Raw genomic sequence first — 57,099 nt, forward strand, 5'->3', positions numbered from 1 at the left:
TGCACGTGGCGGGTTGGTGGCTCATCGAAGGTCGAAGCAACGACTTCACCGCGCACAGTGCGCTGCATTTCAGTTACTTCTTCAGGGCGCTCATCGATCAACAGAACGATCAGGTGGCACTCAGGGTTGTTACGCGTGATGTTGCTGGCAATGTTCTGCAGCATGATGGTCTTGCCCGCTTTTGGCGGCGCAACAATCAGACCACGCTGACCTTTACCAATCGGCGCACACAGGTCGATAACGCGACCGGTGATGTCTTCAGTGGAGCCGTTACCGGCTTCCATAACCAGACGCTTGGTAGGAAACAGCGGCGTCAGGTTTTCAAAAAGAATCTTGTTCTTCGCGTTCTCAGGACGGTCGTAATTGATCGTGTCGACCTTGAGCAGTGCGAAGTAGCGTTCGCCTTCTTTTGGCGGGCGAATTTTACCGACGATGGTGTCGCCAGTACGCAGGTTGAAACGGCGGATCTGGCTTGGCGAAACATAAATATCGTCTGGGCCAGCGAGATATGAGGCATCCGCAGAGCGGAGGAAGCCGAAACCGTCCTGGAGAATTTCCAACACGCCATCACCGGAAATTTCTTCGCCGCCTTTAGAGTGTCGTTTCAGTAGCGAGAAAATCACGTCCTGCTTGCGCGAACGGGCCATGTTATCGATGCCCATCTGTTCGGCCATTTCGAGCAGTTCAGTAATCGGCTTTTGCTTGAGTTCGGTCAGATTCATAGGAATGACGTAATCATTGTGAGGAGGGAAAATAAGCTATTAGCTTGGGAGGCCGCGCCGCACTTGAAGGCGACTGGATCGCGAAATGATTCATAAAGGAATGCGTCGGCGACGGCTATGCAGGGGGCTGTATAGGAAATACAGCGAGGTCGAATGTAACATCGTGCAAATACGCACGTCTAGCCTTTAAATACAAAAAAAGCCCCGATATTTCGGGGCTTTTTCACAAAACGACTTAGATATTGCTATCTAGGAACGCAGTCAGTTGCGACTTCGACAGTGCGCCAACCTTGGTCGCCTCAACATTGCCATTCTTGAACAGCATCAGTGTTGGGATACCGCGCACGCCGTACTTTGGTGGCGTTTCCTGGTTTTCGTCGATGTTCAGTTTGCAAACTTTAAGCTTGCCTTGATAAGTCTGAGCAATCTCGTCGAGAACCGGTGCAATCATTTTGCACGGGCCACACCATTCAGCCCAGTAGTCGACCAGAATAGCGCCTTCGGCTTGAATGACTTCTTGGTCAAAGCTTGCGTCGCTGACGCTAGTGATGAATTCGCTCATGGAAATCTCCGAGTTCGGAAGCAACAAAATTGGCAGACATCATAACGCGGCTTTGCAATCACAGCCAGAAAAGCACAATTGCGTTTTTCAATAACTCAATACATTTTTCATATCGAACTAATCTCCAAGCGTGACGAAAGCGATGCCTGTGCGTAAAGCAGCGGCGCGTATGTGCTGCTGCATAGCCTTCTGCGCGGGTGCTTTTGCACGACGTCCGAGCGCCCTGAGAATCTTAGTATGTTCCTTCCACGTTTCCAGCGCACGCTCGGGACGAATGAACGGCAACTTCTGACTTTCGAGGAAAATATCAGCGCTCGAAGTGACAATCCCCAGCATCGCCTGATTACCACTGGCCTGCAAAATACGCCGATGAAAATCAAAATCCAGCTGTGACGCGCGCTCAAAATCACTGGCCCGCAGCTCTAACCGCATCTGTTCGACGTTATCTTGCAGGGCATCCAGCTCTTGCGCACTCAAGGTCACCGCCGCGAGCCCGCAAGCAAAGCCCTCTAATGCGAAACGTAACTGAAAGGTATCGGCCGCAGAGACCTGAGCGGCAAACGGCCAAGCGAACCCATTACTAGCGGTCAGCTGCGTTGCCGGCGCCTGCACAAACACCCCTTTACCAGGCTGCACACTGACCAAGCCCAACGCGCTCAGCGATGAAAGCGCCTCACGCAATGAGGTACGACTGACCCCAAGCCGCTCGGCCAGATCACGCTGCGAGGGCAGCGCATCGCCAGCGCGGTAATCCTCTTGCTCGATCAGATCGCGGATTGCTTGCAGGGCATATTCAGGTACCGCGCGAGGCGTAGAAGCATGCATAACTGTTCGGGCCGGTCAGTCCAGTAAGACTGTCTTTGTAAGGCCATTTAGCACCCACTGGCAAGTTACGCCCCGCCATTGCGCGCCCTTGAAATTAGCGCACTGAGATGGCGCAAAAAAATTCCCGACCAACTAGTCAGATTCTTAACTGTTCAGACCAGTAAGACCTTGTTTTGCAAAAGCAATAATCGTAAGTGCATGAATCTACTGACTATTGGCACAGCTGATGCAATCAAGCACTTATCGAAATTGTTCGAATTTAATTACCCAGTCGGGAGACAGCCATGACCCACGCTAACCGCAGCCTACTCAGCATCCTGTTCGCTAGCCTGATGCTAAGCATGACCACAGCCAGTGCTGATGGCCTCAGTGACATTAGCGAACGCGGGGTGTTGAAAGTTGCAGTCCCGCAAGACTTTCCACCATTTGGCTCGGTGGGTCCTGATCTAAAACCTCGCGGCCTGGATATCGACACAGCCCAACTGCTGGCTGACAAACTCTCGGTAAAACTGGAGCTCACGCCAGTCAACAGTACCAACCGCATTCCGTTCCTAACCACCGGCAAAGTTGATCTGGTCATCTCCAGCCTGGGTAAAAACCCTGAGCGTGAATCGGTAATTGATTTCTCGGAGGCTTACGCGCCGTTTTATTTAGGGGTGTTTGGTCCTGAGGACGCCGCTGTGGCATCGCTGGCCGACCTCTCCGGCAAAACCATTAGCGTCACCCGTGGCGCTATCGAAGACATCGAGCTAAGCAAGGTTGCGCCTAAAGATGCAACGATCAAGCGCTTCGAAGACAACAACTCGACCATCGCCGCCTACCTTTCTGGCCAGGTTGATTTAATCGCCAGTGGTAACGTTGTGATGTCGGCCATTGCTGAGCGCAATCCAAAACGTGTACCTGCAATGAAGCTCAACCTCAAGGACTCGCCCACTTATGTTGGCTTGAACAAAAACGAGCCAGCCCTGCTCGACAAGGTTAACCAGATCATCAGCACCGCCAAGACTGACGGCAGCCTCAACGACATCAGCGAGAAATGGTTGAAGCAGCCACTGCCTGCCGACCTATAAGCCTTCACACCTTGTTGGAGGCCTGACTCGATGGCGTACCAGTTCAACTTTGTTCCCGTACTTGAAAATGCTGATCTGCTGCTGCAAGGCGCAATGTTCACCCTGGCCCTAACGCTGGTTGGCACTGTGCTCGGTGTCGGCTTAGGGATTATTGGCGCGGTATTACGTGCCTGGAAGATCAAACCATTCAATCGGGTCTTTGCGATCTACGTTGAGCTGATACGCAACACGCCCTTTATTGTTCAGCTGTTTTTCATTTTCTTCGGCCTGCCCGCCCTTGGCGTACGCATGAATGAGTGGGAAGCAGCCGTACTGGCGATGGTGATCAACCTCGGCGCCTATTCCACGGAAATTATCCGCGCAGGGATTCAAGCCGTTCCGGCTGGCCAGCTCCAAGCCGCTTCAGCATTGGCCATGAGCCGTTTTGAGATATTTCGCTATGTCGTCCTACGCCCGGCGTTGAGTAAAGTTTGGCCCGCGCTATCAAGCCAGATAATCATCGTCATGCTGGGCTCGTCGGTGTGCTCGCAGATATCCACGGAAGAGTTGTCGTTCGCCGCCAACTTCATTCAATCACGCAACTTCCGCGCCTTTGAAACCTATCTAGTCACAACACTGCTGTACCTGGCCATGGCGATCATTATTCGCCAGTTGCTGGCGTGGGTTGGCCGACGCTTTATTGCAGGAGCGCGCTGATGGACTTCACCCTTTGGGACATTATCCGCAACCTGCTCACTGGCTTGCAGTGGACGCTGCTGTTGTCATTGGTGGCGTTTGTCTGCGGCGGTATTGCCGGGTTGCTAGTATTACTGGCGCGAATCGCCCCGCTGCAGCCTTTGCGGGTTCTGGCTTACGGCTACATTGAGCTATTCCAGGGCACACCTTTGCTGATGCAGTTATTCATGGTGTTTTTCGGCGTAGCCCTGCTTGGCATCGACGTTTCACCCTGGCTGGCCGCCGCTATCGCGCTCACGCTGTTCACCAGCGCGTTTCTCGCCGAGATCTGGCGCGGTTGTGTCGAGTCCATTCCGCGCGGGCAGTGGGAAGCCTCAGAAAGCCTGGCCCTGTCGCGGCTCGAAGTATTGCGCCACGTAGTGCTGCCGCAAGCCCTGCGTATCGCCATCGCCCCCACCGTTGGCTTCTCGGTGCAGGTCGTGAAAGGCACCGCTGTGACCTCAATCATTGGTTTCACCGAACTGACCAAAACCGGCGGCATGCTGGCAAATGCCACGTTTGAACCGTTCATGGTTTATGGCTTTGTTGCGCTGGGCTACTTCCTACTCTGCTACCCCCTCTCGTTTGCTGCACACCGCCTGGAAAGGAGGCTCAATGTCACTGCTTAACGTCAGCGCCCTGCACAAATACTACGGCGACAATCACGTGCTCAAGGGGATAGACCTTGAGGTAGCCGAAGGTGAAGTCGTGGCCATCATCGGCCGCAGTGGCTCGGGCAAAAGCACCTTGTTGCGCACCCTCAATGGCTTGGAATCGATCAATGACGGGGTAATTGAAGTCGATGGCGAATACCTCGACGCAGCGCGTGCCGATTTACGCAGCTTGCGGCAAAAGGTCGGCATGGTATTTCAGCAATTCAATCTGTTTCCACACCTGAGCGTTGGCGAGAATGTAATGCTCGCTCCTCAGGTGGTGAAAAAGATACCCCGCGAACAAGCTGCAACCTTGGCCCAGCAAATGCTCGATCGCGTCGGCCTTGGCGAGAAGTTTGCCGCGTACCCCGAGCAACTTTCCGGTGGTCAACAGCAGCGCGTTGCCATTGCACGGGCCTTGGCCATGTCGCCCAAGGTGCTGCTGTGCGATGAAATAACCTCGGCGCTCGACCCGGAGCTGGTAAATGAGGTGTTGGCGGTGGTCAAGCAATTGGCCAGCGAAGGCATGACCCTGATTATGGTCACCCATGAAATGCGCTTCGCCCGTGAAGTCGGCGACAAGCTGGTGTTTATGCATCAAGGCAAAGTGCATGAAGTGGGCGACCCGAAACAACTGTTTGCCGAACCGCAAACAGCAGAGTTGCGCAATTTCATTAGCTCGGTTCATTTATGAGCGAACCCTGAGCGCTACGCCAAGAGCCCTTTATACCGCGAGCCCTTTGCGCCGTTCGGTGAAGTGTTTGCGAGCATTGATCGCGACGGCGAGGCGCATAACTGCGATGAGCAAGACGTTCAGCGATCGTTACTGGTGTCGCTATAAAATCACTTGGAAAGATTTATTAAGGCCTTGCAAAAAACCCAGCGGACGCCCGCCTGTGGGTGCGGCAAGGTCTTTATGACCAGCAAAAATATCTGCTACCAGATTGCTAGGCGTTGGCGTGGTCGGTTGATCGTGGCACGATGACCGAGTTCAGCATCGAGATCTCACATGCCATGCCAGAAAACTCTAACGAGTCATACCCATTGATTGCCGCTATCGACCTTGGCTCAAACAGCTTTCACATGGTGTTAGCCAAAGCCGATCATGGCGAAATCCGTATCCTTGAACGCCTCGGCGACAAGGTGCAACTCGCCGCAGGTATCAACGAAGATCGGGTTCTCAACGAAGACGCCATGCAGCGCGGCATCGACTGCTTGCGCCGCTTTGCCCAACTCACTGCAAACTTGCCCCAAGGTGCTGTACGCATCGTCGCCACCAATGCCTTGCGTGAAGCCCGTAATCGCGCGGAGTTCATTCAACGCGCCGAAGAAGTATTGGGCCACCCGGTTGAAGTGATTTCCGGACGCGAAGAAGCTCGACTGATCTATTTGGGTGTATCACACAGCATTGCCGATACCCCCGGAAAGCGCCTCGTTACTGACATTGGTGGCGGCAGCACCGAATTCATTATCGGCAAACGGTTTGAACCCCTGCTGCGCGAAAGCCTGCAGATGGGTTGTGTGAGCTATACCCAGCGCTTTTTCAAAGACGGCAAGATTACTCAAGCACGTTACGCCCAGGCATACACTGCTGCACGTCTCGAGATAATGGGTATTGAGCATGCACTGCGCCGCTTGGGCTGGGAGGAAGCCGTTGGCGCCTCTGGCACCATCAAGGCAATCGGCCTGACCATTCAAGCAGCAGGCTTGGGTAAAGGTGAAGTCAACAGCGAAGGGCTGGCCTGGCTGAAGCGCAAAGTGCTCAAGCTGGGTGACGTTGATAAGCTTGATCTCGACGGGATCAAAGCAGATCGTCGCGGCATTTTCCCGGCTGGCTTGGCAATCATGGAGGCCATTTTCGATGCCTGCGAGCTGAACAGCATGTCCCATTCAGAAGGTGCGCTGCGTGAAGGCGTGCTCTATGACCTGCTCGGCCGCCATCATCATGAAGACGTCCGTGAGCGCACCCTGAGCGCGCTGATGGAGCGTTATCACGTTGACCTTGAGCAAGCCGCCCGCGTTGAATCGAAGGCACTCGAGGCGCTCGCACAGGTTGAGAAAACGTGGTCGCTAAAAGAGGATTGGCACAAGGAGCTGCTGGTCTGGGCCGCACGCGTCCACGAACTGGGCTTGGACATCGCCCACTACCAATATCACAAGCATGGCGCCTATCTGGTTGAGCACTCTGATTTGGCCGGTTTCTCACGCATCGACCAGCAGATGCTGGCCTTATTGATACGCGGCCACCGGCGTAATATTCCCAAGGACAAGCTCGCCGAATTCGGTAAAGAAAGCATCACCCTGATTCGCCTATGCGTATTGCTGCGCTTTGCGATTCTGTTCCATCACATCCGCAGCACTCAGGAAATGCCCAAAGTAGAGCTAAAAGCCTCTGCACAGAGCCTTGAGTACCGCTTCCCGGATGGCTGGCTGGAAGCCAACCCGTTGACCCAGGCTGACTTCACTCAGGAAGCCGAGTGGTTAAAACGCGTCGGTATCGAGCTTAGCGTGCGCTAACCAGCGGTACTGTCAGCTTATCAAGCAACCCGGCCTGCGCACTGCGCGGGTTTTGGTTGCCGGTCGGACTGCTTTGCAGGTAGCGACCGTCAGGCTGCAATACCCAGCTGTGGGTGTTATCGCTGAGGTACATTTCCAGCTCTTTCTTGACCCGCAAGATCAGCTTCCTGCCTTCGACCGGAAACGCGGTTTCTACGCGCTTATCGAGGTTGCGCTCCATCCAGTCAGCACTCGACAGATAGATCTTCTCCTCGCCTTCATTGAGGAAGTAGAAGACCCGCGTGTGCTCAAGGAAGCGGCCAATAATCGAGCGCACCTGAATGTTGTGCGAAACACCCGGAATACCCGGACGCAGGCAGCACATACCGCGCACCACCAGATCAATCCTGACCCCGCTCTGACTGGCTTTATACAACGCCCGAATAATCTTCGGATCAGTCAGTGAGTTGAACTTGGCCATGATGTGCGCAGGCTTTCCTTCAGAGGCCAACAAGGTCTCTTTGGCGATCATGTCGAGCAAGGTCTTTTTCAGGGTAAACGGCGCATGCAGCAACTTCTTCATGCGCAGGGTTTTACCCATACCGATCAACTGGCTAAACATCTTCGAGACGTCTTCACACAGCGCAACGTCTGCCGTCAGCAGGCTGTAATCGGTGTAAAGACGCGCGTTGCCCGCGTGATAGTTACCTGTGCCCATATGCGCATAACGCACAATATCGCCACTTTCACGCCGCAGGATCAGCATCATTTTGGCGTGGGTTTTAAAGCCGACAACACCGTAAATAACCACCGCACCGGCGGCCTGCAAACGGCTCGCCAACTGCAGGTTTGACTCTTCATCGAAGCGGGCGCGCAGCTCAATAACCGCCGTCACCTCTTTACCGTTACGCGCCGCTTCAACCAGCGCATCGACGATTTCCGAGTTAGCACCCGAGCGATACAGGGTTTGCTTGATCGCCAGTACGTGCGGGTCTTTGGCCGCTTGACGCAGCAAATCCACGACCGGCGTGAATGACTCGAACGGGTGCAGCAACAGAATGTCTTGCTTGCTGACAACGTTGAAGATGTTGTCACTGTTTTGCAGCAGCTTGGGAATAACCGGGGTAAAAGGCGTGTATTGCAGCTCTGGATGGCTTTCCAAGCCGGTGACGCTGAACAGCCGCGTCAAGTTTACCGGGCCGCCGACACGGTAAAGCTCGCTGTCGGCCAGACCGAACTGCTTGAGCAAATAATCGCTGAGGTTTTTCGGGCAGGTATCCACCACCTCAAGCCGCACCGCATCACCATAACGACGCGAGAACAGCTCGCCGCGCAGCGCACGCGCCAGGTCTTCCACATCCTCGGTATCTACCGACAAGTCGGCGTTACGTGTCAGGCGGAACTGATAGCAACCTTTGACCTTCATGCCGACGAACAAGTCATCGGCGTGAGCGTGGATCATCGACGACAGGAACACATAATTATCGCCCGCGCCGCCAACCTCTTCCGGCACGCGGATAATTCGCGGCAACAAACGTGGCGCCGGGATAATCGCCAAGCCCGAGTCGCGACCGAAGGCATCAACGCCCTCAAGCTCAACGATAAAGTTCAGGCTCTTGTTAACCAACAATGGGAATGGGTGCGTTGGATCAAGACCAATCGGGGTGATGATCGGCGCAATTTCATCACGAAAATAGCGCCGCACCCATGCCTTAATCTTGGTGTTCCAATGACGCCGGCGGATAAACCGTACCTTGTGCTTTTCCAGTGCCGGCAACAGCGTTTCATTCAAAATCGTGTACTGACGCGTGACTTGCTCATGCACCAGTTCAGAGATACGCGCCAACGCCTGATGCGGCTGCAGGCCATCAGCAGCCGCTTGCTCACGGGCGAAGGTAATCTGTTTTTTCAGGCCCGCAACACGAATCTCGAAGAACTCATCCAGATTGCTGGAGAAGATCAGCAAGAACTTCAGGCGTTCCAGCAACGGATATGACTCATCCAGCGCCTGCTCAAGCACGCGGATATTGAATTGCAGCTGCGACAGCTCGCGGTGGATATACAAGCTGCTGTCATCCAGGCTCGGCACCACCATTGGCGGCGCCGGATGAGCCTCTGCGGCAACCGGTGCAGCAGGCTCAACAACCGGTGCCGGTGCCTCAACGACAACCGGCTCTTCAGTTTGCAATTCAGTCAATCCTTCGGTGTTCATTTGCGGGGTTCCTAGGGGCTATTGCCCTTGTTTTAACAGTTCGGCCGCACGCACGGCAAAGTAAGTCAGAATACCGTCAGCGCCTGCACGCTTGAAGCCTGTCAGTGACTCAAGAATGACTGCCTCGCTGAGCCAGCCGTTCTGGATGGCGGCCATGTGCATGGCGTACTCGCCACTGACCTGATAGACAAAGGTCGGCACCTTAAATTCCTGCTTAACGCGCCAGACGATGTCGAGATACGGCATACCCGGTTTAACCATGACCATGTCCGCGCCTTCAGCCAGGTCGGCGGCCACTTCGTGAAGCGCCTCGTCACCGTTAGCCGGATCCATCTGGTAGGTGTTCTTGCTGCCTTTACCTAAGTTAGCAGCTGAGCCCACGGCGTCACGGAATGGGCCGTAATAGGCGCTGGCGTATTTGGCGGAGTAAGCCATGATCCGCACATTGGTATGGTCAGCCAATTCCAGCGCTTCACGGATCGCCTGAATACGCCCGTCCATCATATCCGAAGGCGCAACAACCTGAGCACCGGCATCGGCGTGCGACAACGCTTGCTTGACCAGTGCATCAACGGTGATGTCGTTCTGCACATAACCGTCTGCATCGAGAATGCCGTCTTGACCGTGGGTGGTGAACGGGTCCAATGCCACATCACTGATCACGCCCAGCTCTGGGAAACGCGCACGCAATGCACGAATCGCGCGCTGGGCAATGCCGTCAGGGTTCCACGCTTCACTGCCATCCAGCGATTTTTTCTCAAGCGGCGTGACCGGGAATAAAGCCAAGGCTGGAATGCCCAACTCAACCCACTTTTCAGCCTCTTGCAGCAACAGGTCGATACTCAACCGCTCGACGCCTGGCATCGACGGGATTTGTTCACGACGATTGTCACCATCAAGGACAAAGACCGGCAGAATCAGGTCATCAACACTCAAGCGATTTTCGCGCACCAGGCGCCTGGAAAAATCATCACGACGGTTACGACGCAGGCGTGTGGCGGGGAACAGACGGTGGGCAGGGGTAAAACTCACGACAGGCTCCATAGCCCGTAGCAACGGGCGAGTGTGACAGTTATAAACGAACATTATGACCAATTAATGACAGCCTTCTGCGAACTGCGACTGCGCGTCGCAGTCAAAGCAATCAGGGTCAAAAATGGCGATACCCAGCCTATTCAAGCGAGTGGGCGAGGACGCGAGCAACGATTAATCGAATGATTGTACCCTCCAGCCGTGCGCCGTCGAGCGCAGCCGAGTATTTCCCGAGCAGCGGAAGGGGTAATCTAAGCACCTTCATGCATGGCTGAGACACCTTAATGCTTGAACATTTCATTCATCAGTTCGGTTATGTGGCGCTGGTTGTTGGCACATTTATCGAGGGCGAGGCCTCGGTACTGTTTGGCGCGTACCTCGCCTTGCAAGGTTACTTGAAGATTGAGTGGGTGGCGTTTTTTGCCTTCTGCGGCACCCTGGCGACAGATCAATGGTGGTATTTCCTCGGTCGTCGACACGGACGCACGTTACTAGCAAAGAAACCGAAATGGCAAAAGGCTGGCGACAAAGCGCTGCATCACTTACGGCGCAATACCGACCTGTGGGTTCTGAGTTTTCGTTTTATCTATGGTATGCGCATGGTCATGCCGCTGGCCATCGGCATGACCGGCTACTCATGGCGCCGCTATCTGCTGCTGGACAGCATTGCCGTTGCGGTCTGGTCGATAGGCATTAGCTACGCCGCCTACCACTTGGGCAGCGCGTTGCAGTCGGTGCTCGGCGACTTGCGCCGCTATGAGTTTTACCTGCTGGGCAGCATCGCGGTGATCGGCTTGAGCCTTTGGTTATACTCACGGTGCAAAGCGCGCAACCGCTCTCAATCACCCGAAGCTTAAGCCCGCGATCATTCAGCCAACTAGCTGGCTATCTTCAAGCAATAGCCCGCTCAAGCCGCAACGGCCTGGTCGTTACGCCGCTCAGCCAGCAGCGCGACGCAGCTCAAGGCGCTGTATACCGCCACAAGTAACCACGCCAAACCGCTCATGGGAAACACACCCTGCATGTCTGCCAACCACAGCAGTGGTACATTGAGCCCAAGGCGCACCAGTTCAATACGCACCGCCCAATCACGGCTTTCCAACCATACCCCAATGCAGTAAAGACCAAAGCCAACCCAAATGCAGCCAACCAATAATGCCAGCACACTCAATTGCTCGGCGTTGGCCATTAAGTAACTGCCGCCGAGCACATAAACGCTAAATTGCAGCGCGGCATAGACCTTACGATAAACACTCAGCGGCACATCAAATTTAACAAACTGGCTCAGGTCCGGCTTGGCTTGCGGATACGCAGCGGCAACATCTGCCGGACGCCAGCCCGTGCGCATAAACCATATGCGCAGCTTGTCCCAGATTGACGACGTGCGCTTGGCGTCTTGCCACAGCGCCGCATACACCTGCAGATTGGCCCACAGCGGATTCCAGCTGGCCAATGGCGTGGTCACACCAAACACCACCGGATGTTCGTCGAGTTCTTCTTGAAAGGAACCAAACAAACGATCCCAGAGGATAAATACACCACCGTAGTTACGGTCCATATAAATCTGGTTTTGCGCGTGATGCACGCGGTGGTTTGACGGTGTGATAAATAACCACTCGAACCAGCCCAGCTTAGGGATGTGCCGTGTGTGGACCCAGAACTGATAAAGCAGATTCAACGAAGCCACCGCCAGAAATACCAGCGGCGGCACCCCGATCAGCGCCATCGGCAGGTAAAAAATCCAACCGAAGAGAAACCCTGTGCTGGTCTGACGCAAGGCCGTGGTGAGATTGTATTCTTCACTCTGGTGATGCACCGAATGTGCTGCCCAAAGCACATTGCGCTCGTGGCCCAAACGATGATTCCAGTAGTAACAAAAATCGTATACGACAAAGGCAAACAACCACACCCAAAGACTGTCTGCGGCTAATTCAAACAGGCCAAAATGCTCCCAAGCAACGGTATAGGTGAGTAGACCAATGACTTTGGTCACCAGTCCAACCGTGGTCGACAAGACGCCAGCGCTCATGCTGTTGATCGAGTCAGAAAGCCTGTAGGTACTGACGCCTCGCCACCGATCTGCCAATAGTTCGAGGGCGATCAACACAAAGAAGAATGGCACTGCATATAGAATGTAATTCATATCTCAGCCGTATCGTTATGGTTATCCTGGCGCGAAAGCCTGTAACTAGTTCGCCACAAAAGGTGAACAAAACCGCAACAGACTCTACTATCAAGCGTAATCCAGTCGGACGCTTGATTCGCGGCCGAACAAGCCAAATACAGTGGCAGATGAAGACACAAAACCTGCGCTGATAGCGGGCGAGCGGCCGGCAAAGACAAACATGGTCACATGCAACAACCAGCCGAAATAACAGTCGAAGGTTTATCGCGTGCGTGATTTGGCGCCGCTATATCGACTGTCGCTGCATTCATGGAAAGCCAGCTCGCATTAAATCGTGTTCGCTGGCCCGAAGGGCGAGCGTCAGCGAGTCAAAGATGCGAAAAGCAACCGGGGATTGCGCTCGATTTTACGGGCTGTGAATAAGTCATCTGAACAGATTTTTAACGTAGCATCGGCTGCCTCAGCCATACTAAGCGCAGTAGTTTTTCAGCGGTTTTTAAGGGGAACTCAATGAATAAAAAAGTTGCTGTAATTCTTTCAGGTTGCGGCGTGTATGACGGCGCCGAGATCCACGAAAGCGTAATCACCTTACTGCGCCTGGATCAACGAGGCGCTCAGGTCCAGTGCTTTGCACCGGATGTGCCACAACTGCATGTGGTCGACCACCTGAGCGGCGATGAAACCAGTGAAACGCGCAATGTGTTGGTTGAATCTGCACGCATCGCCCGTGGCGAAATCAAAAATGTCCATGAGTTGAGCGCTGACAACTTCGACGCGCTCATCATACCTGGCGGTTTTGGTGCAGCTAAAAACCTATCGGACTTTGCTGTCGCTGGCGCCAGTTGCACAGTGCAACCTGACGTATTGAAGGCTGTGCAGAGCTTTGTCACAGCGAACAAACCCGTTGGCTTGATGTGTATCGCTCCAGCCATGGCTGCGCGCTTCTTCGGCGAAGGCGTCAATTGTACCATCGGCAACGATCCAGACACCGCCAGCGCGATGACTGCGATGGGTGCAATTCATCACGACTGCGAGGTCAGTGAAATATTTGTAGACGAGACCCGCAAGCTGGTCACAACACCTGCTTATATGCTTGCGCAGTCGATAAGCGAAGCCGCATCTGGCATCTACAAGCTTGTTGACCGGGTGCTGGAGATGACCCACAAGTAGGCTGTTTGTAGCTCAGCCACTTTATTGCAGGGTTATCTGGCCAATGAGCGCGGCACTCCCGCCGCGCCTCTGGTCAAAACCCGCGCACTACGCCAGCGTGGGCAAAACCCCACGTAAGCAATCAATCATGACCCACGCGGCCTTTACTCTGACTGACGAAATGAATCAGGCGATCAGCGCCTTCTTCCAACGCATCCCGTTTAACCAGTCGCTGGGCATCACCATCGACCACCTTTCAACAGAGTCAGTGCGCATGAGCCTGCCGATGAAGCCTGAGCTGATCGGCAACTTCGTCCACGGCATTCTTCACGGTGGCGTTATCGCGACCATCCTTGATGTATCAGGCGGCGCGATGGCGTTGATTGGAGCATTTGAACGCCATCAACACCTCGACAGCAACGAGCGCATGGCCCGCCTGTCAAAACTGGGCACCATCGACTTGCGCATCGACTATCTGCGACCGGGACGCGGCCAGAGTTTTACCGCGAACGCAGTCATGCTGCGCTCTGGCAACAAAGTCGCGGTTGTTCGCAGCGAATTACACAGCGATGACGGCACCCTGATTGCTGTCGGCACCGGCACCTATCTATGCGGCTGAAGCTTTACGTTATGCGGCTGAAGCTCTACGCCAATCCAATGCCGCTCAGACTCGGGTTAAACGTGTGAGGATGCGGTCGAGCGAGTTGGCAAAGTGCTGGCGGTCCTTGTCTGAATAAGCCCCCTGCCCGCCGCCCACCTGGCCTTGCTCACGCAGGTCTGTGAACAAATTACGCACGGCCAGACGCTCGCCCATATTGCGCTCATCAAACTCTTTACCGCGCGGATCGAGCGCCGCCACGCCCTTTTTGACCAAACGGTCTGCGAGCGGCACGTCGCTGCAAATCACCAGTTCACCGGGCACTGCGTGCTCAACCAAATAATCATCGGCGGCATCCGGCCCGCTCGGCACCACGATCAGGCGCACGCAAGCAAAGTTAGGGCGCGGCTGGGCTTGCCCCGCAACCAGCACCACTTCAAAGCCGCGCTTCAGAGCGAACTTCACCACTTGATCACGCGCAGCTCTCGGGCAGGCATCTGCATCTATCCATACACGGGTCATGCAGGTTTTCCTAATGGGTTGGAGCACGCATTAAAAAACCCGGCGAGCACAATGGCAAGCCGGGTTTGTTTTTAGCCTCTGGCGTTACTCAGCGCTAACCGTCGCACGCTGACGCTCATTCAACCAACTGCGACCGTAAAGCAATGCGATCGCAATTAACGCCGCCGCTTGGGCACTGAGGCTGTAGGCGTCTGGGTGGATACCCAACCAATCAAACTCGAAGAAGTTGACCGGGCGCGTACCGATCACACCCGCTTCTTGCAAGGCTGCCACACCGTGGCCAGCAAACACTACTGAGAGTACGCACAGCAGAATCGCATTGACCGTGAAGAAGGTAGCCAATGGCAGCTTGCGCGAACCCCGCAGAATCACCCAGGCAACGCCCAACAACAGCACTAACGCAACACCTGCACCGGCGATGACCATGTTGTGGCCTGCGGGCCCGGCCTGCAGCCACAGGGTTTCGTAGAACAGAATCACCTCAAACAGCTCGCGGTAGACCGAGAAGAACGCCAGCAGGGCAAAACCGAAACGGCCACCGCCGCCAACCATGCTGCTCTTGATATAACTCTGCCAAGCAGCCGCATGCCGCCGATCGTGCATCCACACACCAAGCCACAGCACCATGACGCTGGCAAACAACGCCGTTGCGCCTTCGAGCAACTCACGCTGCGCACCGCTGACATCAATCAAGTAGGCCGCCAAGGCCCAAGTGCCGAAACCTGCCAGAAGAGCCAAGCCCCAACCAACATGCACGCTGCGCACGGCTTTTTCCTGACCGGTGTTACGCAGGAATGCCAGGATCGCCGCTAGAACCAGAATGGCTTCAAGGCCTTCACGCAGCAAAATCAACAGACTGGAAATAAAGGTCAGTGACGCTGACATACCATCGCCACTGTCGAGCAACGCGGCTGACTTATTGAGCTCAACCTTTGCGTGCTCCAGACGTTGCGCCGCCTCGCCTACAGAAAGGCTGTCCTGCAACGCCTGACGATAAGCCATCAGCGACTTTTCAGTGGTCTTGCGCTGCACCGAATCAATGTTGTCTAGCGCACTCTCAACCAGCTCGAAGCCTTCAAGGTAAGCACCAACTGAAAGATCGTATGCCTGCTCCTTATCACCCTCGCGATACGCCTTGAGGCTTTTTTCCAGGGTCTGCTCGGTGTGGCTAATCAGCTGCGCGGCACCGCGCCTCTCAACCGGAGGAACGGCACGCTGGGCACGGAACAATGCAGCCGCCTCTTTGCCTTGAGCTGACTCCACTTCGGCAGGGGTTTGCTCAGCCAGACTGGCGATACCGAACGACTTGCCCTTGAGCGATGAGTCTGCGGTAAAACTGGCAATGTAGCTGGCCAAGTCCCAGCGTTGGCGATCATCGAGTTGATCAGCAAATGCCGCCATGTCAGTACCGTCGATACCTAAACCGATGGTGTTGTAGATGTCATAAAGACTCAGGTGATCCATTCGCGCTGCATTGCGCAGGTTGGCCGGTGGCGGCTCAAGACCAATACCGGCCGGGCCATCGCCAGCACCTGTAGCGCCGTGGCACACCGAGCAGTTCTGCGCGAACAGTGGCTCGCCGCGCGTGGGGTCTGGGGTGATAGATGGCGCCTGACTCACTTCATAGCTGCTTGCCAGCAATGCTGCCAACTGCCGCGCTTGCAGTGTTACCACCGAGCCTTCGTCACGTTGTTCAATGTGTTTGCGCAAACTGGCAACGCCCGTTTCCAAGCGATCACGATTTTCGTTGGCCGGCAGGGCCACGATTAAACCTTGAAGTACGCCAAGAAACTCCAGCTGCTCTTGGTATTCACCAGCATCAATAACTTTACCGCTGGCTACTGTCGCGGGGTAATCCGCCCCCAGGTACCCCAGCATATGTAATGCCTGGGCCGCTCCATCGGTTGGCTCGGCCAAGGCTGATAGGCTAAAAAACGCCATCAACGGCACCAATAGCCAAGTAAAAATACGACGTTGAAGGTGCATATGGGACTCAATGTCAAATACAAATGTGTGTCATTATATTGTTGTCCTCCTAACGATTTTTCTCAACCCCTGAATGGCGGATGACGGGCGACTATTTGTCGCAAACAGTCGAGATTACAAGTCGTGGGTACTTCTAGATCCGCGAGCATAGATCCGCGAGCAAACCTTCGAATGGCAATGCCGGCGGCGCACGTTGTGACACCTCGCTAGAGGGCGTTGAGCAATAGCCAAATCGACAATATCTTGTTTTGCGCTAAGCCGTTTAGCACCAACTGGTGTTGATAGGCATCGGCCAACAGGCACGATTAAGCGCCTAGCCTACGGGCAACAGGCTAGTTTTTTGCAGATTAAGTTGAGGGTGTCGGCTGGGAACTAGCCGCTATAAAATGGCTTGCAACTTTGGCGCAACGACTCTGAAAGCGGATCGTCTGAAAGCACTAGCAAATCCAGCTCGACATCTTCCGGTAGCATCTCGGCGACAGCCGCTGCCAGACGCCGCTGTGCAGCAATCCCGACCGGGCTGATAGCGAGTAACAAGCGAGGAGACTGGGTATCACCCGGCGTGCGCAAGGCGGCGAAATAAGCCTGGGTAATCGCCAACTCTGCACAGGTCGCAATAAGGGCATTTTCTAGGGGCGGCAAGCTTAATGCAGCGATAGTTAAACGTGGTTTTTGCTCAGTGACATCTGGCTCAACTAATGGGCGCGGCATGCTGTTACTCAGTCAAATTAATATAGACCAAAGCCTTCCAAGAGCGCTAACACCCTCAGATTTAGGAACGATCGTACCACATCAAACGGCGGCGCGACGAACCGTTGCCAACAAGCTTGCAGCCCCCACAAAAAGAACCGCAAAGCTGCGGTTCATAAACCGCTGCTGGCGTGGCGTGCGCAACATGCGCAGGACCCGTGAAGCAAGCCCTGTGTAACCCGCCATTACAATCAGATCGACAAAAATCATAGTCACCCCCATCACCGCATATTGCGCCACCAACGGCTCATGTGGGTTCAAAAACTGGGGCAGCACGGCGAGCATGAAGACGATGGCTTTAGGGTTGCTGAAGTTGACCAGGAAACCACGCAGGACCAAGGTCAACGGTCGCCCGGTTGGGCGCTCTGACGATTCGGCACTAAGGTCGCTTGGCAGCGCCCGCCATTGCCGATATGCAAGGTAGACCAGATAGAAAACGCCAAACCATTTGATCAGGCTGAACGCTAAGGCTGAGGTCGCGAGAATCGCCCCAACCCCGGCCGCAACAATGACGATTTGCAGGGCCAAACCAATCTGCAGGCCAAGCGCATTCCAGTAGCCGCGCCAGAAGCCGTACTGCAGGCCAGCCGACATGGAGGCGATAGCACCAGCGCCCGGCGAGAGACTAATGATCCAGCACGCCACAAAAAAAGCCAGCCAGGTTTCCAGCGCCATGACCCTGTCTCCGCACACATAAAGAAGGCTAGCCAGTAGCCTACCCTTTTCCTCTAAAACCGCCCAGCCTCGACGGCACTATAATTGCCCTGACGCGAGCCTAGTCCAATGGGCGCTTATGAAGCTTCTTCAAGCTGCTTCTGCAAAGACTCAAGCGTTTCCAAGGCGTCCATCCAGCGTTCTTCGAGATCCGCCTCAAGACTCTTGAGCTTGGCTTGCTCGGCCAGCAGGTCGCGTAACTCATCTTTACGCGCCGCTTCATAAATCGCCGCGTCACCGAGCTTGCCTTCAACCGCTGCAAGCTTGTCGTGCAGCTGACCTAATTGTTTCTCCAGCGAGTCGGCTTCGCGCTTGTGCGGCGCCAACTGTTGACGCAATGCGGCGGCGGCCTGACGTTGCGCACGCTTGTCAGTTCGGTCCACACCCGCGTCAGTGCGCGCTGTGGCTACCGGCGCTTGGCGAGCACGGTAATCAACCAACCAGCGGGTATAGTCTTCAAGGTCGCCATCAAATACACGCATGCCGCCATCCGCCACCAACAAGAACTCGTCGGTGGTGCTTTTCAGCAAATGACGATCGTGCGAGACCACAACCACGGCGCCGGTAAATTCTTGCAGGGCCATGGTCAACGCCAGGCGCATTTCCAGATCGAGGTGGTTGGTTGGTTCATCGAGCAGCAGCAAGTTGGGCTTGCCCCACGCGATCAATGCCAGCGCCAATCGAGCCTTTTCGCCGCCGGAGAAGTTCTTTACCGGCTCGTCACAGCGCGGGCCTCTGAAGTCAAATCCACCGAGAAAATCACGCAACGTTTGTTCACGCTCGGTTGGCGCTACACGCTGGAAATGTAAAAGCGGGCTGGCTTTGTCGTCTAACGCATCAAGCTGATGCTGGGCAAAATAGCCTACAACCAGATTCTCTCCACGCTGCAAGTGACCCGAGATTGGTTGCAGTTCATTGGCCAGGTTTTTAATCAGTGTCGATTTACCTGCGCCATTGGGCCCTAACAAACCAATACGCGCACCCGGTGCGAGATTGAGCTTCACATTCTGCAGAATTACCGTGTCGCCATAACCGAGACGCGCATCATCGAGATCCAGCAACGGACTGGAAATCTTATCGGCTTCGCGAAAGCTGAAGTCGAAAGGTGAATCAACATGGGCCGGAGCCAGCTCTTCAAGTCGCTCCAGAGCCTTGATCCGGCTCTGCGCCTGACGCGCCTTGGTGGCTTGAGCCTTAAAGCGGGCGATGTATTTTTCCATGTGCGCGCGCTGCGCCTGCTGCTTCTCGAACGCTTGTTGTTGCTGGGCCATACGCTCGGCACGGGTGCGTTCGAATGCTGAGTACCCGCCGCGATACAGCGTGAGCTTTTGTTGATCAAGATGAGCAACGTGGTCAACCACCGCATCGAGAAAATCGCGGTCGTGAGAAATCAACAGCATGGTGCCGGGATAGCTTTTCAGCCAGCCTTCAAGCCACAAGATTGCATCGAGATCGAGGTGGTTGGTTGGCTCATCGAGCAGCAACAGGTCGGAAGGACACATCAACGCCTGAGCCAGGTTCAGGCGCATACGCCAGCCACCGGAAAAATCGCCAACTTGACGATCCATCTGGGCATTATCGAAACCCAGCCCAGCGAGCAGTTTGCGTGCGCGAGCCTCTGCGGTATAACCGTCAAGGCTATCGAGCGCCGTATGCAGGCGCGCAACCGCTGCTCCGTCCTGCTCAGCTTCAGCCACGGCCAACTCAGCTTGCACCTGACGCAGATGTACGTCACCGTCGAGCACATAATCGACCGCGATGCGTTCAAGAACGTCGACCTCTTGGCGCATATGGGCGATGCGCCAGTCAGCGGGCAACAGACAGTCCCCTGAGTCGGCACTCAGCTCGCCACGCAGCAAGGCAAACAGGCTGGATTTACCGGCGCCATTGGCACCGATCAGACCGGCTTTGTGACCGGCGTGCAGGGTCATCTCAGCGTCTTCTAGCAAACGTTGAGGGCCGCGCTGTAATGTAAGGTTCAAGAGTCGAATCATAATGGCGGCGGAGTCTATCAGAGTCCTTCGCGACAATCCCGGAAAGCACTATGTCCTCTGATCTGTGGCGATTCGCCGAAAGCTTTTATCAACGCCCCGAAGTCGAGCAGGCCTGCTTAACCCTACAAGGCTTGGGCAGCGACGTGTGCTTACTGCTTTGCGCAGCATGGCTGGGCAAGCGTGGCGTTAGCTACAACCCTGAGCATGCGGAGAAAATGCGCTTGCTCGCGCGCCCATGGCAACACGGAGTTGTGACGGCTCTGCGTCAGCTGCGTCAGGATTGGCGCACAGCGGCTAACCACGACAGCGAGCTGGCGTTGCTACGTGAGCAAGTCAAGCGTCTGGAGATTGAGGCAGAACGAATACAGCTGCAACGCTTGGCCGCGTTGACGGTGGGCTGGCAGGATGGTCCCGAAGAAACGCTAACGGCTTGGCTGCAAGGCCTGGCGCCCGTACTTAACGAGACAGGCCGCGACGCGCTGGAACAACTGCACATCGCGGCCCAATATCGCTAACAGCTTAAGACTCAGTTGCAGGCTTCGCAGCTGGCGTCGTCACGCTGGCAGGTGTTGCGGCAGCTGATGCGGCAGGAGCAGGAGCTGGGGTCGCCGCTGCCGGAGTTGCAGGTTTTGCCGCTGGTTTTGCTGCTGGCTTAACGGCTGGCTTGCGGGCTACTGGTTTAGCCGCAGGTTTGGCGGCTGGCTTAGCGGCTGGCTTGGCAGCAGCTGGCTTGGCCGCTGGTTTCGCAGCAGGTGCTTTTGCCGCAGGAGCCTTGCTTGCAGGCGCCTTAGTTGCGGCCGGCTTTGCAGCAGCGGGTTTACGCGCAGCCGGCTTGGCTGCGGGCTTGGCAGCAGGTTTTGCGGCTGTAGTTTTAGCCGCTGGCTTGGCCGCAGCAGCGCGAGCTGGGGTCGGTTTTGCAGCAGCCGGTTTACGAGCTGCAGTGGCACGCGGTGCGGGCTTGGCAGCAGGTTTGGCGGCTGGAGCTTTAGCTGCAGCAGGTTTAGCCGCTGCGGGCTTCTTCGCTACCGGTCTGGCTGCAGGTTTAGCTGCTGTGGTTTTAGCCGCCGGCTTTGCAGCAGCACGTGCAGGTGCTGGTTTAGCGGCTGCCGGCGTCCGGGCTCCCGGTTTGCGTGCGGCAGGAGTACGGGCTACCGGCTTACGGGCTACCGGTTTTGCCGCTGTCTTGGCGGGTGCAGCTTTAACGACCACTGGTTTGGCGTCGCGGCTAGCAATCGCTTTGCTCGCAGCTTCTTTAACTTTGCCCACACCTTGAGCCAGTTTCAGGCTTTCCTGAGCATCACGCTTCAGCTTGACGATGTAGCCACGCGTTTCTGTCTGGCGATCTTTCAACGCATCCAACAGGTCCTCAAGCTCAGCAACGCTGGCTTTGGCTTTTTTCTGTGCTTTGTTTTTGCCCGCGTTGGCTGCGTCTTCTAACTTGCCACGCGCTTTGTGCAACTTTTCTTGGGCAGTGCCGCGTTGCTTCTCAAGCTTGGCGAGCAGTTTTTCTGCATCAACCAAGGCTTTGCTGCAAGCATCTTCCAAGAGCTCCATTAAGCTACCGGAAAGTTGCTGAAGTAGGTGCAACGGGGTCGAAACCGATTTTTTGTTTGCGCTCTTTTTCGCCGACATGGCTCGCCTCCTGGCGGTTGTTGATGAGCCCATACTAGACGCCTGACTGCACAGTCGCTAGTTATCTGCTCATTTGTTGAATTATTGGCGAAAATATTTCCACGTATGATCAACCACTTTACGCACTGAAACGGCCAATAATCGGACCTGACTTATTCTGACCAGCAATTCAACAGAATGTGCCGCAAGTCGTTCAAGCTGATACCACAGACAACAAAACAGCCCGGCACAGTCAGCCCATGCAGGCACCACAACGTATCTTTCAATGGAAAATTATCATCGCTGAATGCGAAAGATAGGACGCGGCTAAAAACACAGATTAAAAAATGTCTTCAGCGCTAAGCTGCACGGAATCGAGCAACTGGATGCAGCGTTTAACAGGTGTGTTGAGCCTGGTTGCTCACACACCTATCAAAGCGCCAACGATCAATTAGCCACAGCGCTTAAACCGCTGCAGTCGATTGCTCTTGATGTGCATTGTGCAACACTTCAATCAAGCAATCTTCGAGCTCGAAACGCTCGTGAAGCAATTGGCCCAATCGATTCAGTTCCGCAACCAGTGAAGCATTATCACGGCAGTCACCATTGTCACAACGGTCGTTAAACGACAGCGCAACCTCAGTGATGACGTCAATGCGTGGCCAGATTTGCTTGGCGAGTTCAAGGCCGCGCTCATCACCAAAAGCTTTAGCTTCATTGGTGAGTTGCTCATAGACCTCAAAGTGGCCTGCTGAAACGTAATCGACCAAAACCTCGCAGAACTTTTGCACAGCAGGTTCATTGGTGCTCGTAGCGGTGGTCGGCGCACTGGCTGCAGAATATGCCAAAACCAACTCTTCGCGTTCCTTGAGCCAACGATCAATCAGTAGGTGGACACCACCCCATCGTTCCTGAGCGTTCTGACAACTATCGAGCATGATGACCTCACTCCCCTTATCGGTTTCTCTGTTATACGCCCGATTAGAGACACTTTCCTAACAATCGGCTTATTCAATTTGCGACTGGAACCCTAAACGACGGGTGCCAACTGTTCTTGTAAAAGCCAGAGTATGCTCCCCGCCAATCGCCATCAAGGCACTCTGCCGAGAAAATTTCATACGGGCGTTTAATCTGTGTCCCGCGCAAAGCAGGGCTTACAGCTTAAGACTGGGGAGTTGATCGCTGTGCAGCCGCAAGACTGCACAACTGCATAAGCAGAGACTGACTTTGTGACAAACCCAAAAAGGCTTAGGAGAAGATTTACCCGCGGCGAAATAACTGCAGCAAAGAAAAGATGATCATCGCGATGAATGCCAACAGGCTCCATTCAGGAATGCTCATGCCAAACAGGGTCCAGTTGACCTCGGCACAGTCAGCAGAACCGTGTAATACCACGCGGATAATTTCCTGGAACGGCAGCGCGTTCATCATGTATTCAAGGCTGGGCAAGCAAGCCGGTAACTGGTCAGCCGGAACGCTTTGCAGCCAGATTTGGCGGGCCGCAGTGCCTGCACCGATCAAGGCGCTGAACAAAGCGAGGCCAGCATATATTCGCCGACCGATGCGCCCCGGGCCATGGATGGCGGCAATCAGGCAGAACAGCGCAAAAGCAATCACCGCGATACGCTGCAGAATACACAGCGGGCAAGGTTCCAAGCCAACAACATGCTCAAGATAGAGCGCACCGCCCATCAAGGCGACACAACCAAGGAAGGCGAGCAAAAATAGACTACGTGGGCTAGCCAAGTGCATGGTGGCTCCGAAGGATCATGACAAAGGCGCCTACGGTAGTAGAAAGCACCTAAGCGTTTCAAGGTAAAAGCGCGCTCTAGCGCAACTGACTGTCTCTTAACGGCAACCGCACGTCGGCTGAAGCGCGAACTAAACTACCTGCTAATCAAATCAAAACCAATAAAAAGCCCTTGCAAGCAAGGGCTTTTAACCGCGTGCGCGTTTAACCGTGAGTGTGAGTCGCTACGGGTAAAGCACTGAGTCGCTGATCAAGCAGACCCAAACCTTCCTGGAACAGTTGATTGCTGCGCTCAACATCACCCAACTGCGCCAGCAAGCGTGCCAGCTCGGCGCAGGTTTCTGGATGACGCTGGAAGCGCAGACTGGCGTCGAAGTATTCCTTGGCCTTGCCCCACAGTTGGTTGTGCTCGCAGATGCGCCCCAATGTAAGGAGCAGGTCAGCGTCAGTCGGGTGAGCCTTTAGCCAGCTCTCAGCAGTCTGTAGCTGGCGCGCACCATCGCTGCTGCGCAACAAGCCATAGAGACGCACTAAACGGCTGTCATAGTTACGCTTCAACGCTGCCCGCAATATGGCTTCTGCGTCCTCTTCACTGCCCAGTTGGCGCAACTGCTCGGCATACATTGCCACTAGCATCGGCTCTTGCTGCTGCGCAGCAGAAAGCTGCTTCCAGGCTTTATTCAGATTAGTCAGCGCGGCTTCATGGCCGCCCTCTTCACTGGCCGCCGCTGTGGCCAAGCGACCACGCCAAGCTTTGAGCTCAAGATCAGCCAAGGCCTCACCGCTGAGCATCTTTTCTTTACGTACAGTCGACAAGATACCAAGCAATGCTGACCAATCCTGATTACGCACATACAACTGCTGCAATTGCTTCAACACTTGTTGATTGCTCGGATGCCGCTCATGCATCACCTGCAGCGTTTCCAGCGCAGCGCCTAACTCACCGCGAGCTTGCTGAAACTCGGCATGACTCAGTGCCACAGCAAGTTCCGCTTGCGGCTGACGCTCAAGTGCGCGCTCAAGCAGCGCATCGCATTCTTCCTTCTGGCCCAGTTCGTGAGCCGCACGGGCAGCGCCAAGGTAATACATCAGCGGCAGTGGTTCAGCCTCAGCGGCTTTACGTAAATGGCGTAGCGCAGCTGACCAGCGTCCTTCAACCAGATCAACAAAACCTTGTTCGGAGGCCAATCGCACACGACGATTGTGGTGCAGACGTGACCATGGGTTAACCAGTCGCCCAGAGGTTACCAACAAACGCAGCAGCAGGCGCAACAGGTAGACAATCAGCCAGATCGCCGCGATCAACGCGAGGAAGATCCATAGGCTGGATTCATACCGAAAGCTCTTGTAGGCCAGCAGTACATAACCTTTGTGCTCAGCAATTGAGTAGCCAAGCAGAGCCAGCCCGCCAGCAACCAGCAGAATTAATATCAGCAGGGAAGCGCGTTTCATTGAGCCGCCTCCTCCGTCGCTGGCTTATCTGCAACCGGTGCATCTTTCAGGCGCTCACGAGCCGATTGCTTTTGCTCGATATAAGCCTGCATGGCGTTGATTGAGTTGGTTAGATCCGGTGCTTTGACTTCAATGCTTTGATCAATCAACTCGCCCACGCGCGCGCGCAAGGCACGGCTGCTTGGGTTGTCTTTATTGAAGTTGCCATCGAGTACGTCAGCCGCCTGAGTCAGCGCCTGTTTGTACACTGCAGTCTGGCCATGCAAGGCCGCCCATTGCGCCTGCTCCAGCGCCAGGCTCAAAGCCAGGCGAACCTGAGTCAGGCTTTGGCCAGCCAGGAGTGGACGAATATTCTGATCGGCATTGAAGTCCAGGCGCACGTACTGCCCAGCGGTTTGCAGAACACCGGCCCACCAGCCTTCACCATAGTTTTCCTCAGCCAATTGACCGAGCACCCCGCCGTCATCTTTAAAAGATGGGTTCAACGCATTGAGCTGCATGCCCTGATCGCGCAAGGCGCCGAGTTGCAAGAACAGGCCGGTGCGATCCGGATTGGGCGTAGTCAGTAGCGCTTCAAGACTTTTCGCCAACTGCTCACGAACTGCGTAGGCGGCCGGGTCATCCTGATCGCGGACGATTTCATCAGCAGTACGCACCAACGCCGTTGCGCTGTTGATATCTTGCAGCGCCGACAACCGCAGGCTTGCCAAGCGCAGCAAATGCTCGGCCTCAGCTAAGCGCCATTCCTGACGGCTCGCGCCGAGCACGGTTTCAAGGCGCTTGTTGAGCAACTGCTGATCGCCCTGCAACTGCAGCACCAGGCGCCGACGCTCATCCAATTCATCCGGGGGTGGCAGCGACTGCAAACGGCTGTCGAGGCTCTTGGCCTGCTGAGAAAGCGCTGCAGCCTGAGCTTGGGTTTGTTCAAGTTGAGCCACTTGTTGCTGCTCGTTTGTTTGCAACATGCGCAGTTGCCAGACACCCCAGCCGCCAATAGCAATGCCAGTGGCGCCCAGCAATAAGGCGATTAACGCGAGGCCATTACCGCTTGACGATTTCGCACGCTCTGGCGCTTTAGTCGTTGGCTTGGGTGCATCCTGCACAGGCTGCTCTTTCGGGGAAGTCGCTTCGCTCACGTATCCATCCTTTGTATCAGAGGGCGGGGGCAGACTCAGCCTGCAACGCCACCAACAAAGCCGCAGCATTAGCACCGCGACAGTTCACTACAATTTCAGCTCCTGCCGCGCGCGCTTGTTCGGCGACACGCTGACTGGGTACAAATAAGGTTAGCTTGCTTAATGCTGGCCATTGTTCGCCTGCCAGTTGCTGCAAGTGTTTAAACCCTTGACCACTGCTCACCAATACGCCGTTAAGCTGATTTGAGCACAGAGTCGCTTGCAGGGTTCCCGCAGGATATTGCGGCAGCTCACGACGATACAAGCCTAGATAATCCACCACTACACCCCGACGGCGCAAACTGTCGGCGAGCATTTCTCGACCCTCTTCGCCGCGAATGATCAAAACTCGGGGCGCATGGCCCGTGTTTAATGCTTGCTTGAGTCGAGGCAAGGCAAGCAGTGCTTCACTGTCATCACCCTGCTCTGGCCAGTGCGCAGCCAAACCATAATTAACCAAGATTTCGCCAGTCGCGGCGCCCACGCTAAACCAGGGTTGCGCGGAAGAAGGCTGAATCTGATTGCGCTCAAGTAGCTGTGTAGCCAAACGTGCAGCGGGTTTACTGACAACAATTACCGCGCAGTAACCCTCAAGCTTACGAAGGATTACCCGCTGCTCGGCGGTCTCATCCAGCGCGACGATATTCAGTAGTGGCAAACTGCAGCTGTAGACCCCGTGTGCGGCCAAGATAGCGGCCAGCGCCTCGCATTCATCCTGCGGGCGGGTCAGCAGCAAACGCCATTGACTCACGCGTGGCCTGCCTCACCATACACGGCTTCAAGAATGGCTTCGGCACCTTGCCCAAGCAAATCTTCAGCGACCGCTATACCGAGCGCTTCTGCTTCTGCCAATGGCGCACGACTCTGCGCGCTCAAGAGCAAGCCGCCGTCAGGTTGGCCGACCAAGCCACGCAACCAGAGCTGTTCACCCTCGATAATCGCATAACAGGCGATTGGCACCTGACAACCGCCATTCAGACGCTTGTTCAACGCCCGCTCAGCCGTGACGCGCACCGCCGTTTCGCGGTGATTCAATGGCTCAAGCAGCGCATGAATCTCAGCATCAGCGCTGCGGCACTCAATACCGACTGCGCCCTGCCCGCCGGCTGGCAAGCTGTCCTCAACACTGATGGAGTCGCGGATACGCTCACCGAAACCGAGGCGGATTAAACCCGCAGCGGCCAGAATAATTGCGTCGTACTCACCCGCATCGAGCTTAGCCAGACGCGTATTGACGTTGCCACGCAGGAAGTTGATGGTCAAATCAGGACGGCGCGCCAACAATTGCGCCTGACGTCGCAGGCTCGACGTACCGACAATACTGCCAGCCGGTAACGCAGCGAGGCTGTCAAAGGTGTTGGAGACGAAGGCATCCCGCGGGTCTTCTCGCTCACAGATGCAATACAAACCGAGGCCTTCAGGAAAGTCCATCGGCACGTCTTTCATCGAATGAACGGCGATATCCGCCTGGTTTTCCAGTAATGCGGTTTCCAGCTCTTTAACGAACAAACCCTTGCCGCCAATCTTAGCCAGCGGCGCATCCAGCAGCTTGTCGCCACGGCTAACCATTGGCACCAAACTGACTACCAAGCCTGGGTGAGCTTGTTCTAGACGAGCCTTTACGTGCTCGGCCTGCCACAAGGCTAAGGCACTTTTACGGGTCGCGATGCGAATTTCACGGGGCATGGGCAATTCCAGAATACGAACTGCCCCAGATAATAACAGGCTACGGCGTTACGAGCCTCCCGGCACTGATGCAGCAATACTTATGATTTGGCCGGACTAAAGACTGTTCATTAATTTGCGAACACCCGCGACATGCCGACGACTGACCACCAGCGCATCACCATCAAGCCCTTTGAGGAACAATTGGAAGTGGCCCAGCGGCGTACGCTGCAGACGCTCAATGCGTTCGCGCGCAACGAGTGCATTGCGGTGAATACGCACAAATCCGTCGCCGAACTCATCTTCAAGCGCCTTCAGCGGCTCATCCAGCAAGACTTCGCCATGTTCATGGCGCAGGGTCACGTATTTGTGATCGGCAATGAAATACACCACCTGATCCAAGGGGATCAGCTCGATGCCTTTGCGTGTGCGCGCACTGATATGGGTGCGCGGACCTCCACCCGTTTCGATCGCTGGCCGGGTCAGTGCCGCAAGTTGCACACGGTTGGGCCGCTCAGCCTTTTTCAAGGCTTCAGCAAGGTGTTCGCTGCGCACCGGCTTAACCAAATAGCCTACTGCGCTGACCTGAAATGCCTCCACGGCAAACTCATCGTGGGCAGTACAGAAAATCACCGCGGGCGGCGCTTCGCGTTCGCACAGTTTCGCTGCGACCTGTAATCCATCCAGGCCCGGCATGCGGATATCCAACAGCACAACATCAGGCTTCAGGCTGTCAATCAGGCTCAGTGCCTCCTCGCCATTGCTAGCAGCTGGCTCAAGGACACGGTAACCATCGAGTTCGCCAACCATTCGGCTTAGGCGCTCTCGAGCTAGGGGTTCGTCATCGACGATAAGAACATTCATATTGCTCTGGCTTCCTGCGTGAGTCTCGCACAAGGATAGCGTAGACGGGTGTAATGGCGGCCGTCACGGCGCTCCACGCTGAGACTGGCTTTAGACCCAAAAAGTGCCGCAAGACGTGCATCGATATTTTCCAAGGCGAGGTGAGTACCACGCGAAGGCGGCATGTCTTGCTCAACATAAGGATTACTCACAGTCAGTTGAAACACTCCTTCGAGGTAATGAGCCTCGACGCAAACCAAACCGCCCTGTACCAATGGCTGGATGCCATATATCAGGGCATTTTCCAGAAGTGGCTGCAGCGTCAGCTGAGGAATCGGCAAATCCTCAGGGACATCTGCAACCTCCCACTTCAACTGTAGACGCTCGCCAAGACGATAGTGTTCAATCGATAAATATCGTTGCGCCAGCGCCAACTCATCACTCCAGCTAACCAAGCTGCCGGGCTTGGCCAGACTGGCGCGAAACAAATCAGATAAATCCAGCACCGCCTGCTCTGCTTTATTCGGGTCGAGCACCACCAAGCTGGCAATACTGTTCAAGCTGTTGAACAAAAAATGTGGCCGGATACGCGCCTGCAACGACTCAATGCGCGCACGCAACTCTGCCTGCTCTTGTTTACGCCATTGGCTCTGCAGATAAAAATAGCGTAGCAGTAGTGCCGACATAATCATGCTGATTAATGCATGTCGCAGATAAAGATTGACCTCGCCAGCACGGGGCAATTGCCCGCCCAGGTCATAAAAGTCGGCGACCGCAGTACAAATCATGGTCAGCGCAACCACGATGGTGCAACAAAACAGCCCAGCCACTTCAGCCCGCCAACGCGCCATTAGTGGGCGCAAACGACACAACAGAGCCGCCGAGAGCAATACAATCCATTGCACGAATAACGACGTGAGCGCCAAGCGCACCCAGTTAAAGCCGGGCAACATAGGCTCAGCCAAGACCAACACCAGCACCAATAACTCAGCGAGCAGGACAATGCTCAGCAGGGCTTCCGGCTGGCAGAGCTCGGGGACGAAGAAATCATCAACCGGCGCGCGTTGTTCTTCTGTTTTAAATGGTTTATTTCGCATCAGCGCAGTTTCCGTGTGGCGCGAAGTCTCAGCAAGTGGGCAAGCTCTGTACGGTTGAAATAGTGCCGTGAACAACCGGGCAACCCTACAAATTGTGATGCGGGCGACATTGTCAGCAGCGGCTCGGCAAACCTATTGTCAAACCTCACCCGGCGATTTTGCGTGTGAGCCCTGTTATTATCGACCCAAGTATCCGTCACGCCGGTCGCGACCCGCTGTTTCAAGCTGCTTTCAGGCGCCCTCAAGTTGCCTGTTTAATCACTTTGAACATGTGTGGCTGCGTTCTGGCCGAACTAGCGCACCAGCCGAGCGAACTCATGAGCACTGAACAGACCAACCAATCCTGGGGCGGCCGCTTCAGCGAGCCAGTCGACGCCTTCGTCGCCCGTTTCACCGCCTCTGTCGAATTCGACAAGCGCCTTTACCGCCACGACATCATGGGCTCGATTGCCCACGCGACCATGCTCGCCAAAGTCGGTGTGCTCAGTGAAGCAGAGCGCGACACCATTATCGAGGGCCTGGGCAACGTTCAGCGCGAAATCGAAGCCGGCCAGTTCGACTGGAGTATCGAGCGCGAAGATGTGCACATGAACATCGAAGCCCGCCTCACCGACTTGATCGGTATCACCGGTAAAAAATTGCACACCGGGCGCAGCCGGAATGATCAGGTCGCAACCGACATTCGCCTGTGGCTACGCGATGAGATAGACATCATCCTCGGTGAAATCACGCGCCTGCAACAAGGCTTGCTTGAACAGGCACAACGCGAAGCCGAGACTATCATGCCGGGCTTCACTCACCTGCAAACAGCTCAGCCGGTAACCTTTGGCCACCATTTGCTGGCCTGGTTCGAAATGCTGTCGCGCGATTACGAACGCCTGGTTGACTGCCGTAAACGCACCAACCGCATGCCGCTGGGCTCGGCCGCACTGGCCGGTACTACTTACCCGATTCAGCGTGACATGACCGCCGAACTCCTCGGTTTTGATAGCGTCGGCGGTAACTCGCTGGACGGCGTGTCCGATCGCGATTTCGCCATCGAATTCTGCGCCGCGGCGAGTATTGCAATGATGCACCTGTCGCGCTTCTCGGAAGAGCTGGTGCTATGGACCAGTGCGCAGTTTCAATTTATTGAATTGCCGGATCGCTTCTGCACCGGCAGCTCGATCATGCCGCAAAAGAAAAACCCCGACGTACCTGAGCTGGTACGCGGCAAAACGGGTCGTGTATTTGGCGCTCTGACGGGGCTGCTGACCTTGATGAAAGGCCAACCTCTGGCTTACAACAAGGACAACCAAGAAGACAAAGAGCCACTGTTCGACGCCGCCGATACGCTGCGTGACAGCCTGCGTGCGTTTGCCGACATGATCCCGGCGATTAAGCCCAAGCATGCAATCATGCGTGAAGCTGCTTTACGTGGTTTCTCGACAGCGACCGACCTTGCAGACTATCTGGTGCGCAAAGGTCTGCCATTCCGTGATTGCCACGAGATTGTCGGTCACGCGGTGAAATTCGGTGTTGATAGCGGTAAAGATCTCGCCGAAATGACTCTGGAAGAGCTGCGCGTGTTCAGCGACCAAATCGACGCCGATGTATTTGACGTACTGACGCTTGAAGGCTCAGTCAACGCCCGTGATCACATTGGCGGCACCGCACCGGCGCAAGTCAGGGCAGCGGTCAAGCGCGGCGAGGCACTCCTGGCCAGCCGTTAATTGCGCGAGCCACAGGCGACTAGGTATTGCTTGTCGCCTGTGGCCGGCTTTGCAAGAACCCGCTAGGCGTTAGCCTGAGCGCGCGCCTTAATCATTGCCATGAACTCAGGCATGTTGGCTTCTTTGTCCGCCGCAATTTTCTGTACGTTGGCCTGCTTGTTCATCTGAGCAAGTAATTTGCCAGCCTCTGGAAAGTCAGCCAGCAGATCAATCTCCAATAGCTTCGCCGCGACCGCACAAGCCAGATCGAAGCTGTACAAGAAATACACATCCGCCAGTGTCATGCTGTCACCGGCAACATAGGGCGCAAATTTGCCGTGACGCTTCAGCGCGGCAACTCCCGCCAATAACTCTACCTTGCACTTTTCTTTCAGTGCCGGCGCAATCTGCATGCCGAAGAAGGCCTGTGGATAACCTAGTCGCGCTGGCAACTCGATATACAACTCAATCTCGCGCATCAACGCACGAACCTGTGCCCGCGCATAGGGTTCACTGGGTAACAACGACTTACCGCTGCCCGTCTCTTCGATATATTCGAGAATAACGCTGGTTTCACTCATGTAGCCCTGCTCAGTGCCCAGCGCAGGGACTTTGCCGCGTGGGCTGATCTTTAGGCTTTGCTCACTCTGATCAGGGTGAAACGGCACTTCTTCAAAAGCCATGCCCTTTTCCAGCAGGGCAAACTTGACCATGTTGTAGTAGTTACTAACGGCGAATCCATAAAGTTTCAGCATCACGGCAGGCTCCCAGATTGTCCAAGCTAGGGTTATAGACTTGCAAAGCAGCAACTGACCAGCCTTATCAGAGCAGTGAATAGCGAAAGCTTGTACAGACTGGCACACTGCAAACTCTACCTGCGGACGAGACTGAAATGAGCGATATCGAAAACAACGAAGACGAGACATTTGCTGAAGATCGATTGATCGAAGCAGTCGAAAATCAGATCGAGGCAGGTGAGCCCGCAGCAGCCCGAGCAACCTTGAATAAATTGACGCTGGTGGGCTATGACCGCGATGAGATATTGCAGTTGATGGCTCAAGTGCTGGCCTATGAAGTCAACAGCATGCTGGAAGCCGATCAGCCGTTTAATCTGCAACGTTATGAGTCAGGTTTACGCGCATTGCCAGAGTTGCCCGAGTAGGGTCTGCGTCACATGATTGTCGCCAGGTGACATGTGACCAATGCCAAGCACCGGCAATCACGCTAATGGAGGCCATAATCGAGTGAGCTACAGGCTAACCCTCGCAACGTTATGCCTACTATTGAGCCTCGGCCCGAACAGCGTGCAGGCGGAAACTTTTCGGATAGGCGCCGAAGACGATTGGTTTCCCTACACCGCACTGCGCAATGGCAAAATTCAGGGTATGTCAGTGGATATTGTTCGTGCGGCATTTGCCGCCAGCAATACCGATATCGAGTTAGTGCCTTACCCTTACTCACGCTGCATGGATACCGCGTTGCGCGGCGAGATAATGGCCTGCTTCAATACCTTGCCCAATAAGCAGATTGCCAGCGAATACCTCTTACCGAATTACCCACTGTTCAACGATGACATCCTGTTGTGGGCCAACAGTAAAACGGCTAGACCTGTGCTCAGCCTTGCTGAGTTAAGTTGGCAATCAGTTGCCGTCACCATTGGTTATGAATACGGCGCTCAGTTCGACCAAATGGCGGGCATCCAGCGCGTGCCTGTCAGGCGTGACCTCAACGGATTCATGATGCTACAGCGCGGCCGAGTCGACTATACCGCGGCGTATCGCGGAACCGTCAGGGCCTTGATTGCAGAGCGCCCAGAATTTAAAGATGCGTTCACTCCAGTCGCAACATTGATCCACGCCCAACTATTCCTGAGCTTCACCCGCAAAGACCCGCGCGCACCGGAACTCATCAGCCGTTTCGATAAGGGTATGCAGATCATTCACACAAACGGTACCTATCAGCAAATACTCGACCACTGGCATAATCATCTCGCAGCAGATTGAGCGAGCCTTAGCTACACTGATCCAACCTGAGCGTCGCCCAACAAAGGAGTCGATACAGAAGGTAGCGAGCGTACACAGTACAAGCCATACAGATAGCCTGGAGCTGAGCTAAAAAAGCATCTTGAGCATCTGTCATACACCGCGAAGACTGCCCCAAAAGTCTTGCGCAGTAGTTTTCAGCGGTTTCCTAAAATAATAGCTGGAGTACTTATGGCCTTTACCCCCGAACTTATTGCCGAACTCGAAATTCTCTCGATGTACAACCTGGGTAACACTAAAGAAGGGCTCAAAGTGCACCACACGGCATCGCCAGCAGCGATAGCAGCCGCTCAGCGCCTGCATGCCAAAGGTTTGATCTCGCTCGATGATGGCGGCTACCTGACCAGCCTTGGGTTAGATGCAGTCGAACATACGCAAGTGCTGCTAGGTATTCTCTCCGAGCCACAGCCTGCTTGAACACGGCACCCAGCAGGCGGACGTGCTCCGCCTGCCCCGCCTCGCTCATACCCCTCAGAACCTGTGCTGAAAAACCATAGCGCTAACGAAAGTATGGGTTAGACTGCCCGTCTGGACAGGGACATGACTAATAATAACAATGTCACATATTCGCAAGCCGCTTGGTAGCAGCTTCCTGATCTCAATTAGAGAGTCTTTCATCGCGCTCTTGCCGTTTATTTTGGCAAAGTCGTTTATTTTGCTGATCCTTGCCCTGGTTGTTGCCGCGCCCCTTGAGCACCCACCGATTATCCACGCAACACAATGGCTGACCGTATTCAGTGCCCAGCTTTCTTTGCTGTTTCCACTGCTCGCGCTTATTTCACTGTCATTCCACTTTGCTAAACACTTACAACTCTCGGCAGTGGTAGTGTGTTCCCTTGCCTTTAGCAGCTTACTTGCCCTGCATATACCGGCTCAAAGCGAAGGTCCGAATATTGCTTTTATCACGGACGTTCTCGGTGACCCTCGCGCCGTTATTCTACCCATTCTGGCGGCCTATTTACTGCGCCCGCTAATCGCAATAAAAGCCTGGCAACTGATTAAAGGCAAACTATTAAGCAGCTACTTGAAGCAGCACCTTAATAACTCCATACCGACCCTTATTTGTTTTATCTTGTTATTTATCGTCGGTTTATTACTGTCCGTGATTGCACACTGGATTGTCGACCCACTTATCGTCGTTTTTAACGCGGCTGACATGAGTGTGCAGCTGTTCATACGTACTTTGTTGACGCATGTCTTCTGGGTGATCGGTGTGCATGGCGACAATGCCTATTTATTGCTGACCGGGACACAAGGTGACGCACGCCTTCTTGCGCCCAACCTAACGACTGATCAATTTATAAACTTGTTTATTATTTTCGGGGGCAGCGGCGCCACGCTGTCGCTGGTCATTGCGATTTATATAGGCACGCAAGATGCTACGTCGCGACGCCTTGCCAAAATTGCGGCGCCGTTTGCGTTATTCAATATAAACGAGATGCTGATCTACGGTCTGCCAATCGTATTTAACCCGCGACTGCTGGTGCCATTTATTACCGTGCCGTTGCTCAACCTGTGCATTGCCTATACAGCAATATCAACGGGTTACTTTAGCTTCAACGGCCACTCCTTCCCGTGGATTACACCGCCTCTGCTGAATGCTTATATCGCGAGCGGAAGTATTACCACCGTCTTGCTTCAAGTGGGGTTAATTACCTTAGGTACCTGTATCTACTTACCTTTCGTCAAGCGGCTCTCAATTATCTACGAGCGCCATGACCTCGATAACGGGTTAGCTAAACGCGTGCAACTTAATGACGAGATCGGTCGCAGTATTGAGCAACAATATACGCAGAAACAGTCTGAATCCTTACGCGCTGAAATTGACTTAGAAAAAACCATCAAAGATGTGCTCGCTGGCGATCTACAGTTGCACTACCAACCCAAGCTATCGCTCGAAACCAATCAAGTCGTCGGTTTTGAGGCACTGCTGCGAATCACCGATGAAACCGGGGTACTCAAAGGTCCTTACTTTGTCGGTGCGTTCCAACGCGCGGGCTATTCACACATCATCGACCAGTTCGTCATCGACACCGTGGCCGAGGACATTGCCAACTGGGAACTGGAAGGTTTCACCCCAAAAGTCAGTATCAACCTTGACCCCAACAGCATGGCCGATCCACAGATGCTCAGCACGCTAATCGATCGCCTCGGGAGTTACGGCCCACGCATTGAAATTGAAATACTCGAGTCGGCATTTATGCTCGAACTCAACCGAGTTGAAAGCTGTATGGGGAAATTGAAAGACCTCGGCTTTAGCTTTTTACTGGATGATTTTGGCACCGGGTATTCCAGCCTCAGTTTACTGAGCCGGATTAACGTTGACAGCATTAAGCTCGACCGCAGCATTCTTGAAAATGCCAATGAGCATAAAGGCCGTATCCTCTACCGACAGACCTGTTATCTGTGCCGCAGCCTCGGCTTTAGCCTGATTGCCGAAGGCGTCGAAACACCTGAGCAAGCAGAGTTTGTGAAAGCCTCAGGCGTGCAATATGTACAAGGCTGGCTATACGCCAAAGCATTACCCGGCCCCGAAGCGAAAGCATTCGCACTTAACCGCGCCGCAAACCCTTAACTGAGAATAATCAACGCTGAGGCTTTCTTCAGAAAGCTTCAGCGCAGCCGATACAGGCTAAAATATCGCTTGCGAGCTTTTGCCAGTGATCGCAACCCTAAGCGCAGATTGACTACATGCCCGCTAATCAAGAAATCCGCCCTGACCTTGACGACGGCATTGACCGCAAGGCACTCGCACAGCTGCGTAAACGTTTCATTCAGATTAATCAGGGCCGTTTGTTGCGCGCCAATCAGGCGCTTTCAAGCCGGCAGCAGTTGGTGTTGAAACTGCTGCCACTGCTGCTCCATGTCAATCACCCCTTGCTGCCCGGCTATGTCTCCAGCACCACTCCGGCGGGCCTTTGCGGCTATGAACCCGAAGCTGATGTGCTCGCTAACGCGCAGCGCCTGACCCGCTCCTTCACCTACAAAGCACTGCGCGGCAAGCAACAAGCACCGCTGCAGGGTCTGTTTTTGATGGGCAGCCTCGGCACTCTGGCTCAGGCCGACCAAAGCGATATGGACTTGTGGCTCTGCCACGCTCCTGAACTCAGTGAACAAGCGCTGGGCGAACTGCGCAAAAAGTGCGCGCTACTTGAAAATTGGGCGACAACTCAAGGCAGCGAGGTGCATTTCTTTCTGGTCAACCCCAAGCGATTTCGCCTCGGCGAGCGCGACTCGCAATTAACCTCGGACGACTGCGGCACCACCCAACATTACTTGCTGCTCGACGAGTTTTATCGCACAGCCATCTGGCTCGGTGGTCGCACGCCCATGTGGTGGCTGGTGCCTGCATTCGAAGAGGCGCGCTACCAAAGCTATACCCAAACCCTGCTTGAGAAACGCTTTGTGCGCAGCGAAGAAGTGTTGGATCTGGGCAGTCTTGCGCACATTCCACCCGGCGAGTTCATTGGCGCGGGCATGTGGCAGTTATATAAGGGCATCAAGTCGCCCTACAAGTCGGTGCTAAAGCTGCTGCTGACTGAAATTTACGCCAGCGAACACCCCAAGGTTGAGTGTTTGTCGCTGCGTTTCAAGCATTCGGTATTCGCCAACAAACTAGAGCTTGATGAGCTTGACCCATACATCGTGGTTTACCGGCGTATTGAGGAGTACCTGCTCGCGCGTAATGAGCATCAGCGCCTTGAGTTGATTCGGCGCTGCGTGTATCTAAAAGCCAACAAGAAACTCAGCCGACCGCCACGCAATGGCGTCAAAAGCTGGCAGCGTTTGCTGCTTGAGCGCCTCAGTGATGAGTGGCAATGGGACCGGCGCAAGCTGGTACTACTCGACAGTCGCAGCCAGTGGAAGGTACGTCAGGTCAATACAGAGCGGCACATGCTGGTCAATGAACTGACCTACAGTTATCGCTTCCTTGTGCAATTCAGCCGCAATCTGCGTGGCAACAGCACTGTAAGCCAACAGGATCTGGCCATTCTTGGCCGACGCCTGTATGCCGCATTCGAGCGCAAGGCAGCTAAAGTCGAGTTTATCAACCCCGGTATCGCCCCCGATCTCGGAGAAGACACTATTACCCTCGTGCATTCGCCCAGCCCCGAGGCGCCCAACGAACAACAATGGGCCTTGTTTAGCGGCAGCTTAGGCGCGCAGAGCTGGCCGAATTTTGCCCCCATCAAGCGCACTCGGGAATTGGTTGAGCTGCTGGCGTGGAGCCATCTCAACGGGATCATCGACAGTGGCACGCGGATATCCTTACATCCAGGCGACACTGATCTGACTGAGTTCGAACTGTCCAATCTACTGCTCAGTTTGCGCCAATCCATAAGCCTGCCACTCCCACCGGTTGGCGAAGCCGCGCTGCGTAAAAACAGTCATCCAAGCACGGTTTTGCTGCTGGTAAATGCAGGCATCGACCCACTCAAACAGCACAGCCAAATGAATGTGCACATGACCACCGAGCACATTGATGCGCTGGGGTATTCAGGCGTGCGGGAAAACCTGGTGCAGAGCATCGACCAGGTCAGTCTGAATAGCTGGAACGAGCTGAGTGTTCAACGTTATAGCGGCCCAACAGCGTTAATCGACTGCCTGCGCGACTACCTCAACCGTCTACCCCGAAATGCAGCGCCGCCGACCTTACAAGTACGCTGCTATTGCCGCAACAGAGCGATGACTATCGCCGAGCGCGTGGAAGAGTTATTCACCCAGGTTCAAAGTACTCACGCCATAGCGCTGCCCCAGCGCTACATCGTACAAACCAAGCAGCTGTTTCACGTACTTGAGTTGGGTTCGGCCCCGGTTCACCACAGCACCCTGAACAGCATGACCGAACTGGTCGAGCATCTGGGCAGCGCGCAGAGCCAGACCAGTGCATTGCATGTTGACCGGAGTGCATTGCAGAACGACGACCTGAGCCTGATTTTGCCCGCCGCCAACGCAAATTGTATTCAAGTGTTTTACCGCATCGTTGGCAATGGCGCAGAGGCTGAACTGAGCATTCTTGATGAGCACAATGCACTGTGGCGCCAGCGCCTTTCGTTTACCGACGAACACTGCCTGCTGACCCCAATTCAACGCTTTTTGCAGTCACTGCTGTATCGGCGCAATGCTCTGCTGGCCATGCCTGAGCGACAGCAAGCGCTGCCCGAAATTGCTTACTATCAAGTTCTCCCAGATGCACCCAGCACGGCCAAATCCATAATCCAGTGCGAAGCACCGCAATCACCGATCAACCATCCGTTTTACGACGTGCAGGCGATTATCAGTCCAGCAGGCGGCAAGCGCGTGCGGGTGACGCTTTACTGCAACCATCAAGAGTTTTCGCAACTGCAATATGCAGGCGACTTATACGCGGCAGTGGCTCAACACATTCTGGCTCAGCGGCGCGGCGGCGAGCGTTATCCGTGCTACATCACTGATGTTGATTTGTCTGCGGTTGTATCTGAAGAAAAGATCCAGACCCTGCACTATTTGCGCTACAAAACCACGCTGGAGGCGGCCTTGAATATGGCCCTGCAAAATGCCTGAGTGACCCGCAAATACTTGAAGCACAATCTAAGCAAAGCTAAGGAACCGAGGCTCTGTGCATAAGCCCCGGGATTCACTGGCGTATCAAACAGGCGTTTAGCGAGAGTATTCGCCAGCAGCTTCCGGCTGATACTCAACCGCCAGTAAAGTCAGCTTGAGTACTTTGCCGTTAGGGCTGGTCCAGTCAATGTGCTGGCCAACGCTCAGGCCCAGCAAGGCGCTGCCGACTGGCGCAAGAATCGAAACCTTGCCTTCACCACCCGCATCCTGCGGATACACCAATGTCAGGTGGTAATCCTTGCCACTGCTTTCTTCACGGCAGTGCACACGCGAGTTCATGGTCACTAAACCGGCGGGCACTTCGTCGTGACCGATAACATCTGCACGGTCAAGTTCAGCCTGCAACGCGACAGCACCTGGGCCAAAGTCGTCAAGGTCGTCGAGCAAGCGTTCAAGCCGCTGCATGTCGAGGCGGGTAATGGTGATTGTCGGTGCGCTGCTCATGGTGAACGCAGATCTCCTTGAAATACGGATCGTGGGTAAATCGTTTAAAACGAAGGCTAAAAAAGCAAAAACCCCGCCAGAAAGACGGGGTTTTTAACAAGTGCTGAAGCTGAACGTACCACAGCCAATTAAATAAACAAGACCACTGGGTCAGGTATTACCTTGCAACAGACGTTGGCTGGCGCGCTGGCAAATTGCCAAACGCTGCGCTGTATCAGACTCACTCCACGCACGAATCTCGTTCAAGGTGCGGCCACAGCCGACACAGGTATCGTCATCATCCAGACAGCAACGGCGCTGACAAGGTGACTCCACCGGCTCTGCAGCTAGTTGCGAGATGCCTTGTTGTGTCTCAGAGCTCGTCGAATTCAAGGTCTGCACCTGATTGTTCCTGGGTGATGCGCACGAGCATCTCGCCGAGCAGTTCGTCACTGGTATCGCAAATCCAGCGTTCGCTGGACTGATCGTAATCGAAGTGGAAACCACCCGACTTAGCCGCTACCCACAACTGCCGAATAGGTTCCTGACGGCTCAAAATCAGCTGGCTGCCATTCTCAAAGCGCACAGTCAGCACGCCAGCTGAGTTTTCCAGATCAATGTCCAAGTCGCTGTCATCAAAAATATCTTCTATCGCTTGCTGCGTAGCATCTACCAGATCGTGAAAGCGGGCTTCGGTCAAACTCATTGCAAATTACCTCAGAAAATTCAGAGCGTGCAGAACGGTTGGGGAAGTCGATGGTAAGGAATTCGACGTAAACGTGCGTCCTGCATGTCGAAACGGCTTCGCTGAATCTGGCGCTGTAATCATATAAGACATCCAAGTGTACGGTGTGTTGAGCCTGTTTTGTATGCTTGTCAGCAATGCTGGCGTTTTAGTCCAATGAAAATGAGAGAGAGGCGCGATACTCATGCGGACTTTGCCCAGTCCAGCGACGAAACGCTCGGGCCAACGAACCGGCTTCACTGAAACCAACAAGGTAGGCGATTTCGCCCAACCCCAGCTCCGGGTCTGCCAAGTACTGCAGCACCATGTGCTTGCGGGTCTGTTCCAGCAGTTGATTAAACGACAGGCCTGCATCATTCAACCGGCGCTGCAAAGTGCGCGGACTCATGGCCATCTGCTCGGCAATCTGCGCCAACTCTGGCGTGCCTTGTGACAACTGCTGAACCAGCAGCAGGCGCGCCTGATCAAGCACGCTATTGCCTTGCTTGATTTCTGTCAGCAAGCGATCAGCGTATGCGTCAAACATGCTGCGCACCTGAACATCTGCTTGGCTCAACGGGGTGTTGAGCAAGCGTTTGGGGAATACCAGCGCGTTGTCTGCCTGTTCAAACAGAACCGGACATCGGAAAATTCGTTGATGCTCACGGGTATCAGCTGGCGCACGGTGCTGAAATCGCACCTCGGTGGGAGGTATCTGCAAACCGCTAATCCAGTGACCAAAGGTCATCCAACCGGCCAGTGTTTCCTCGCTCAATTGCCGGGACGGCTGCAACAACGGCTGCCAGCTGTGCGCAACTTGCGCCTCGACACCGGCACGGGGCGGCTCATCGGCTAGATCAACATGACCGAGATTACCCACCAGTGAGGCGTAACGCGCTTGCCGATGCAATGCATCAGCTAAAGTCGCACAGCTCATGATCAAATAGCCCAGTACGCCGTAGTAGCCGGGCCGAACCGACTCACCAACATGCAGGCCCAGGCATTCATCGCCACTGGTGCTAACCCCCAACTCAAGCAGTTGGACGTACAGCTGGGCATCGATGCGCTGGTCGCGTTGACTCAGTATCTGCGGGTTCAGCTTGAGCTGCACAAGCAACTTATCCACAGGCTGACCTTGGCGTTCAAGGTAGTCGAGCAGCCCCTGTAAATAGGCGACAGAGACCGAACTGGTGAGCGCTGCAAGGTTATCCATCACGACTCCTGTGGCTGAACAATTGCCATTCTAGGCTGGCTTGCCCGTACTTGACCAAACGTAAGCAGGCTCGGCGCTCCAAGCCAGACGCCCTCTTCATACTGGCATTCTTAGCGCATAGGCAAGCCGCCGGGGGGCCGGTATACTCCTGCTCAATAGTGTTTTTTATCAAGGATTTCCACATGAAGCGGCTGCTTACTGCCCTTATCGCGATCGTCGCTGTCAGTTCTGTGCTTTCAGGTTGTGGCCAAAAAGGCCCACTTTACCTGCCGGACGAAACACAAGAACCTGCAGCACAAACCGAATAAGGACACTTTATGAACGCCTTCAACTACCGCGACGGCGAGCTGTTCGCGGAAGGCGTGGCGCTGTCCGCCATTGCCGAACGGTTCGGTACGCCGACCTACGTTTACTCGCGTGCGCACATTGAAGCGCAGTACAAGGCCTATGCCGATGCATTGCAGGGCATGGAGCACTTGGTTTGCTTCGCGGTCAAAGCCAACTCCAACTTGGGCGTACTCAATGTACTGGCGCGCCTGGGCTCAGGCTTCGACATTGTTTCACGCGGCGAACTTGAACGTGTTTTGGCAGCAGGCGGTAGCGCCAACAAAATCGTCTTCTCAGGCGTCGGCAAAACCCGTGAGGACATGCACCGCGCGTTAAGCGTTGGCGTGCATTGCTTTAACGTTGAGTCCATCGACGAGTTGGAGCGCTTGCAGGAAGTCGCCGCGCAGATGAACGTCAGGGCGCCAATTTCATTGCGCGTGAACCCGGACGTTGATGCCGGCACTCACCCTTACATCTCCACCGGTCTGAAAGAAAACAAGTTCGGTATCGCCATCGCTGACGCCGAAAGCGTGTATGCCCGCGCCGCCGAACTACCAAACCTGAAGATCGTGGGTGTCGATTGCCACATCGGCTCACAGTTGACCACGTTACCGCCGTTCCTCGACGCACTGGATCGCCTGCTGGTTCTGGTTGATCGTCTGGCTGAACGCGGCATCGCACTCAAGCATCTGGATCTCGGTGGCGGCCTCGGTGTGCAATACCGTGACGAAGAGCCGCCACTGGCTGGCGACTACATCAAAGCCGTGCGTGAACGCATTGCCGGGCGTGATCTGGCCCTGGTTTTCGAGCCGGGCCGCTCGATTGTCGCCAACGCAGGCGTATTGCTTACGCAGGTCGAATACCTCAAGCATACCGAGCACAAAGACTTCGCCATCGTCGATGCGGCAATGAATGACCTGATTCGTCCAGCGCTTTATCAAGCGTGGATGGATGTTATCGCGGTTAAGCCGCGCGAAGGCCTGACCCGCAACTACGACATCGTCGGGCCGATCTGCGAGACCGGTGATTTCCTCGCCAAGGATCGCCAACTGAATCTGGCTGAGGGAGACTTGCTGGCTGTTTGTTCCGCTGGCGCCTATGGCTTCGTGATGAGTTCCAACTACAACACTCGCGGTCGCGCCGCTGAGGTGATGGTGGATCATCAGCGCGCCGTTGAAGTGCGTGCCCGCGAGACATACAGCGAACTCTATGCGGGCGAAAGCCGTCTGCCGGAGTAACCCCATGTTATTGCGCTTTACCAAAATGCACGGCCTCGGCAATGACTTCATGGTCCTCGACCTGGTCAGCCAGCACGCGCACATTCAGCCTAAAAATGCCAAGCAGTGGGGCGACCGCTTCACTGGCGTCGGCTTCGATCAGCTGTTGCTGGTTGAGCCTCCGAGCAATCCGGATGTTGATTTCCGCTATCGCATCTTCAACTCAGACGGCAGCGAAGTTGAGCAATGCGGTAACGGTGCACGCTGCTTTGCGCGCTTTGTACTGGACAAACGACTGACCGCTAAAAGGCAAATTCGGGTCGAGACCAAAAGCGGTATCATCGAGCTCAACGTGCGCAACGATGGCCAAATCACTGTCGACATGGGCCCGCCGCGTCTAGCGCCAGAGCAGATTCCGTTTCAAGCTGACGCGCAAGCGCTTAGCTATCGGGTTGAGGTCGACGATGAAACGGTTGAACTCGCCGCCGTATCCATGGGCAACCCCCATGCGGTGTTGCGTGTGGATAACGTCGAAACCGCTGCGGTTCACGGTTTGGGCCCTAAACTTGAGCACCACCCGCGCTTTCCACAGAAGGTTAACGTTGGCTTCCTCCAGGTGATTGATCGCCAGCGCGCTAAATTGCGTGTGTGGGAGCGTGGCGCAGGTGAAACCCAAGCCTGCGGCACCGGCGCTTGCGCCGCTGCAGTAGCTGCAATCAGCCAAGGCTGGATGGATTCGCCGGTGCAACTAGAACTGCTAGGTGGCAAACTCTTAATTGAATGGGCAGGCCCCGGCCAGCCCGTTATGATGACCGGGCCCGCCGTACGTGTTTACGAAGGACAAGTTCGCTTATGAGTGACCAGCAGGATTCACCAAAAACCCTCGATTCAGCCACCGTGGCCGCATACTTGCGCCTGCACCCGGAGTTTTTCATCGACCACGATGACTTGATTCCAGAGCTGCGCATTCCGCACCAACGTGGCGACACGGTCTCTTTGGTCGAGCGTCAGGTAAACCTGCTACGCGAGCGCAATATCGACATGCGTCATCGCTTGTCGCAACTCATGGATGTGGCACGCGACAACGACCGGCTGTTCGAGAAAACTCGCCGCTTGGTCCTTGATATGCTCGACGCCGCCAGCCTTGAAGAAGTCGTCAGCTGTGTTGAAGACAGTTTGCGCAGTGAGTTTCAGGTGCCTTTCGTCAGCCTTATCCTGTTCAGCGAAAATCCCCTGCCGGTCGGCCGCTCGATGAGCAGCACTGAAGCACATCAAGCTATTGGTGGCTTGCTGGCAGGCGGCAAAACCATTTGCGGCGTATTGCGTGAACACGAGTTGGCATTCTTGTTCGGCAAGAGTGAAGCGGGAAATGTCGGCTCGGCGGCGGTGGTTTCAATCACTCATCAGGGCACCCATGGCGTCTTGGCCATTGGCAGCACCGATCCGCAGCACTACAAAAGCTCGCTGGGGACCTTATTCCTCGGCTACATCGCTGAAGTGCTAGCACGTGTACTGCCCCGTTTTGCGACCCCGCTTCGCTCGGTTCGCTAAGGCTACATAGGTGGCTGCGACGTCAGCCCAGAAGTTGTTAGCCATCCAGCGCAAGCGGCGCCTCAGGAGTCACCATGCAAGCTCGCATCGACGCCTACCTCGAACACCTGCGCAGTGAGCGCCAAGTCTCCGCGCATACGCTGGATGGCTACAGCCGCGACCTGAGCAAGTTGCTGAGTTTCTGTCAGCGTGAACAATTGGCTGATTGGAGCCAACTCGACACCTCGCGCTTGCGCCGACTGGTCGCTCATCTGCATATGCAAGGTCAGTCCAGTCGCAGCTTAGCGCGCCTGCTTTCGGCAACGCGTGGGCTGTACCGTTATCTGATTCGCGAAGGCCACTGCCAGCACGACCCCGCCAGTGGCTTGATGCCGCCCAAAGGTGAGCGCCGCCTCCCCAAGACGCTGGATGCCGACCGTACTGGGCAATTGCTCGACGGCGCAGTCGAGGACGACTTTATCGCCCTGCGCGACCAAGCCATGCTCGAATTGTTTTACTCCTCCGGCCTGCGCTTGTCCGAGTTGGTCAGCCTCAACCTGGACGGTCTCGATTTAGCCGCAGGGTTAGTCCGCGTGCAGGGTAAAGGCAATAAAACCCGCGAACTGCCAGTGGGGCGCATGGCCCGCAAAGCGCTGGAAAACTGGCTGCCAATGCGGGCATTAAGCGCACCGGCGGATGGCGCGGTGTTCGTCAGCCAGAAAGGCAAGCGTATTGGCGCCCGCGCCGTACAATTGCGGGTACGCCAGGCTGGGGTTCGTGAGCTTGGGCAGAACCTGCATCCGCACATGCTCAGGCATTCGTTTGCCAGCCACATGCTGGAGTCGTCGCAAGACCTGCGCGCGGTACAAGAGCTACTTGGACACGCCGATATTGCCACGACGCAAATCTATACCCACCTGGACTTCCAACACCTGGCCACGGTGTATGACAGCGCCCATCCACGGGCCAAACGCAAAGGCAGCAGTGAATGACCATCAAGCTAATCACTTTTGACCTCGACGACACCTTGTGGGATGTCACTCCGGTGATGCAAGACGCCGAGGCCGCGCTGCGTAACTGGCTGACCATGTATGCACCCAAGTTAGGTGCCGTGCCAGTTGAACATCTGTGGCAGATTCGCAATCAGCTGCTGGAGCAAGAGCCAACCCTTAAACACCGTCTGAGCGAGCTGCGTCGGCGTATTCTGCGCAATGCCTTGCAAGGTGCGGGTTATGTCGAGAAAGAAGCTTCAGCGCTGGCTGAGGCCGGATTTCAAGTGTTTTTGGCCGCCCGCCATCAAGTTGAACTGTTTGCCGAGGTACATCCAACCCTTGAGGCACTGGCCGCTCAGTTCCAGCTCGGAGTGATCACCAATGGCAATGCCGATGTTCGACGCTTGGGTTTGGCCGATTATTTTCAATTTGCCTTGTGCGCTGAAGACTTAGGGATTGGCAAGCCAGACCCTAAACCCTTTCAAGAAGCGCTTAGGCACGCGAATGTCAGCGCAGAGTTCGCGGTACATATCGGCGACCACCCGTGCGACGATATCGCTGGCGCACAAGCCGCTGGCATGCGCGCCATCTGGTTCAACCCACTAAATCGAACCTGGCCCGACCAAGCCCCACCAGACGGCGAAGTCAGCAGTTTGGCGCAATTACCCAAACTCCTGAGCAGTTGGTTGACCGGCTAAGGTCGGCATCTGTGGATTGACCAATCATCAGCTACAAAAAAACCTGCTCTAAGCAGGTTTTTTTGATTAAGCGAGCACTCAAATAGGGCGGCTGCCGTATTTGCTGTCCGGCTTTTTCGGCGGGTCAGAAACCACGTTAGGTTCGACCTCTTGCACTTTACCGCCACGTGCCAGGAACTCCTCCATGGCCTGGGCCAGTGAGTCACGATCCTTTTGCTTGGCTTCAACGCTTGGCAAATCTTCCGGGTCTACCGCAGCTTTAGCTTTTTTGCTTTTGCTTTTGCCGGAAGGCGCGGCAATGTCGTCATCGCTATCGTCATCAATACTTGGGTCACCATCGTCAGACGCAGCAAGATCCTCACCATCGTCCTCGTCAGTCCCATCCAACTCTTCTTGTTCGAGATCTTCGTCGCTCATGTTTAGCCTCATGAAATGCGAAAGCAGATTAGTTATAGCCCAGCTGCGTAAATTTCGTACACCGCCAGCAAAAATTCAAATGCCCTTGCCTGACAAAAGTCGCTTGAGACGTCCTCTGCCAGTTCGCTCGGGCGGGCATCAGTCACTGCAAAAAGACTGAGCCCAACGGCGCGCATTCTAGCGCGCCTCCAGAAAAAACAAAGTAAAAGTAGCAGCTATCGTTTATTTAACAACGTTGCTTGCCACCCGAGACTCAAACGCAAAAAAACCCAGCTGCGCAATTTACTCAAGGTAAATCCGCTTGCTGGGCTGTGGTGTTGCTGATGGAGCATGCGCCGTTATTATTCAACCAGCGTTGACGCTAAAATCTTCCAGCGAATTATGACTTGGTGAATTCTGGATAAGCTTCCATACCGCACTCGGCAATATCCACACCTTCGTATTCTTCTTCTTCGCTAACCCGCAGGCCAATAACCGCTTTGATGATTGCCCAAACGATCAGGCTGGCGATGAATACCCAAGCGAAGATCGAAGCAATACCCAGCAACTGAGCGCCCAAGGTTGCGTCAGGGTTGGTCAGGCAAACAGCCAGCAGCCCCCAAATACCGCATACGCCGTGTACCGAAATAGCACCCACTGGATCATCGAGCTTGAGCTTATCGAGGCTGATAATGGCGAACACCACCAATACACCGCCAACAGCGCCGATCATCGTGGCTTGCAGGGCGCCAGGGGTCAGTGGTTCAGCGGTGATCGCAACCAGACCAGCCAACGCACCGTTAAGGGCCATGGTCAGGTCAGCTTTGCCGAACAGGATGCGTGCCACCAACAGCGCTGCAATCAAACCACCCGCAGCGGCCATGTTGGTGTTAACAAACACCTGAGCAACAGCGTTGGCATCTTCAATGGTGCTCATCTTCAACTGCGAACCGCCGTTGAAACCAAACCAGCCCATCCACAGGATGAATGTACCCAGCGTGGCCATTGGCAAGTTAGCACCCGGAATCGGGTTAATCTGGCCGTTAGCGCCATATTTACCTTTACGTGCACCCAGCAGCAGAACACCTGCCAGAGCCGCAGCAGCGCCCGCCATGTGCACCACGCCAGAACCTGCGAAGTCGAGGAAGCCTGCAGAGTTAAGGAAGCCTGCACCCCATTTCCAGAAACCTTGTACTGGGTAGATGAAACCAGTCATCACTACCGCGAAGGCTAGAAACGCCCAGAGCTTCATACGCTCAGCAACCGCACCGGAAACGATCGACATACAAGTGGCAGCGAACACCACCTGAAAGAAGAAGTCCGAACGCAATGAGTAGTACGGCGCATCATCGCCACCCGCCAAAACGGCTTCAGCGCTGTGCTCGCTACCAATCAAAAAGCCGAGACTTGGCAGAATGCCGCCTTCAGGGCTGGAATACATGATGTGGTAACCAATGAGCAGATACATGACGCTGGCGACCGCATACAACGCGATGTTCTTGGTCAAAATCTCGGTGGTGTTCTTGGCGCGTACCAGACCGGATTCGAGCATGGCGAAACCCGCCGCCATCCACATCACCAATGCGCCGCATATCAAGAAGTAGAAGGTGTCAAAACCGTACGTCAATGCTGTCAATGCTGTGTTGTCCATATGTCACCTCGTGCCGTGCGCCTTATCAATAGCGCTATTCGGTTAGGGCGCCCCGAGGGGCGCGCTCTGTGTGCTTACAGGTTGTACCCACGCTCGTTATGCTGGGCGAGATCTAGACCGACAGCTTCATCTTCATCGCTGACCCGCAGCCCCATTACCAAATCGATCACTTTGAGAATCACAAAGGTCACAATCGCGGTGTAAACCACGGTGAAGATCACGCCTTCGAACTGGATCCATAGTTGCGCTGCAATGTTTTCAACTTCACCAAAGCCGCCCAATGCAGGTGCTGCAAATACACCCGTGAGCAATGCCCCGACGATTCCGCCGACACCGTGCACACCGAAGGCGTCCAGCGAGTCGTCGTAACCGAGTTTGCGTTTCAGGCTAGTGGCGCAGAAGAAGCAGATAACCCCCGACGCCAGACCGATAACCAGCCCGCCCATAGGGCCTGCGGTTCCGGCGGCTGGGGTAATTGCAACCAAACCCGCAACCACGCCCGAGGCAATCCCCAGTGCGCTTGGTTTGCCGTGTGTCAGCCACTCAGCAAACATCCAGCCCAGCGCCGCAGCAGCCGTGGCGATTTGAGTAACCAGCATGGCCATACCCGCCGTGCCGTTCGCTGCAAGTGCAGAACCTGCGTTAAAACCGAACCAACCGACCCAGAGCATTGCCGCGCCAATCAAGGTGTAACCCAGATTGTGCGGAGCCATTGGCGTGGTTGGATAACCCTTGCGCTTACCCAGTACCAGGCACGCCACCAAACCCGCCACACCGGCGTTGATGTGCACGACAGTACCGCCCGCGAAATCGAGCACGCCCCAATCCCACAGCAAGCCACCCACGCCACCCCAAACCATGTGCGCCATTGGTGCATAGACCAATGTGAACCACGCGGTAATGAAGACCAGCATTGAGGAGAACTTCATGCGTTCAGCGAATGCGCCGACGATGAGAGCAGGTGTGATGATGGCAAAGGTCATTTGAAAGGTGATGAACACGCTTTCAGGAACCGCGGCGACAAGGCTGTCAGTCTCCAAACCGCTGAGGAATGCTTTCGACAAGCCGCCCACAAAGGAATTGAAGTTAACAACACCTTCTTCCATGCCTGTGGTGTCAAACGCCATGCTGTAGCCATAAACGACCCACAACAGACTGACCAAACAAGTAACAGCGAAGCACTGCATCATTACCGACAGCACGTTCTTGGAACGCACCATGCCGCCATAAAACAGTGCCAGGCCAGGAATGGTCATAAACAGCACGAGTGCGGTGGCAACAATCATCCACGCAGTGTCGCCGCTGTTCAGTACAACCTCGTCAGCCAGCGCAACGCTTGGCAAAACGAGGGACAAAAGGGCTCCTAGCCCTGCGATTTTTCGCAGAGTCATGGTTTAACTCCTGGGGCGGGGTTCGGTTTTTTGGGGCTTAAATCGCGTCGGTATCGGTTTCGCCGGTACGAATACGAATGGCCTGTTCCAGGTTAACTACGAAAATTTTGCCGTCACCAATCTTGCCGGTGTTGGCTGCTTTAGTGATGGCTTCGATGACCCGATCCAGTTGATCGTCAGCGATTGCCACGTCGATTTTCACTTTTGGCAAAAAGTCGACAACGTATTCAGCACCGCGGTACAGCTCGGTGTGGCCCTTCTGACGACCGAAGCCTTTGACTTCAGTAACAGTGATGCCCTGCACGCCGATCTCCGACAGTGACTCGCGGACGTCATCCAACTTGAACGGCTTGATGATGGCAGTAACTAGCTTCATGTAACTCTCTCCCGTGTAAGGTGGACTTGCCCCAGGAATTGCAAACCCGAGCCAAGTCTAAGCGCAGTGCCTGGCTTTTGTAATGCATTGGCTGCTCTAACTCGGCAAGACCAACACCCACCAACCGCTCCTGACGAAACACTCCTGTGCTCCGACTAACGCACCGGAACTGCATCAGTGCATCTTTCACTTGGAGCTAAGCAGAAAGCTTGCCAAACATGATAAAGCTGCGTCATTTCATGGACTTAGGCGCTACAACAGGCACAACACCGTGGATTTCAATGATTTAATGCACAACAACAGTGCATCGCCAGCGGGCATCACGCGCAATAATCGTGCAGACCGCACAATCAGCGCACCCGACGCTGCGTGTTACACTTTCGGTCTACCGCAATTGGAAGTTAGTCATGTTGCCACCAAAAATTCTGCTCGACGCCCTCACCGCTGGTGCTTCGCGCCTGTTCAATGGTGATACGCCGCTGCCCCGCGCGGAGTTCGAAGCGCAATTCAAGGCGCTGATGCAAAGCGGATTCAGCAAGCTGGATTTGGTTAGCCGCGAAGAATTCGACAGCCAGATGGTCGTGTTGGCCCGCACGCGTGCACGATTAGAGGCACTCGAAGCCAAAGTCCTTGAACTTGAAGCCAACAGCCCAGTAACCACACCCGCAGAACCCAGCCAGCAATAAGCTGGCAATCTATGGCGCGCCACAACAGTGGTCGCCAAGGCAGTGGCCGCCAAGGCATGCCTTCTGCGGCATGTCTTCTGGTCGCCTGGGCGACTAACCTGCTAACTGTAGCGAATCAATCAGAACCTTGGCGACGGCCCTCACCTCGCCTTCTTGTCAATTGATGGCCGCGAGCCACAGCCAAGCAATTGACTCAAGTTCCAGCATTCAGCCCATTTGGCAGCGACAGACGCCCGGAATCTAAACAATTCTTACAGCCGGTTATTGCGCGCTGGAACCATAGATAACATCACGCTTCAACATCAGGCTTTTCAAGCAGACGGATTCTGCGGCCCTGATGCGCCTCGAAGATTACGACAAAGGAAGTCGATCATGAAGCGGACTATAAAGAAGAGTTCCACCTCCACCCCGGCATTCACTGTGCGTGCAGGACGTCAACTGTGTGCCTTGCAGTGCGCCTCATTCAGCGCACTTCTGGCTTTGACGGTTAGCGGCTCCGACAGCGCTTATGCGGCATGCGTTACTCAGCCAGGCGCCGGTGCCACGGAAGGCTCGACCTGCACCAACGCAGACACCAGCTTTACCTCAAACACCATCAATGTACCGATTCGCAGCAGCGCCAACAGTTCACTGACGCTGACAGCGCCAGACATCAGTGCTGAAGTTTTACCGAGCACGCCCGACGGTAATCGCGCCGTGGTATTTGCCCGCAATGCAGCCTTGAGCATTGAGGGCAACCTCACCAGCATCCTCAACGGCGCAGCAGGCACCGCAACCGGTCAACTTCTGCGCTCGACCGACAGCGGCTCGATTGTGATCGGCGGCGATACTCGCCTGATCACCACGCAGGCGGATGCCATCGCGATTGACGCAAACCGAGGTAGCATCTTGCTTAACGGCAACCTTGATGCTGTGTCCCGTGGCCCCGCAGGCACCAGCAATAAACCCGCGGTGAAACTTGAGCACGGCTTACGTGCGAGTAACGGCGCCAGCATCAAGGTGCAAGGCGACACAATACTTGAGGTGGTCAGCCGCGCGGTTGAGGCCAATGGCACAGCGGGCTCACGCATTGATTTGGCTAACCTCAGCAGTCGCTCCGAAGGTTTTGGCATTATTGCCACAGGCGAGAATAACGCCGTGGTCATCACCGGTGAAAACGTCGATATCAGCGTCAACAACAACAATAACGAAGGTGTATTCGCCGCTGATGGCGGCAATGTGATCATCGACATGGCGGGCGGCAATACCAACAACGGTAAGAACTCGCTGATCGTGTTCAATACTCCCGGAGCTTCACTCTCCACTCTTGGAGATACGTCTGACGCCTTGCGCGTACAAAACAGCCGCGGTGATGCACGTATCAAAATAGGTGCTGGCAGTATTACCACCGGCACCGCCAGCAGCGGTTTTGACTCCGAAGGTGCCTATGCGCTGGTACGCGGCGGCCCTGGCGTCGCCCAGGTCGACATGACGGGCGGCAGTATCACCACCCTCGCCAAAGAAGCTGAAGCTATCTTTGTCCAAACCGATAACGGTGCGCCCAGCCGGATCGACAACGACAGCATCATCAACTTCAGCGGCGGCAGTGTCACAACCCTAGGTAATAGCGCTGTTGGTTTGCTGGCACAGAGTGATCCACTGAGCAAAGGCAATGTCAGCATCAACCAGTCTGGCGGCAGTATCAGTACCAGTGGCACGGGCGATCTTGAACAATTAAGTCACGGGATTCTGGCAGAAGCCACTGGCTCAGGTAACAGCAGCATCAACCAAAGTGGCGGCACCGTTACCACCTCAGGAAATGGCAGCCATGGCCTCTATGGCTACTCAATTAGTGGCGATGTAAGCGTTAACCAAGGGCCAATGGCGAGCGTTCACGCGAGCGGAGAAAATGCTTCGGCGATTGTTGCTCAAGCGGTTTCACCCGAGCAGCGCTACAGGATTAAAGCCGCAGGTACGTTGCTCGGCGGCAGTGGTCAGGCCGCAGGTATCAAAACCAGCACCCAAGCCAATGGTAGTGTTGACCTCGACGCAACAGCCAACGTAAGCGCAGCCTCGGGGATCGCGATTCTCGACGGTAGCGGTGACAGCACGATCAACAGTGCTGGCACGATTAACGGTGACATCCTGACCAACGCTGGTGATGATCAGTTAAACCTGTTAGCGGGCAGCACAACGAGCGGCAAGGTCATGCTTGGCATGGGCGCCGACCGTGCAACTATCGAAAATGGCGCGGACATCTCGGCAGTCAGTCTTTTCGATGGCGGCAACGGTGTCTACGACAACCTCAATGGCAGCGGCGACAGCCTGACCTTTGCCGGTGGCGAGCGAGATGTCGCTGCTGACACTCTGCAGAACTGGGAAACAGTGGTTCTCGATGCAGGCACCCGCATCAAGTTTGGCGCATCAGGCCTCACCGTTGGCGGCAGCGACGATGTAACGCAACGGGGCTTGATCATCAATCGAGGTGCAACCGTGCGCACCACACAATTAAAATTTACAGTCACGGGTGACGTTAACAACCGTGGCACCATCGACCTGCAAAACAACAGCGCAGGCAATCGTTTTGTCGTCGCCAGCAATCCAAATGGCGCCTCAGGCAATTACCGCGGACAAGACGCCAGTCTGAAAATCGACAGCGTCCTCGGCGGCGATAATTCGTTAACCGACAAGCTGGTGATTGAAGGTAACTCTGCGGGCAACACTGCACTCAGCGTCAATAATCTCGGCGGTACTGGCGCTCAGACCAACAACGGCATCGAAGTCGTGCAAGTAGCGGGTAACTCAAACGGCGTGTTCGCCCTCAATGGCGACATCGTGACCAAGGACAACCAACAAGCCGTTGTCGCTGGCGCCTACGCTTACACGCTACACAAAGCACCAACCGGTGACTGGTATCTGGCCTCAACGATTCAGCCGACTCCCGCGGTCGATCCGACAACCCCTCCAACCCCAACAGCACCGCGTTACAGCCCTGCGGCTGCGCTGTACCAGCAGTATGGCCAAGCGCTACTCGATATGAACGGTTTGCCAACCATGCAACAGCGTGTTGGCAATCGTTACTGGCACGCCGCCAGTGGAGCGGCACAAACCAGCACAACCACCAACACAACCACCAACATTGACGGCGAGCAAACCTATATCGAAAACGGTGCCAGTTGGGCTCGCGTTGAAGGCACCTACCAACGTAACCGTCCAAATGCCGGAACCATCGATGCCGACTCAGTGACCAATCGCTGGAAAATGCAGGCCGGACTCGACGCCTTGCTGAACGAGGACGAACGCGGCAACAAGCTGATTGGCGGGGTGACGGCACACTACGGAACATCTGACTCGCAGGTTGATTCATTTTTCGGTGACGGTAATATCGACAGCCGAGGTTACGGTGCCGGTTTGACCTTAACTTGGCTGCAAGAAAATGGCTTTTATGTTGACTCGCAAGCCTCGGCAACCTGGTATAAAACCGATATTGATTCTGACGAAACAGATCGTCGGCTGACGTCGGATAACGATGGTTTTGGCTACGCCTTCTCCGTCGAGAGCGGTAAGCAAATTGAACTTAACCAAACCCTGACCCTGACGCCACAAGCTCAGTTGATCTACTCACGCGTTGATTTCGACAGCTTCACCGATGAGTTCAACACCCGCACCTCCCTCGACTCAGCCGATAGCCTGCGCTCACGCCTTGGTGTTTCGCTTGATCACGATAGTCGCTGGCTGGATGACACCAACAAAATCCGCCGCAGCCATGTCTACGCAATCAGCAATCTGTACTACGAGTTTCTCGATGGCACACAGGTTGATGTTGCCGAGGTAAAACTCAAAAATCGTCCTGAACGACTCTGGACAGGCCTCGGTGTAGGCGGAAGTTATAACTGGAATGAAGACAAGCTCTCGCTGTATGGCGAGGTGTCTGTCGACTCATCTGTGAATAACTTTGGCGACAGCACTGCCGTCAACGGCACAGTAGGTATGCGCTTAAGATTTTAACCCCCAGCTACAGCCAATAAAAACGGAGCCTTCGCGCTCCGTTTTTATTGCTCAGCGACAATCCATAGCTGAACCAGCCGATTGCGTCCCCCTCCAGCCGAACCTGTTACTCTCGATATATCGCAGGAAGCGATACCCTAGATTTCAAGGAGTGAACGATGTCGCTGGCCGTAGTCCACAGCCGCGCCCAAGTGGGTGTTGATGCACCCGCCGTCACTGTCGAAGCCCACCTTGCGAATGGCTTACCATCATTGGCATTGGTCGGCCTGCCCGAAACAGCGGTAAAAGAAAGCAAAGACCGAGTACGCAGTGCCATTCTCAACTCTGCATTTGAGTTTCCCCCGCGTCGCATCACGCTCAACTTAGCGCCCGCCGATTTGCCCAAAGACGGCGGTCGTTTTGATTTAGCCATCGCCTTGGGAATTCTCGCTGCGAGCGGACAAATACCCGCGAAAGCACTTGAAAACATTGAGTGCCTGGGTGAATTGGCATTGTCCGGGGAAATCCGCTCTGTGCGCGGAGTATTACCAGCGGCTCTGGCCGCCAGAACCAGTGGCCGCACGTTAGTGGTGCCCAGCGCCAACGCCGAAGAGGCCAGCCTCGCCTCCGGTTTGAACGTGATTGCAGCAGAGCATTTATTGCAGTTGGCGGCGCACTTCAATGGCTTGGCGGTGATTGCACCGTATCAATCAAAAGGCCTGTTGCACCATGTTCAGCCTTACCCGGACTTATCCGAAGTACAGGGTCAATTAGCGGCAAAACGTGCATTGCTGGTCGCCGCAGCCGGCTCCCACAACTTACTGTTTAGCGGCCCACCCGGCACCGGCAAGACTCTGCTCGCCAGCCGCCTACCCGGTTTATTGCCGCCGCTTGGTGAACAGGAAGCGCTGGAGGTTGCCGCCATTCATTCGGTGGCCAGCCACACCCCGCTGACGGCATGGCCACAGCGCCCTTTCCGAACACCCCATCACAGCGCATCCGGGCCGGCATTGGTCGGTGGCGGCAGTCGCCCGCAACCCGGCGAAATCACACTCGCGCACCACGGCGTGTTGTTTCTAGACGAACTGCCTGAGTTTGATCGCAAAGTGCTTGAGGTGCTGCGCGAACCCCTTGAAAGCGGGCATATCGTGATTGCCCGCGCCCGTGACAAGGTGCGCTTTCCGGCCCGTTTCCAGCTGGTTGCCGCCATGAATCCTTGTCCATGTGGGTTTCTCGGCGACCCCAGCGGGCGCTGCCGTTGCAGCAGCGAGCAGATTCAACGCTATCGGGCAAAGCTTTCCGGGCCCCTGCTCGACCGTATTGATTTGCACGTCACCGTGGCCCGTGAAACGACAACTCTGCACGTACCGCAAAGCACAGGAAGTGACACCGCCACCAGCGCCGCCCATGTCGCCAACGCCCGCCAACGGCAGATGCAACGTCAAGGCTGCGCCAATGCATTTCTTGATCTGGCGGGCCTACGCCAGCACTGTCCTTTGCAGGCAGATGATCAGCGCTGGCTGGAGAATGCCTGTGAGCGGCTGGCCTTATCGCTGCGTGCGGCTCACCGCGTACTCAAAGTTGCGCGCACCTTGGCCGACCTTGAGTGCGCTGCAGAGATCAGCCGCCAGCATTTGGCTGAAGCAATGCAATACCGCGGTCATGCGCAGAGCTGATGCAGTACCGCTACTGAAAGCGTCCAACCTCATCGCGCAACTCGCCAGCCAAGCCGTCAAGCTCGCGGGCGGTCTCTGCCAGATTCAAGATCACCTGGTGCTGCTCGTTATTGGCCAGGGCAATACTCTGCAGATTGCTGCTCAACGCTGTCGCCGTGCTGCTTTGCTCTGAAGTGGCGGTAGTGATTGAGGCAAACTGCTCCCCGGCCATGCTGGTTTTCTCGGCAATTTGTGCCAGCGCTTCGACCACCCGAGAATTAAGCTGCAAGCCTTCGCTCATCAACAACTGACCTTGCTGCATGGTACTGATGGCAGTGGTTGTTTCAGTTTGAATACTGCTGATCATGCTGGAAATTTCTGTCGTCGCATCACGGGTGCGCCCCGCCAAGCTACGGACTTCATCAGCAACCACGGCAAAACCACGGCCTTGCTCTCCCGCGCGTGCAGCTTCAATCGCCGCATTCAAAGCCAGCAGATTGGTTTGCTCGGCAATCGAGGTAATCACGCTGACAATACCGCCGATCTCCTGCGAACGCTGACCTAAAGTGTTGATCACCGCTGATGTAGCATCCAATGAGTGGGCGATCTGCTCAAGTGCCTTTGACGCCTCGTCCATCGAGCTACGCCCGATGTTGGTCTGCTGAGCGTTATCACTGGCCAGACGTTCGGTCTGGCGCATGTTGTCGGCGATATTCAGGGATGTTGCGCTGAACTCCTCAACTGCGCCCGCCATGCTAGTGATCTCACCCGACTGCTGCTCGATACCTTCATAAGCACCG

54 protein-coding genes (2 of these 54 only partly in view) are annotated in these 57,099 nt (G+C 55.2%); 24 read left to right on the forward strand and 30 right to left on the reverse strand.

Annotation, left to right across the window (positions count from 1 at the left end):
* From rho to B9K09_RS21295, 3 genes are all read right to left on the reverse strand, one after another.
* Nucleotides 1-722 carry the 5' portion of a transcription termination factor Rho gene (rho, locus tag B9K09_RS21285; RefSeq protein ID WP_087518683.1) on the reverse strand. The gene continues 538 nt to the left of window position 1, outside the view, so 722 of the gene's 1,260 nt are visible here — the first part of the coding sequence; its start codon is at nucleotides 720-722; its stop codon lies beyond the left edge, outside the window.
* A gap of 235 nt (nucleotides 723-957) precedes the next feature.
* On the reverse strand, nucleotides 958-1,284 hold the full coding sequence (gene trxA, locus B9K09_RS21290; protein WP_087518684.1) for a thioredoxin TrxA: 327 nt from the start codon (nucleotides 1,282-1,284) through the stop codon (nucleotides 958-960).
* Nucleotides 1,285-1,401: 117 nt separating this feature from the next.
* A complete protein-coding gene (locus B9K09_RS21295; RefSeq protein WP_087518685.1) occupies nucleotides 1,402-2,109 on the reverse strand; it encodes a FadR/GntR family transcriptional regulator in 708 nt (235 codons plus the stop codon).
* Between the two features lie 284 nt (nucleotides 2,110-2,393).
* Here B9K09_RS21295 and B9K09_RS21300 point away from each other — a divergent pair, with 284 nt between their 5' ends.
* The 5 genes from B9K09_RS21300 (at nucleotide 2,394) to ppx (ending at nucleotide 7,063) form a co-directional block, all read left to right on the forward strand.
* The gene (locus tag B9K09_RS21300; protein WP_087518686.1) at nucleotides 2,394-3,179 is read left to right on the forward strand and encodes a transporter substrate-binding domain-containing protein; all 786 of its coding nucleotides are present in this window, start codon (nucleotides 2,394-2,396) and stop codon (nucleotides 3,177-3,179) included.
* 30 nt (nucleotides 3,180-3,209) lie between these two features.
* On the forward strand, nucleotides 3,210-3,875 hold the full coding sequence (locus tag B9K09_RS21305; RefSeq protein WP_087518687.1) for an amino acid ABC transporter permease: 666 nt from the start codon (nucleotides 3,210-3,212) through the stop codon (nucleotides 3,873-3,875).
* The gene (locus tag B9K09_RS21310) at nucleotides 3,872-4,522 is read left to right on the forward strand and encodes an amino acid ABC transporter permease (RefSeq protein ID WP_177408748.1); all 651 of its coding nucleotides are present in this window, start codon (nucleotides 3,872-3,874) and stop codon (nucleotides 4,520-4,522) included. Before B9K09_RS21305 ends, B9K09_RS21310 begins: the two co-directional genes overlap by 4 nt.
* Nucleotides 4,509-5,240, forward strand: coding sequence for an amino acid ABC transporter ATP-binding protein (locus B9K09_RS21315; protein ID WP_087518689.1), 732 nt, complete (start codon nucleotides 4,509-4,511; stop codon nucleotides 5,238-5,240). The genes B9K09_RS21310 and B9K09_RS21315 overlap by 14 nt, the downstream gene beginning before the upstream one ends.
* A 320-nt stretch (nucleotides 5,241-5,560) precedes the next feature.
* Entirely contained in the window at nucleotides 5,561-7,063 is a 1,503-nt protein-coding gene (gene ppx, locus B9K09_RS21320; protein ID WP_157699395.1) for an exopolyphosphatase, read from the forward strand.
* On the opposite strand, the gene ppk1 is transcribed toward ppx, so the two are convergent.
* Nucleotides 7,050-9,254: a polyphosphate kinase 1 gene (gene ppk1 / locus B9K09_RS21325; protein WP_087518691.1), complete on the reverse strand. Its 2,205-nt coding sequence runs from the start codon at nucleotides 9,252-9,254 to the stop codon at nucleotides 7,050-7,052. The genes ppx and ppk1 overlap by 14 nt on opposite strands.
* 18 nt (nucleotides 9,255-9,272) lie before the next feature.
* Entirely contained in the window at nucleotides 9,273-10,286 is a 1,014-nt protein-coding gene (gene hemB / locus B9K09_RS21330; RefSeq protein WP_087518692.1) for a porphobilinogen synthase, read from the reverse strand.
* A 284-nt stretch (nucleotides 10,287-10,570) separates the two neighbouring features.
* Here hemB and B9K09_RS21335 point away from each other — a divergent pair, with 284 nt between their 5' ends.
* Nucleotides 10,571-11,143 (forward strand): DedA family protein, encoded by a 573-nt coding sequence (locus tag B9K09_RS21335; RefSeq protein WP_087518693.1) that lies wholly within the window; start codon nucleotides 10,571-10,573, stop codon nucleotides 11,141-11,143.
* Nucleotides 11,144-11,193: 50 nt separating this feature from the next.
* Here B9K09_RS21335 and B9K09_RS21340 read toward each other — a convergent pair whose 3' ends face one another.
* Nucleotides 11,194-12,429, reverse strand: a complete 1,236-nt coding sequence (locus B9K09_RS21340; RefSeq protein WP_087518694.1) for a sterol desaturase family protein — start codon at nucleotides 12,427-12,429, stop codon at nucleotides 11,194-11,196.
* A gap of 492 nt (nucleotides 12,430-12,921) precedes the next feature.
* Here B9K09_RS21340 and elbB point away from each other — a divergent pair, with 492 nt between their 5' ends.
* Nucleotides 12,922-13,581: an isoprenoid biosynthesis glyoxalase ElbB gene (elbB, locus tag B9K09_RS21345; protein ID WP_087518695.1), complete on the forward strand. Its 660-nt coding sequence runs from the start codon at nucleotides 12,922-12,924 to the stop codon at nucleotides 13,579-13,581.
* A 127-nt stretch (nucleotides 13,582-13,708) separates the two neighbouring features.
* Complete coding sequence (locus B9K09_RS21350; protein ID WP_087519231.1) at nucleotides 13,709-14,179, forward strand: thioesterase family protein; 471 nt, start codon at nucleotides 13,709-13,711, stop codon at nucleotides 14,177-14,179.
* Between the two features lie 45 nt (nucleotides 14,180-14,224).
* On the opposite strand, the gene B9K09_RS21355 is transcribed toward B9K09_RS21350, so the two are convergent.
* The 5 genes from B9K09_RS21355 to abc-f form a co-directional block, all read right to left on the reverse strand.
* Nucleotides 14,225-14,680, reverse strand: a complete 456-nt coding sequence (locus B9K09_RS21355; protein ID WP_087518696.1) for a YaiI/YqxD family protein — start codon at nucleotides 14,678-14,680, stop codon at nucleotides 14,225-14,227.
* Nucleotides 14,681-14,764: 84 nt separating this feature from the next.
* Nucleotides 14,765-16,666: a cytochrome c/FTR1 family iron permease gene (locus B9K09_RS21360; RefSeq protein ID WP_087518697.1), complete on the reverse strand. Its 1,902-nt coding sequence runs from the start codon at nucleotides 16,664-16,666 to the stop codon at nucleotides 14,765-14,767.
* Between the two features lie 372 nt (nucleotides 16,667-17,038).
* Complete coding sequence (locus tag B9K09_RS21365) at nucleotides 17,039-17,377, reverse strand: enhanced serine sensitivity protein SseB C-terminal domain-containing protein (RefSeq protein WP_087518698.1); 339 nt, start codon at nucleotides 17,375-17,377, stop codon at nucleotides 17,039-17,041.
* Nucleotides 17,378-17,458: 81 nt separating this feature from the next.
* Nucleotides 17,459-18,091, reverse strand: coding sequence for a homoserine/homoserine lactone efflux protein (rhtB, locus tag B9K09_RS21370; RefSeq protein WP_087518699.1), 633 nt, complete (start codon nucleotides 18,089-18,091; stop codon nucleotides 17,459-17,461).
* Nucleotides 18,092-18,207: 116 nt separating this feature from the next.
* Complete coding sequence (gene abc-f / locus B9K09_RS21375) at nucleotides 18,208-20,124, reverse strand: ribosomal protection-like ABC-F family protein (RefSeq protein WP_087518700.1); 1,917 nt, start codon at nucleotides 20,122-20,124, stop codon at nucleotides 18,208-18,210.
* A gap of 50 nt (nucleotides 20,125-20,174) precedes the next feature.
* Between abc-f and B9K09_RS21380 the strand changes: the two genes are divergently transcribed.
* Complete coding sequence (locus tag B9K09_RS21380; protein WP_087518701.1) at nucleotides 20,175-20,639, forward strand: TIGR02444 family protein; 465 nt, start codon at nucleotides 20,175-20,177, stop codon at nucleotides 20,637-20,639.
* 4 nt (nucleotides 20,640-20,643) lie between these two features.
* Here B9K09_RS21380 and B9K09_RS21385 read toward each other — a convergent pair whose 3' ends face one another.
* The 9 genes from B9K09_RS21385 to B9K09_RS21425 form a co-directional block, all read right to left on the reverse strand.
* A complete protein-coding gene (locus B9K09_RS21385) occupies nucleotides 20,644-21,756 on the reverse strand; it encodes an AlgP family protein (RefSeq protein ID WP_087518702.1) in 1,113 nt (370 codons plus the stop codon).
* A gap of 443 nt (nucleotides 21,757-22,199) precedes the next feature.
* Nucleotides 22,200-22,673, reverse strand: a complete 474-nt coding sequence (rsd, locus tag B9K09_RS21390; protein WP_087518703.1) for a sigma D regulator — start codon at nucleotides 22,671-22,673, stop codon at nucleotides 22,200-22,202.
* A gap of 322 nt (nucleotides 22,674-22,995) precedes the next feature.
* Nucleotides 22,996-23,487: a disulfide bond formation protein B gene (locus tag B9K09_RS21395; RefSeq protein WP_087518704.1), complete on the reverse strand. Its 492-nt coding sequence runs from the start codon at nucleotides 23,485-23,487 to the stop codon at nucleotides 22,996-22,998.
* A gap of 202 nt (nucleotides 23,488-23,689) precedes the next feature.
* Nucleotides 23,690-24,937 (reverse strand): heme biosynthesis HemY N-terminal domain-containing protein, encoded by a 1,248-nt coding sequence (locus B9K09_RS21400; RefSeq protein WP_087518705.1) that lies wholly within the window; start codon nucleotides 24,935-24,937, stop codon nucleotides 23,690-23,692.
* Nucleotides 24,934-26,073 carry a uroporphyrinogen-III C-methyltransferase gene (locus B9K09_RS21405; RefSeq protein ID WP_087518706.1) on the reverse strand — a complete coding sequence of 380 codons (1,140 nt, stop codon included), beginning with the start codon at nucleotides 26,071-26,073 and terminating at the stop codon, nucleotides 24,934-24,936. The genes B9K09_RS21400 and B9K09_RS21405 overlap by 4 nt, the downstream gene beginning before the upstream one ends.
* 16 nt (nucleotides 26,074-26,089) lie before the next feature.
* On the reverse strand, nucleotides 26,090-26,863 hold the full coding sequence (locus B9K09_RS21410; RefSeq protein WP_087518707.1) for a uroporphyrinogen-III synthase: 774 nt from the start codon (nucleotides 26,861-26,863) through the stop codon (nucleotides 26,090-26,092).
* The gene (hemC, locus tag B9K09_RS21415; protein WP_087518708.1) at nucleotides 26,860-27,798 is read right to left on the reverse strand and encodes a hydroxymethylbilane synthase; all 939 of its coding nucleotides are present in this window, start codon (nucleotides 27,796-27,798) and stop codon (nucleotides 26,860-26,862) included. Before hemC ends, B9K09_RS21410 begins: the two co-directional genes overlap by 4 nt.
* Nucleotides 27,799-27,894: 96 nt before the next feature.
* Nucleotides 27,895-28,641, reverse strand: coding sequence for a LytTR family DNA-binding domain-containing protein (locus tag B9K09_RS21420; RefSeq protein ID WP_087518709.1), 747 nt, complete (start codon nucleotides 28,639-28,641; stop codon nucleotides 27,895-27,897).
* Entirely contained in the window at nucleotides 28,638-29,717 is a 1,080-nt protein-coding gene (locus B9K09_RS21425) for a sensor histidine kinase (protein ID WP_087518710.1), read from the reverse strand. Before B9K09_RS21425 ends, B9K09_RS21420 begins: the two co-directional genes overlap by 4 nt.
* 317 nt (nucleotides 29,718-30,034) lie before the next feature.
* On the opposite strand from B9K09_RS21425, the gene argH reads away from it, so the two are divergent.
* Complete coding sequence (gene argH / locus B9K09_RS21430) at nucleotides 30,035-31,429, forward strand: argininosuccinate lyase (protein WP_087519233.1); 1,395 nt, start codon at nucleotides 30,035-30,037, stop codon at nucleotides 31,427-31,429.
* A gap of 62 nt (nucleotides 31,430-31,491) precedes the next feature.
* Here the strand turns inward: argH and B9K09_RS21435 are convergent, their stop codons facing one another.
* Nucleotides 31,492-32,163, reverse strand: coding sequence for a glutathione S-transferase family protein (locus B9K09_RS21435; protein ID WP_087518711.1), 672 nt, complete (start codon nucleotides 32,161-32,163; stop codon nucleotides 31,492-31,494).
* Nucleotides 32,164-32,300: 137 nt separating this feature from the next.
* On the opposite strand from B9K09_RS21435, the gene B9K09_RS21440 reads away from it, so the two are divergent.
* The 5 genes from B9K09_RS21440 (at nucleotide 32,301) to B9K09_RS21460 (ending at nucleotide 38,994) form a co-directional block, all read left to right on the forward strand.
* On the forward strand, nucleotides 32,301-32,570 hold the full coding sequence (locus B9K09_RS21440; RefSeq protein WP_087518712.1) for a hypothetical protein: 270 nt from the start codon (nucleotides 32,301-32,303) through the stop codon (nucleotides 32,568-32,570).
* A gap of 82 nt (nucleotides 32,571-32,652) precedes the next feature.
* Entirely contained in the window at nucleotides 32,653-33,411 is a 759-nt protein-coding gene (locus B9K09_RS21445; RefSeq protein WP_256574146.1) for an ABC transporter substrate-binding protein, read from the forward strand.
* 210 nt (nucleotides 33,412-33,621) lie between these two features.
* A complete protein-coding gene (locus B9K09_RS21450) occupies nucleotides 33,622-33,867 on the forward strand; it encodes a TIGR02647 family protein (RefSeq protein WP_087518713.1) in 246 nt (81 codons plus the stop codon).
* A 139-nt stretch (nucleotides 33,868-34,006) separates the two neighbouring features.
* On the forward strand, nucleotides 34,007-36,025 hold the full coding sequence (locus B9K09_RS21455; RefSeq protein WP_087518714.1) for an EAL domain-containing protein: 2,019 nt from the start codon (nucleotides 34,007-34,009) through the stop codon (nucleotides 36,023-36,025).
* A 116-nt stretch (nucleotides 36,026-36,141) separates the two neighbouring features.
* Nucleotides 36,142-38,994: a class I adenylate cyclase gene (locus B9K09_RS21460; protein WP_087518715.1), complete on the forward strand. Its 2,853-nt coding sequence runs from the start codon at nucleotides 36,142-36,144 to the stop codon at nucleotides 38,992-38,994.
* 96 nt (nucleotides 38,995-39,090) lie between these two features.
* Here B9K09_RS21460 and rnk read toward each other — a convergent pair whose 3' ends face one another.
* The 4 genes from rnk to B9K09_RS21480 all read right to left on the reverse strand — a co-directional run bounded on the left by rnk (nucleotide 39,091) and on the right by B9K09_RS21480 (nucleotide 41,414).
* On the reverse strand, nucleotides 39,091-39,498 hold the full coding sequence (rnk, locus tag B9K09_RS21465; protein WP_087518716.1) for a nucleoside diphosphate kinase regulator: 408 nt from the start codon (nucleotides 39,496-39,498) through the stop codon (nucleotides 39,091-39,093).
* Between the two features lie 150 nt (nucleotides 39,499-39,648).
* Entirely contained in the window at nucleotides 39,649-39,870 is a 222-nt protein-coding gene (locus tag B9K09_RS21470) for a DUF1289 domain-containing protein (RefSeq protein ID WP_371917424.1), read from the reverse strand.
* Nucleotides 39,851-40,183, reverse strand: coding sequence for an iron donor protein CyaY (cyaY, locus tag B9K09_RS21475; protein WP_087518717.1), 333 nt, complete (start codon nucleotides 40,181-40,183; stop codon nucleotides 39,851-39,853). Before cyaY ends, B9K09_RS21470 begins: the two co-directional genes overlap by 20 nt.
* A 187-nt stretch (nucleotides 40,184-40,370) precedes the next feature.
* Nucleotides 40,371-41,414: an AraC family transcriptional regulator gene (locus tag B9K09_RS21480; RefSeq protein WP_087518718.1), complete on the reverse strand. Its 1,044-nt coding sequence runs from the start codon at nucleotides 41,412-41,414 to the stop codon at nucleotides 40,371-40,373.
* A 182-nt stretch (nucleotides 41,415-41,596) separates the two neighbouring features.
* Between B9K09_RS21480 and B9K09_RS21490 the strand changes: the two genes are divergently transcribed.
* The 6 genes from B9K09_RS21490 to B9K09_RS21515 all read left to right on the forward strand — a co-directional run bounded on the left by B9K09_RS21490 (nucleotide 41,597) and on the right by B9K09_RS21515 (nucleotide 46,178).
* Nucleotides 41,597-41,722: a lipoprotein gene (locus tag B9K09_RS21490; RefSeq protein WP_010489282.1), complete on the forward strand. Its 126-nt coding sequence runs from the start codon at nucleotides 41,597-41,599 to the stop codon at nucleotides 41,720-41,722.
* Nucleotides 41,723-41,731: 9 nt separating this feature from the next.
* Nucleotides 41,732-42,979 (forward strand): diaminopimelate decarboxylase, encoded by a 1,248-nt coding sequence (lysA, locus tag B9K09_RS21495; protein WP_087518720.1) that lies wholly within the window; start codon nucleotides 41,732-41,734, stop codon nucleotides 42,977-42,979.
* 4 nt (nucleotides 42,980-42,983) lie between these two features.
* On the forward strand, nucleotides 42,984-43,814 hold the full coding sequence (gene dapF / locus B9K09_RS21500; protein WP_087518721.1) for a diaminopimelate epimerase: 831 nt from the start codon (nucleotides 42,984-42,986) through the stop codon (nucleotides 43,812-43,814).
* On the forward strand, nucleotides 43,811-44,509 hold the full coding sequence (locus B9K09_RS21505; protein ID WP_087518722.1) for a DUF484 family protein: 699 nt from the start codon (nucleotides 43,811-43,813) through the stop codon (nucleotides 44,507-44,509). The genes dapF and B9K09_RS21505 overlap by 4 nt, the downstream gene beginning before the upstream one ends.
* Nucleotides 44,510-44,583: 74 nt before the next feature.
* Nucleotides 44,584-45,480, forward strand: a complete 897-nt coding sequence (gene xerC / locus B9K09_RS21510; protein WP_087518723.1) for a tyrosine recombinase XerC — start codon at nucleotides 44,584-44,586, stop codon at nucleotides 45,478-45,480.
* Nucleotides 45,477-46,178, forward strand: coding sequence for an HAD family hydrolase (locus tag B9K09_RS21515; protein ID WP_087518724.1), 702 nt, complete (start codon nucleotides 45,477-45,479; stop codon nucleotides 46,176-46,178). The genes xerC and B9K09_RS21515 overlap by 4 nt, the downstream gene beginning before the upstream one ends.
* Nucleotides 46,179-46,256: 78 nt before the next feature.
* Here B9K09_RS21515 and sutA read toward each other — a convergent pair whose 3' ends face one another.
* The 4 genes from sutA to glnK form a co-directional block, all read right to left on the reverse strand.
* Nucleotides 46,257-46,595 (reverse strand): transcriptional regulator SutA, encoded by a 339-nt coding sequence (sutA, locus tag B9K09_RS21520; RefSeq protein ID WP_087518725.1) that lies wholly within the window; start codon nucleotides 46,593-46,595, stop codon nucleotides 46,257-46,259.
* A gap of 379 nt (nucleotides 46,596-46,974) precedes the next feature.
* Nucleotides 46,975-48,225 carry an ammonium transporter gene (locus tag B9K09_RS21525; protein ID WP_087518726.1) on the reverse strand — a complete coding sequence of 417 codons (1,251 nt, stop codon included), beginning with the start codon at nucleotides 48,223-48,225 and terminating at the stop codon, nucleotides 46,975-46,977.
* A 74-nt stretch (nucleotides 48,226-48,299) separates the two neighbouring features.
* The gene (locus B9K09_RS21530) at nucleotides 48,300-49,616 is read right to left on the reverse strand and encodes an ammonium transporter (protein ID WP_087518727.1); all 1,317 of its coding nucleotides are present in this window, start codon (nucleotides 49,614-49,616) and stop codon (nucleotides 48,300-48,302) included.
* A 37-nt stretch (nucleotides 49,617-49,653) separates the two neighbouring features.
* Entirely contained in the window at nucleotides 49,654-49,992 is a 339-nt protein-coding gene (gene glnK / locus B9K09_RS21535) for a P-II family nitrogen regulator (RefSeq protein ID WP_003096476.1), read from the reverse strand.
* A gap of 407 nt (nucleotides 49,993-50,399) precedes the next feature.
* Here glnK and B9K09_RS21540 point away from each other — a divergent pair, with 407 nt between their 5' ends.
* The 3 genes from B9K09_RS21540 (at nucleotide 50,400) to B9K09_RS21550 (ending at nucleotide 56,320) form a co-directional block, all read left to right on the forward strand.
* The gene (locus tag B9K09_RS21540; protein ID WP_087518728.1) at nucleotides 50,400-50,678 is read left to right on the forward strand and encodes an accessory factor UbiK family protein; all 279 of its coding nucleotides are present in this window, start codon (nucleotides 50,400-50,402) and stop codon (nucleotides 50,676-50,678) included.
* Between the two features lie 372 nt (nucleotides 50,679-51,050).
* A complete protein-coding gene (locus B9K09_RS21545) occupies nucleotides 51,051-54,665 on the forward strand; it encodes an autotransporter outer membrane beta-barrel domain-containing protein (RefSeq protein WP_087518729.1) in 3,615 nt (1,204 codons plus the stop codon).
* Nucleotides 54,666-54,823: 158 nt separating this feature from the next.
* Nucleotides 54,824-56,320 (forward strand): YifB family Mg chelatase-like AAA ATPase, encoded by a 1,497-nt coding sequence (locus B9K09_RS21550; protein WP_087518730.1) that lies wholly within the window; start codon nucleotides 54,824-54,826, stop codon nucleotides 56,318-56,320.
* A gap of 10 nt (nucleotides 56,321-56,330) precedes the next feature.
* Here the strand turns inward: B9K09_RS21550 and B9K09_RS23025 are convergent, their stop codons facing one another.
* Nucleotides 56,331-57,099: the 3' portion of a methyl-accepting chemotaxis protein gene (locus B9K09_RS23025; protein WP_371917473.1), read on the reverse strand. 92 nt of this gene lie beyond the right edge of the window; only the last 769 of its 861 coding nucleotides appear in the window; its start codon lies beyond the right edge, outside the window — the gene reads right to left on this strand; it ends in the stop codon at nucleotides 56,331-56,333.

Origin of the sequence: Pseudomonas sp. M30-35 (genome assembly GCF_002163625.1) — a bacterium.
In the GTDB taxonomy this organism is placed as follows: domain Bacteria; phylum Pseudomonadota; class Gammaproteobacteria; order Pseudomonadales; family Pseudomonadaceae; genus Aquipseudomonas.

Bases quoted from the DNA above. Each gene is read 5' to 3' on its own strand.
- trxA (WP_087518684.1), bottom strand. From the start codon at position 1,284: ATGAGCGAATTCATCACTAGCGTCAGCGACGCAAGCTTTGACCAAGAA.
- B9K09_RS21295 (WP_087518685.1), bottom strand. From the start codon at position 2,109: ATGCATGCTTCTACGCCTCGCGCGGTACCTGAATATGCCCTGCAAGCA.
- B9K09_RS21300 (WP_087518686.1), top strand. From the start codon at position 2,394: ATGACCCACGCTAACCGCAGCCTACTCAGCATCCTGTTCGCTAGCCTG.
- B9K09_RS21305 (WP_087518687.1), top strand. From the start codon at position 3,210: ATGGCGTACCAGTTCAACTTTGTTCCCGTACTTGAAAATGCTGATCTG.
- B9K09_RS21315 (WP_087518689.1), top strand. From the start codon at position 4,509: ATGTCACTGCTTAACGTCAGCGCCCTGCACAAATACTACGGCGACAAT.
- ppx (WP_157699395.1), top strand. From the start codon at position 5,561: ATGCCAGAAAACTCTAACGAGTCATACCCATTGATTGCCGCTATCGAC.
- ppk1 (WP_087518691.1), bottom strand. From the start codon at position 9,254: ATGAACACCGAAGGATTGACTGAATTGCAAACTGAAGAGCCGGTTGTC.
- B9K09_RS21335 (WP_087518693.1), top strand. From the start codon at position 10,571: ATGCTTGAACATTTCATTCATCAGTTCGGTTATGTGGCGCTGGTTGTT.
- B9K09_RS21340 (WP_087518694.1), bottom strand. From the start codon at position 12,429: ATGAATTACATTCTATATGCAGTGCCATTCTTCTTTGTGTTGATCGCC.
- elbB (WP_087518695.1), top strand. From the start codon at position 12,922: ATGAATAAAAAAGTTGCTGTAATTCTTTCAGGTTGCGGCGTGTATGAC.
- B9K09_RS21350 (WP_087519231.1), top strand. From the start codon at position 13,709: ATGACCCACGCGGCCTTTACTCTGACTGACGAAATGAATCAGGCGATC.
- B9K09_RS21355 (WP_087518696.1), bottom strand. From the start codon at position 14,680: ATGACCCGTGTATGGATAGATGCAGATGCCTGCCCGAGAGCTGCGCGT.
- B9K09_RS21360 (WP_087518697.1), bottom strand. From the start codon at position 16,666: ATGCACCTTCAACGTCGTATTTTTACTTGGCTATTGGTGCCGTTGATG.
- B9K09_RS21365 (WP_087518698.1), bottom strand. From the start codon at position 17,377: ATGCCGCGCCCATTAGTTGAGCCAGATGTCACTGAGCAAAAACCACGT.
- rhtB (WP_087518699.1), bottom strand. From the start codon at position 18,091: ATGGCGCTGGAAACCTGGCTGGCTTTTTTTGTGGCGTGCTGGATCATT.
- abc-f (WP_087518700.1), bottom strand. From the start codon at position 20,124: ATGATTCGACTCTTGAACCTTACATTACAGCGCGGCCCTCAACGTTTG.
- B9K09_RS21380 (WP_087518701.1), top strand. From the start codon at position 20,175: ATGTCCTCTGATCTGTGGCGATTCGCCGAAAGCTTTTATCAACGCCCC.
- B9K09_RS21385 (WP_087518702.1), bottom strand. From the start codon at position 21,756: ATGTCGGCGAAAAAGAGCGCAAACAAAAAATCGGTTTCGACCCCGTTG.
- rsd (WP_087518703.1), bottom strand. From the start codon at position 22,673: ATGCTCGATAGTTGTCAGAACGCTCAGGAACGATGGGGTGGTGTCCAC.
- B9K09_RS21395 (WP_087518704.1), bottom strand. From the start codon at position 23,487: ATGCACTTGGCTAGCCCACGTAGTCTATTTTTGCTCGCCTTCCTTGGT.
- B9K09_RS21400 (WP_087518705.1), bottom strand. From the start codon at position 24,937: ATGAAACGCGCTTCCCTGCTGATATTAATTCTGCTGGTTGCTGGCGGG.
- hemC (WP_087518708.1), bottom strand. From the start codon at position 27,798: ATGCCCCGTGAAATTCGCATCGCGACCCGTAAAAGTGCCTTAGCCTTG.
- B9K09_RS21420 (WP_087518709.1), bottom strand. From the start codon at position 28,641: ATGAATGTTCTTATCGTCGATGACGAACCCCTAGCTCGAGAGCGCCTA.
- B9K09_RS21425 (WP_087518710.1), bottom strand. From the start codon at position 29,717: ATGCGAAATAAACCATTTAAAACAGAAGAACAACGCGCGCCGGTTGAT.
- argH (WP_087519233.1), top strand. From the start codon at position 30,035: ATGAGCACTGAACAGACCAACCAATCCTGGGGCGGCCGCTTCAGCGAG.
- B9K09_RS21435 (WP_087518711.1), bottom strand. From the start codon at position 32,163: ATGCTGAAACTTTATGGATTCGCCGTTAGTAACTACTACAACATGGTC.
- B9K09_RS21440 (WP_087518712.1), top strand. From the start codon at position 32,301: ATGAGCGATATCGAAAACAACGAAGACGAGACATTTGCTGAAGATCGA.
- B9K09_RS21450 (WP_087518713.1), top strand. From the start codon at position 33,622: ATGGCCTTTACCCCCGAACTTATTGCCGAACTCGAAATTCTCTCGATG.
- B9K09_RS21455 (WP_087518714.1), top strand. From the start codon at position 34,007: ATGTCACATATTCGCAAGCCGCTTGGTAGCAGCTTCCTGATCTCAATT.
- B9K09_RS21460 (WP_087518715.1), top strand. From the start codon at position 36,142: ATGCCCGCTAATCAAGAAATCCGCCCTGACCTTGACGACGGCATTGAC.
- rnk (WP_087518716.1), bottom strand. From the start codon at position 39,498: ATGAGCAGCGCACCGACAATCACCATTACCCGCCTCGACATGCAGCGG.
- cyaY (WP_087518717.1), bottom strand. From the start codon at position 40,183: ATGAGTTTGACCGAAGCCCGCTTTCACGATCTGGTAGATGCTACGCAG.
- B9K09_RS21480 (WP_087518718.1), bottom strand. From the start codon at position 41,414: ATGGATAACCTTGCAGCGCTCACCAGTTCGGTCTCTGTCGCCTATTTA.
- B9K09_RS21490 (WP_010489282.1), top strand. From the start codon at position 41,597: ATGAAGCGGCTGCTTACTGCCCTTATCGCGATCGTCGCTGTCAGTTCT.
- lysA (WP_087518720.1), top strand. From the start codon at position 41,732: ATGAACGCCTTCAACTACCGCGACGGCGAGCTGTTCGCGGAAGGCGTG.
- dapF (WP_087518721.1), top strand. From the start codon at position 42,984: ATGTTATTGCGCTTTACCAAAATGCACGGCCTCGGCAATGACTTCATG.
- B9K09_RS21505 (WP_087518722.1), top strand. From the start codon at position 43,811: ATGAGTGACCAGCAGGATTCACCAAAAACCCTCGATTCAGCCACCGTG.
- xerC (WP_087518723.1), top strand. From the start codon at position 44,584: ATGCAAGCTCGCATCGACGCCTACCTCGAACACCTGCGCAGTGAGCGC.
- B9K09_RS21515 (WP_087518724.1), top strand. From the start codon at position 45,477: ATGACCATCAAGCTAATCACTTTTGACCTCGACGACACCTTGTGGGAT.
- sutA (WP_087518725.1), bottom strand. From the start codon at position 46,595: ATGAGCGACGAAGATCTCGAACAAGAAGAGTTGGATGGGACTGACGAG.
- B9K09_RS21525 (WP_087518726.1), bottom strand. From the start codon at position 48,225: ATGGACAACACAGCATTGACAGCATTGACGTACGGTTTTGACACCTTC.
- B9K09_RS21530 (WP_087518727.1), bottom strand. From the start codon at position 49,616: ATGACTCTGCGAAAAATCGCAGGGCTAGGAGCCCTTTTGTCCCTCGTT.
- glnK (WP_003096476.1), bottom strand. From the start codon at position 49,992: ATGAAGCTAGTTACTGCCATCATCAAGCCGTTCAAGTTGGATGACGTC.
- B9K09_RS21540 (WP_087518728.1), top strand. From the start codon at position 50,400: ATGTTGCCACCAAAAATTCTGCTCGACGCCCTCACCGCTGGTGCTTCG.
- B9K09_RS21545 (WP_087518729.1), top strand. From the start codon at position 51,051: ATGAAGCGGACTATAAAGAAGAGTTCCACCTCCACCCCGGCATTCACT.
- B9K09_RS21550 (WP_087518730.1), top strand. From the start codon at position 54,824: ATGTCGCTGGCCGTAGTCCACAGCCGCGCCCAAGTGGGTGTTGATGCA.